This is a genomic window from Rhizobium aethiopicum, assembly GCF_900094625.1.
Lineage (GTDB): Bacteria > Pseudomonadota > Alphaproteobacteria > Rhizobiales > Rhizobiaceae > Rhizobium > Rhizobium aethiopicum.
Map to the genome: position 1 here is coordinate 1 of NZ_FMAJ01000005.1, position 55739 is coordinate 55739.

53 protein-coding genes, 1 pseudogene and 1 riboswitch are annotated in these 55739 nt (G+C 59.9%); of the genes and pseudogenes, 28 read left to right on the forward strand and 26 right to left on the reverse strand.

Annotated elements, in window-relative coordinates:
• Positions 1-393: 393 nt before the first annotated feature.
• From GA0061105_RS12115 to GA0061105_RS12125, 3 genes are read right to left on the reverse strand one after another with little or no spacing between them, the layout of a single operon-like run.
• Complete coding sequence (locus GA0061105_RS12115; protein WP_092750356.1) at positions 394-3657, reverse strand: error-prone DNA polymerase; 3264 nt, start codon at positions 3655-3657, stop codon at positions 394-396.
• Complete coding sequence (locus GA0061105_RS12120) at positions 3657-5171, reverse strand: Y-family DNA polymerase (RefSeq protein ID WP_208601641.1); 1515 nt, start codon at positions 5169-5171, stop codon at positions 3657-3659. Before GA0061105_RS12120 ends, GA0061105_RS12115 begins: the two co-directional genes overlap by 1 nt.
• Positions 5092-5853, reverse strand: coding sequence for an ImuA family protein (locus GA0061105_RS12125; RefSeq protein WP_092750357.1), 762 nt, complete (start codon positions 5851-5853; stop codon positions 5092-5094). Before GA0061105_RS12125 ends, GA0061105_RS12120 begins: the two co-directional genes overlap by 80 nt.
• Positions 5854-6290: 437 nt before the next feature.
• Between GA0061105_RS12125 and dinB the strand changes: the two genes are divergently transcribed.
• Positions 6291-7382 carry a DNA polymerase IV gene (gene dinB, locus GA0061105_RS12135; protein WP_092750358.1) on the forward strand — a complete coding sequence of 364 codons (1092 nt, stop codon included), beginning with the start codon at positions 6291-6293 and terminating at the stop codon, positions 7380-7382.
• Here dinB and GA0061105_RS12140 read toward each other — a convergent pair.
• Positions 7379-7876 carry an SOS response-associated peptidase family protein gene (locus GA0061105_RS12140; protein WP_208601648.1) on the reverse strand — a complete coding sequence of 166 codons (498 nt, stop codon included), beginning with the start codon at positions 7874-7876 and terminating at the stop codon, positions 7379-7381. The genes dinB and GA0061105_RS12140 overlap by 4 nt on opposite strands.
• Positions 7877-7931: 55 nt before the next feature.
• On the opposite strand from GA0061105_RS12140, the gene GA0061105_RS12145 reads away from it, so the two are divergent.
• The 3 genes and pseudogenes from GA0061105_RS12145 to GA0061105_RS12155 all read left to right on the forward strand — a co-directional run bounded on the left by GA0061105_RS12145 (position 7932) and on the right by GA0061105_RS12155 (position 10071).
• Entirely contained in the window at positions 7932-8519 is a 588-nt protein-coding gene (locus tag GA0061105_RS12145; RefSeq protein WP_092750866.1) for an SOS response-associated peptidase, read from the forward strand.
• A gap of 142 nt (positions 8520-8661) precedes the next feature.
• Positions 8662-8964, forward strand: coding sequence for a hypothetical protein (locus tag GA0061105_RS12150; protein ID WP_092750360.1), 303 nt, complete (start codon positions 8662-8664; stop codon positions 8962-8964).
• A 14-nt stretch (positions 8965-8978) separates the two neighbouring features.
• Positions 8979-10071 (forward strand): annotated as a pseudogene (locus GA0061105_RS12155) (sialidase family protein).
• Between the two features lie 179 nt (positions 10072-10250).
• Here GA0061105_RS12155 and GA0061105_RS32390 read toward each other — a convergent pair.
• The gene (locus GA0061105_RS32390) at positions 10251-10508 is read right to left on the reverse strand and encodes a DUF6894 family protein (RefSeq protein WP_141130200.1); all 258 of its coding nucleotides are present in this window, start codon (positions 10506-10508) and stop codon (positions 10251-10253) included.
• A gap of 274 nt (positions 10509-10782) precedes the next feature.
• Between GA0061105_RS32390 and GA0061105_RS12160 the strand changes: the two genes are divergently transcribed.
• On the forward strand, positions 10783-11568 hold the full coding sequence (locus tag GA0061105_RS12160) for a Crp/Fnr family transcriptional regulator (protein ID WP_092750868.1): 786 nt from the start codon (positions 10783-10785) through the stop codon (positions 11566-11568).
• On the opposite strand, the gene GA0061105_RS12165 is transcribed toward GA0061105_RS12160, so the two are convergent.
• From GA0061105_RS12165 to GA0061105_RS12175, 4 genes are all read right to left on the reverse strand, one after another.
• Complete coding sequence (locus GA0061105_RS12165) at positions 11552-11761, reverse strand: hypothetical protein (protein ID WP_064692952.1); 210 nt, start codon at positions 11759-11761, stop codon at positions 11552-11554. The two genes, GA0061105_RS12160 and GA0061105_RS12165, sit on opposite strands and share 17 nt — an antisense overlap.
• A 381-nt stretch (positions 11762-12142) precedes the next feature.
• Complete coding sequence (locus GA0061105_RS12170; RefSeq protein WP_092750361.1) at positions 12143-12724, reverse strand: hypothetical protein; 582 nt, start codon at positions 12722-12724, stop codon at positions 12143-12145.
• Positions 12725-12755: 31 nt separating this feature from the next.
• Complete coding sequence (locus GA0061105_RS32830; RefSeq protein WP_156668558.1) at positions 12756-12947, reverse strand: hypothetical protein; 192 nt, start codon at positions 12945-12947, stop codon at positions 12756-12758.
• 560 nt (positions 12948-13507) lie between these two features.
• Positions 13508-13939, reverse strand: a complete 432-nt coding sequence (locus tag GA0061105_RS12175; RefSeq protein WP_064692949.1) for a hypothetical protein — start codon at positions 13937-13939, stop codon at positions 13508-13510.
• 805 nt (positions 13940-14744) lie between these two features.
• Here GA0061105_RS12175 and GA0061105_RS12185 point away from each other — a divergent pair.
• The 8 genes from GA0061105_RS12185 (at position 14745) to GA0061105_RS12215 (ending at position 23534) form a co-directional block, all read left to right on the forward strand.
• On the forward strand, positions 14745-16646 hold the full coding sequence (locus GA0061105_RS12185) for a potassium transporter Kup (protein ID WP_092750870.1): 1902 nt from the start codon (positions 14745-14747) through the stop codon (positions 16644-16646).
• Between the two features lie 151 nt (positions 16647-16797).
• Positions 16798-16986 carry a hypothetical protein gene (locus GA0061105_RS33350; RefSeq protein ID WP_064692948.1) on the forward strand — a complete coding sequence of 63 codons (189 nt, stop codon included), beginning with the start codon at positions 16798-16800 and terminating at the stop codon, positions 16984-16986.
• 84 nt (positions 16987-17070) lie between these two features.
• Entirely contained in the window at positions 17071-18327 is a 1257-nt protein-coding gene (locus GA0061105_RS12190; RefSeq protein ID WP_064692947.1) for a glycosyltransferase, read from the forward strand.
• 190 nt (positions 18328-18517) lie between these two features.
• Positions 18518-19051, forward strand: coding sequence for a DUF2062 domain-containing protein (locus GA0061105_RS12195; RefSeq protein WP_092750362.1), 534 nt, complete (start codon positions 18518-18520; stop codon positions 19049-19051).
• A gap of 462 nt (positions 19052-19513) precedes the next feature.
• Entirely contained in the window at positions 19514-20794 is a 1281-nt protein-coding gene (locus GA0061105_RS12200) for an NRAMP family divalent metal transporter (RefSeq protein ID WP_092750363.1), read from the forward strand.
• 479 nt (positions 20795-21273) lie between these two features.
• Entirely contained in the window at positions 21274-22455 is a 1182-nt protein-coding gene (nhaA, locus tag GA0061105_RS12205) for a Na+/H+ antiporter NhaA (RefSeq protein ID WP_092750364.1), read from the forward strand.
• 210 nt (positions 22456-22665) lie between these two features.
• Positions 22666-22742: riboswitch (Fluoride riboswitch) on the forward strand.
• A gap of 73 nt (positions 22743-22815) precedes the next feature.
• Positions 22816-23094: a CrcB family protein gene (locus tag GA0061105_RS12210; RefSeq protein ID WP_064692944.1), complete on the forward strand. Its 279-nt coding sequence runs from the start codon at positions 22816-22818 to the stop codon at positions 23092-23094.
• A gap of 2 nt (positions 23095-23096) precedes the next feature.
• The gene (locus tag GA0061105_RS12215; RefSeq protein ID WP_064692943.1) at positions 23097-23534 is read left to right on the forward strand and encodes an EamA family transporter; all 438 of its coding nucleotides are present in this window, start codon (positions 23097-23099) and stop codon (positions 23532-23534) included.
• A 337-nt stretch (positions 23535-23871) separates the two neighbouring features.
• On the opposite strand, the gene GA0061105_RS12220 is transcribed toward GA0061105_RS12215, so the two are convergent.
• The gene (locus GA0061105_RS12220) at positions 23872-24390 is read right to left on the reverse strand and encodes a Spy/CpxP family protein refolding chaperone (RefSeq protein ID WP_092750365.1); all 519 of its coding nucleotides are present in this window, start codon (positions 24388-24390) and stop codon (positions 23872-23874) included.
• Positions 24391-24461: 71 nt separating this feature from the next.
• On the opposite strand from GA0061105_RS12220, the gene GA0061105_RS12225 reads away from it, so the two are divergent.
• Complete coding sequence (locus GA0061105_RS12225; protein WP_306371872.1) at positions 24462-25112, forward strand: Crp/Fnr family transcriptional regulator; 651 nt, start codon at positions 24462-24464, stop codon at positions 25110-25112.
• Positions 25113-25382: 270 nt separating this feature from the next.
• Here the strand turns inward: GA0061105_RS12225 and GA0061105_RS12230 are convergent, their stop codons facing one another.
• The 8 genes from GA0061105_RS12230 to GA0061105_RS12260 all read right to left on the reverse strand — a co-directional run bounded on the left by GA0061105_RS12230 (position 25383) and on the right by GA0061105_RS12260 (position 33048).
• Positions 25383-26324 carry a fructose bisphosphate aldolase gene (locus GA0061105_RS12230; protein WP_092750366.1) on the reverse strand — a complete coding sequence of 314 codons (942 nt, stop codon included), beginning with the start codon at positions 26322-26324 and terminating at the stop codon, positions 25383-25385.
• A gap of 145 nt (positions 26325-26469) precedes the next feature.
• A complete protein-coding gene (locus GA0061105_RS33755; protein ID WP_280949922.1) occupies positions 26470-26595 on the reverse strand; it encodes a hypothetical protein in 126 nt (41 codons plus the stop codon).
• Positions 26596-26605: 10 nt separating this feature from the next.
• Positions 26606-27061 (reverse strand): D-erythrulose-4-phosphate isomerase, encoded by a 456-nt coding sequence (gene derI, locus GA0061105_RS12235; protein ID WP_092750367.1) that lies wholly within the window; start codon positions 27059-27061, stop codon positions 26606-26608.
• A gap of 17 nt (positions 27062-27078) precedes the next feature.
• Positions 27079-27855: a triose-phosphate isomerase gene (locus GA0061105_RS12240; protein ID WP_092750368.1), complete on the reverse strand. Its 777-nt coding sequence runs from the start codon at positions 27853-27855 to the stop codon at positions 27079-27081.
• A 129-nt stretch (positions 27856-27984) separates the two neighbouring features.
• Entirely contained in the window at positions 27985-28920 is a 936-nt protein-coding gene (locus GA0061105_RS12245; RefSeq protein ID WP_092750369.1) for a sugar-binding transcriptional regulator, read from the reverse strand.
• Positions 28921-28987: 67 nt separating this feature from the next.
• Positions 28988-29920: a sugar phosphate isomerase/epimerase family protein gene (locus tag GA0061105_RS12250; protein ID WP_064693216.1), complete on the reverse strand. Its 933-nt coding sequence runs from the start codon at positions 29918-29920 to the stop codon at positions 28988-28990.
• A gap of 10 nt (positions 29921-29930) precedes the next feature.
• Positions 29931-31442: a glycerol-3-phosphate dehydrogenase gene (locus GA0061105_RS12255; protein ID WP_092750370.1), complete on the reverse strand. Its 1512-nt coding sequence runs from the start codon at positions 31440-31442 to the stop codon at positions 29931-29933.
• A 34-nt stretch (positions 31443-31476) separates the two neighbouring features.
• Positions 31477-33048 (reverse strand): FGGY-family carbohydrate kinase, encoded by a 1572-nt coding sequence (locus GA0061105_RS12260; protein ID WP_092750371.1) that lies wholly within the window; start codon positions 33046-33048, stop codon positions 31477-31479.
• A gap of 785 nt (positions 33049-33833) precedes the next feature.
• On the opposite strand from GA0061105_RS12260, the gene GA0061105_RS12265 reads away from it, so the two are divergent.
• From GA0061105_RS12265 to GA0061105_RS12295, 7 genes are all read left to right on the forward strand, one after another.
• Positions 33834-34490, forward strand: a complete 657-nt coding sequence (locus tag GA0061105_RS12265; protein WP_064692934.1) for a DUF2291 domain-containing protein — start codon at positions 33834-33836, stop codon at positions 34488-34490.
• Positions 34487-36031, forward strand: coding sequence for a sugar ABC transporter ATP-binding protein (locus tag GA0061105_RS12270; protein WP_092750372.1), 1545 nt, complete (start codon positions 34487-34489; stop codon positions 36029-36031). Before GA0061105_RS12265 ends, GA0061105_RS12270 begins: the two co-directional genes overlap by 4 nt.
• 23 nt (positions 36032-36054) lie before the next feature.
• Complete coding sequence (locus tag GA0061105_RS12275; RefSeq protein ID WP_064692932.1) at positions 36055-37107, forward strand: ABC transporter permease; 1053 nt, start codon at positions 36055-36057, stop codon at positions 37105-37107.
• Positions 37108-37212: 105 nt separating this feature from the next.
• Positions 37213-38160 (forward strand): D-ribose ABC transporter substrate-binding protein, encoded by a 948-nt coding sequence (locus GA0061105_RS12280; protein ID WP_064692931.1) that lies wholly within the window; start codon positions 37213-37215, stop codon positions 38158-38160.
• A 129-nt stretch (positions 38161-38289) separates the two neighbouring features.
• Positions 38290-39132 (forward strand): DeoR/GlpR family DNA-binding transcription regulator, encoded by an 843-nt coding sequence (locus GA0061105_RS12285; RefSeq protein WP_064692930.1) that lies wholly within the window; start codon positions 38290-38292, stop codon positions 39130-39132.
• 36 nt (positions 39133-39168) lie between these two features.
• Entirely contained in the window at positions 39169-40704 is a 1536-nt protein-coding gene (locus tag GA0061105_RS12290) for an FGGY-family carbohydrate kinase (RefSeq protein WP_092750373.1), read from the forward strand.
• Positions 40705-40716: 12 nt separating this feature from the next.
• On the forward strand, positions 40717-42441 hold the full coding sequence (locus tag GA0061105_RS12295; protein ID WP_092750374.1) for a glycerol-3-phosphate dehydrogenase/oxidase: 1725 nt from the start codon (positions 40717-40719) through the stop codon (positions 42439-42441).
• A gap of 458 nt (positions 42442-42899) precedes the next feature.
• Here the strand turns inward: GA0061105_RS12295 and GA0061105_RS12305 are convergent, their stop codons facing one another.
• Entirely contained in the window at positions 42900-44186 is a 1287-nt protein-coding gene (locus tag GA0061105_RS12305; RefSeq protein ID WP_092750375.1) for an epoxide hydrolase family protein, read from the reverse strand.
• A gap of 160 nt (positions 44187-44346) precedes the next feature.
• Between GA0061105_RS12305 and GA0061105_RS12310 the strand changes: the two genes are divergently transcribed.
• The 3 genes from GA0061105_RS12310 to GA0061105_RS12320 all read left to right on the forward strand — a co-directional run bounded on the left by GA0061105_RS12310 (position 44347) and on the right by GA0061105_RS12320 (position 46492).
• The gene (locus GA0061105_RS12310; protein ID WP_064692926.1) at positions 44347-45279 is read left to right on the forward strand and encodes a LysR family transcriptional regulator; all 933 of its coding nucleotides are present in this window, start codon (positions 44347-44349) and stop codon (positions 45277-45279) included.
• A 139-nt stretch (positions 45280-45418) separates the two neighbouring features.
• Positions 45419-46132 (forward strand): SDR family NAD(P)-dependent oxidoreductase, encoded by a 714-nt coding sequence (locus GA0061105_RS12315; RefSeq protein WP_064693215.1) that lies wholly within the window; start codon positions 45419-45421, stop codon positions 46130-46132.
• 117 nt (positions 46133-46249) lie between these two features.
• Entirely contained in the window at positions 46250-46492 is a 243-nt protein-coding gene (locus GA0061105_RS12320) for a tautomerase family protein (protein ID WP_064693214.1), read from the forward strand.
• A 5-nt stretch (positions 46493-46497) separates the two neighbouring features.
• Here GA0061105_RS12320 and GA0061105_RS12325 read toward each other — a convergent pair whose 3' ends face one another.
• Positions 46498-47166, reverse strand: a complete 669-nt coding sequence (locus GA0061105_RS12325; protein ID WP_064692925.1) for a VOC family protein — start codon at positions 47164-47166, stop codon at positions 46498-46500.
• Between the two features lie 330 nt (positions 47167-47496).
• Here GA0061105_RS12325 and GA0061105_RS12330 point away from each other — a divergent pair, with 330 nt between their 5' ends.
• The gene (locus GA0061105_RS12330; RefSeq protein ID WP_092750376.1) at positions 47497-48306 is read left to right on the forward strand and encodes an SDR family NAD(P)-dependent oxidoreductase; all 810 of its coding nucleotides are present in this window, start codon (positions 47497-47499) and stop codon (positions 48304-48306) included.
• 88 nt (positions 48307-48394) lie between these two features.
• Here GA0061105_RS12330 and GA0061105_RS12335 read toward each other — a convergent pair whose 3' ends face one another.
• From GA0061105_RS12335 to GA0061105_RS12355, 5 genes are all read right to left on the reverse strand, one after another.
• A complete protein-coding gene (locus GA0061105_RS12335; protein WP_092750377.1) occupies positions 48395-49030 on the reverse strand; it encodes a cysteine hydrolase family protein in 636 nt (211 codons plus the stop codon).
• Positions 49031-49047: 17 nt separating this feature from the next.
• Complete coding sequence (locus GA0061105_RS12340; RefSeq protein ID WP_092750378.1) at positions 49048-49599, reverse strand: hypothetical protein; 552 nt, start codon at positions 49597-49599, stop codon at positions 49048-49050.
• A gap of 97 nt (positions 49600-49696) precedes the next feature.
• Positions 49697-50686, reverse strand: coding sequence for an enoyl-CoA hydratase/isomerase family protein (locus tag GA0061105_RS12345; RefSeq protein WP_167358544.1), 990 nt, complete (start codon positions 50684-50686; stop codon positions 49697-49699).
• A 33-nt stretch (positions 50687-50719) separates the two neighbouring features.
• Positions 50720-51190: a RidA family protein gene (locus GA0061105_RS12350; RefSeq protein WP_092750379.1), complete on the reverse strand. Its 471-nt coding sequence runs from the start codon at positions 51188-51190 to the stop codon at positions 50720-50722.
• The gene (locus GA0061105_RS12355; protein ID WP_064692919.1) at positions 51184-51909 is read right to left on the reverse strand and encodes an SDR family NAD(P)-dependent oxidoreductase; all 726 of its coding nucleotides are present in this window, start codon (positions 51907-51909) and stop codon (positions 51184-51186) included. The genes GA0061105_RS12350 and GA0061105_RS12355 overlap by 7 nt, the downstream gene beginning before the upstream one ends.
• Before the next feature lie 283 nt (positions 51910-52192).
• On the opposite strand from GA0061105_RS12355, the gene GA0061105_RS12360 reads away from it, so the two are divergent.
• The 3 genes from GA0061105_RS12360 to GA0061105_RS12370 all read left to right on the forward strand — a co-directional run bounded on the left by GA0061105_RS12360 (position 52193) and on the right by GA0061105_RS12370 (position 54614).
• Positions 52193-53287 (forward strand): NAD(P)H-dependent flavin oxidoreductase, encoded by a 1095-nt coding sequence (locus GA0061105_RS12360; protein WP_092750874.1) that lies wholly within the window; start codon positions 52193-52195, stop codon positions 53285-53287.
• A gap of 165 nt (positions 53288-53452) precedes the next feature.
• Complete coding sequence (locus GA0061105_RS12365) at positions 53453-54154, forward strand: type 1 glutamine amidotransferase domain-containing protein (RefSeq protein WP_092750380.1); 702 nt, start codon at positions 53453-53455, stop codon at positions 54152-54154.
• On the forward strand, positions 54147-54614 hold the full coding sequence (locus GA0061105_RS12370; RefSeq protein ID WP_092750381.1) for a YybH family protein: 468 nt from the start codon (positions 54147-54149) through the stop codon (positions 54612-54614). The genes GA0061105_RS12365 and GA0061105_RS12370 overlap by 8 nt, the downstream gene beginning before the upstream one ends.
• A gap of 71 nt (positions 54615-54685) precedes the next feature.
• Here GA0061105_RS12370 and GA0061105_RS12375 read toward each other — a convergent pair whose 3' ends face one another.
• Positions 54686-55726, reverse strand: coding sequence for an alpha/beta fold hydrolase (locus tag GA0061105_RS12375; protein WP_092750382.1), 1041 nt, complete (start codon positions 55724-55726; stop codon positions 54686-54688).
• Between the last annotated feature and the right edge of the window lie 13 nt (positions 55727-55739).

Consider the following 55739-nt stretch of genomic DNA (forward strand, 5'->3'; position numbering starts at 1 on the left):
AGCTCCGGCGTCGTGATCGAAGGTGCAATAATGAAAACCGCCTGAAGCGGGAAGCGCCTGTGAAACGCAAATTCTAATCCTCAGGGTGTGATCAGCCCTGACGGATCCAGGTGAACGGACCGGGATTCCTTTTGGCTTCAACCGCCGATGTTGAGATTGGTCCCGTTCTCCTGAGCCCGCGCTCGCGAAAGCGGGAAATTGGTGCCTGCCGCCAAAGAGCGGCGACCGCATGTGAGGTTGTACAGGCTCGAGAAGCGGGCCGGTAATCGCAATGGGCCCAGACCGTGGATCCGCTCAAAAAGGAGCAATTTTTGATGCCACTCAGATGAACAATTGACAAAAGACCTGATGTGAAGGGAATTGAACTGCCGACCCAGTCGACCGCCTGCAAGACTACTGAAAATTTCGGCTCTTGATCTTCAGCGTATCGATATGGAGATCGGGCACGAACATGTCCCTCGCCCGAACGCCCGGCGGCACCTTTTCGCGTGAATCCGGGCTGCCCGGCGAACCATGAGCGAACTCGTCACCGCGACCGGTCGGCAAATGGAATGCTCGGTCGCGCTCGGCAAGCCCTGACAGATTGCTCGAAAGATCAAACAGCTGCTGGGCGACGAGGTGAACCACCTCGCCTTCGCGTTGGATCCTGCCGTTGATCGCCATCATGCTGGCGCCGAGCACCACTCGGCGTGATCGTTCGAACAGTTTTGGCCAGACGACGACATTGGCAATGCCGGTCTCGTCCTCGATGGTGATGAACATCACGCCCTTGGCCGATCCAGGCCGCTGGCGCACCAGCACCAGGCCAGCGGCCATCAGCCATTGCCCGTCACGCGCCGCCGTCGCCTCGGCACAGGTGACGATCCGGCGCCTGGCAAGGTCGGCCCGCAGGAATCGCAAAGGGTGTTCCCGGAGGGTCAGGCCGGTATGACTGTAATCCTCGATGACGTTGTGGCCATCGGTCATCTGCCGCAGTTCGACTTCCGGCTCCTGCTGCTCGGCGATTACCCGCGCCTCGCGCTCCGCCGCCGCCGTAAACAGCGGCAGCGGTTCGTCGCGTAGCGCCTTGATCGCCCAGAGCGCGTCGCGCCGCTCGAGGCGTAATGACGGCAGGAAAGCATCGGCTTCGGCAAGTTCGACGAGCGAGGCAGCGGGTACGGCCGAGCGCCGCCACATCTCGTCGACGGATGAGAAGGGCTCATCGGCGCGGGCGGCGACGATGCGCGCCGCGTCGGCGGTTGCCAAACCGCGCACCAGACGCATCCCAAGCCGGACTGCGTGGCGCTCTGTTCCTTTGATCGGCTCGAGCGTGCAATCCCAGCGTGATTTGTTGACGCAGACAGCACGGATCTCGACACCGTGCTTGCTCGCGTCGGCGACGATCTGGGCGGGGGCGTAAAAACCCATTGGCTGCGCGTTCAACAGCGCCGCGCAGAAGACATCCGGAAAATGGCATTTCACATAGTTGCTGGCGTAGGCGATCAGCGCGAAAGAGGCGGCATGGCTTTCGGGAAATCCATAAGAACCGAAGCCTTCGAGCTGCGAGAAGGTCTTATCGGCAAATTCCTTCGAGTATCCGTTTTTGATCATCCCGTTCACAAGCTTGTCCTGGAAGCGCGAAACCCCGCCGGTGAACTTGAAGGTCGCCATGGATTTTCGGAGCTGGTCGGCTTCGCCGCCGGTAAAGCCCGCACAGACCATCGCCACCTTCATCGCCGACTCCTGGAACAGCGGCACGCCGAGCGTCTTGTGGAGCACCGCTTCCAACTCAGGGGTCGGATATTCGACCTTCTCCTTGCCTTCGCGTCGCCGGAGATAGGGATGCACCATGTCCCCCTGGATTGGCCCGGGACGGACGATCGCCACCTGGATGACGAGATCGTAGAAGGTTCTGGGCTTCATGCGCGGCAGCATCGACATCTGTGCACGGGATTCGATCTGGAACGTGCCGAGCGTGTCGGCCTTTCGGATCATCGCATAGGTCGCCGGGTCCTCCTGCGGGATTGTCGCTAGACCGAGATCCTGATGTTTATGTTCGCGGATCAGCGAGAAGGCCTTGGCCATGCAGGTCAGCATGCCCAAGGCCAAGACATCGACTTTCATCATTTTGAGCGCTTCGACGTCGTCCTTGTCCCATTCGATTACCTGGCGGTCGACCATCGCCGCCGGTTCGATCGGCACGAGATGATCTAGCCTGTCGTGCGTCAGAACGAATCCGCCGGGATGCTGGCCGAGATGCCGTGGCGCCCCCATCAGTTGCTGCGAAAGCCGCAGCGTCAGAGCGAGACGTCTGTCGTCGGGATTGAGACCAAGGTCGCGCACTTGGCTCTCACCGACCGCTTCCGACCATGACCAGATGCCGGAGGAGAGCGCCTTGATCAGGTCCTCGGGCAGGCCAAGCGCCTTGCCGACATCGCGGATCGCGCCCTTGGCGCGATAACGGGTCACTGTCGAGCAGAGCGCCGCCTTGTCACGGCCGTAGGTCTTGTAGATCCATTGGATCACTTCCTCGCGCCGCTCGTGCTCGAAGTCGACATCGATGTCGGGCGGCTCGTCGCGCTCTTGACTGACGAAGCGTTCGAAGAGGAGATCATTGGTTTCGGGATCGATCGAGGTGATGCCAAGCACATAGCAGACGGCGGAATTGGCGGCCGAGCCCCTGCCCTGGCAGAGGATGCTCTGCGATCGGGCATAGCGGACGATCGAGAACACCGTCAAAAAATAGGGGGCGTATCTCATCGTCTCGATGAGCGCCAGTTCGTGGCGGATTGTCTTCTCGACATGTGCCGGTAGCCCCTCGGGATAGCGAGTCTTGACGCCCTGCCAGGTGTAGTGCTCGAGCGACTGCTGTGCGGTCATGCCCGGGATCAGCGCCTCCTCGGGATATTGATAGACGAGCTCCTCGAGTGAAAACCTGCAGGTCGCGACGATCTCCATCGTCCGCGCCAGCGATTCATGGTAGCGAGGGAAGAGACGCGCCATTTCTTCCGGCGGCTTGAGAAAACGGTCGGCATGCCGCTCGCGCTCGAAGCCGACATCGTCGATGGTGGTGCCGGTGCGAATGCAGGTGACGACATCCTGCAGCTGTCGTCGGCCGGGCTCATGAAATAGCACGTCATTAGTGACAACCGTCTTCACCCTATACTTTGCCGCCAGGTTCGAGAGCTGATGCAGCCGCAACTGATCGTTCGGGCGCCGGCGTAGGCAGAGGGAAACATAGGCACGGTCACCAAAGACTTCCGCCATCTTCCTGAGCTGCACGGCGCAGGGCTCGTCCGGCATGTCCGGCACGAGTACGCCGATCAGCCCCTCGGCATAGAGCGCTACATCGTCAAAATGCAGGATGCAGTTGGCTTTCCCGCCCCGGCCCTTGCCCAGCGTCAGCAACCGCGTCAGCCGCGAATAGGCAGCCCGGTCTGTGGGATAAACCAGGACCGACATGCCGTCGGCCAGATCGAGCCGACAGCCGACGACCAGCCGCAGCCCGGTGGCGCGCGAGGCTTCCAGCGCCCGAACGATACCTGCGAGGCTGTTGCGGTCGACAATGCCCAGCGCCTTGATGCCCATCAGTTTTGCGGTGGCAAACAATTCTTCCGCCGAGCTTGCGCCCCTCAAGAATGAGAAATGCGTGGTAACCTGCAGTTCGGCGTAGCGCATCAGGCAAACACTCCATGCAGGAACCATTTGCGCGATCCGGTCTCGGCATCGAGGCCATCGCCGGAGCGGAAAATCCAGAAACGCTCGCCGGCGTCATCCTCGACGACGAAGTAGTCGCGAACGGCGATCCATTCGGAGCTCCTTTGCCACCACTCACCGAAGATGCGCTCCGGGCCGTCGGCGCGCTTCACCCGGCGCCGCTTGCCGCGCCAGGTAAACGAGACCGGCGGATGGTCGGGTAGAAGCGCGATCACCTCGATTGCCTCCGGGAGCGCCAAAAGCCTGGATGGCCGCGGCCAATGCATCGGCCAGGTGGCGCCATCCTCGTCGGCCGTCGGCGCGATCCGCTGAACGCTGCGCTCCGGAACGTCACTTGCGACCGGCGCGACGCGGAAGATCCGCTGGCCGCCGCGATTACCAAGCACGTCGATCAGCGGCGTCACATCGGTCACCTGTTCTTCGATCAGTGACGAGGCCGACTGCACTTCGACAAGCGGCTCGGCAATGATCGCAGCCAGACTGAGCTTCTCGATACCAAAACCTGGCTCGATCTTCTCGATGCGATCACGGAAGAGTTTTGTCAGCCAGGCGATATCGCGGACCGGCTTGGCCGTGCCTGCCCGCAGCGACTGAAGGGTGTTGTCGACGCGGTGGACGATGAGGTCCGCGCGCCGCACGCCAAGTCCGCGCTTCTCGAGCTCCAGACAGAGCTGCCGCACCAGGCGGCCGACATATTTCTCGATCGTTTCGCGTGCGCCAATCGGTTCGGCAAAAGATTTTTGGACCTCGACCAGCTCTACCGTGCGGATCGGATCGATGGGCTCGGCGAGCCTTCCGAAGATCTGATCGAGACGCCGTCCGACCTCCGGCCCGAAGCGCAGGATCAGCGGCGGCCGCGGCGTGGCGGCGAGATCGCCGATGGTGGCAAAGCCGAGGGTGCGCAGGCTTCCGACGACCTCGACCGGCAGCCGCAGCGACGATAGCGGCAACCAGTTCACCGCCTTGGCGGTCTTACCTCGCGGGATGATGATCGTCTCTCGATCCTTGGATCGGGCGAGCGCATGCGCGGCACCCCACGTGTCGGCGATCGCCGCTCGCGCTGAGAGACCTCGGCCGCGCAGGCGATTGACGAGGCCCGACAGCATCAGCTCCTCGCCACCCTGCAGATGATCGGCGCCTTCGGTATCCATGACGATGCCATTAGGAGGATCCATGGCAACGATGGGCGAATAGTGCGACAAGGCCCAGAGCGTCAGCCGTTCGAGCGCCGCAAGGTCCGCCGCCGGGTCGGCGTCGATCATCGTCAGGCCCCGGACCAGCGCCTGCGCCTTGGCGGTCGGCATGCCGACACGAAGGCCAAGTTCGAGCGCTGCCCGATCCGCCGCCGCAACCCATCGCTTTGAACCGCTCCTGGCGATCACCACCATCGGCGCGTCAGGAGAGAGCGAAGGATCGGCTCGCCTGATCCGGTCGGTCGGCAGTGTCGGAAGAAAGACAGATACGACCCTGGCCATTACATGCTCCGATAATAAATTCTTCTCCCTCGCCTGCCCTGACCCGCATGAGCTCTGCCAGCCAGCGCGCCCGGCCGACACCCGGCACGGGAAGCGGCTCGGACGGCAGCACCGAGATCCGCCAGCGCGTTGCCGCGGCCGTCGGCATGCCGAAATCCGACGCTTCCGTCTGGCGGCGCCAGCGGCGGATGATCAGGCCCAAGGTTCCGGACTTCTCCGCCGCGAGCTGCAGCCGGCGCGACGCCGTCATCGGCAGGCGCACCATTTCGGCGACGACGGCGCCAAGCCCACCGTAACGCAATGCCTCCTCGAAGCTTGCGAGCACCGTCTCTTCCTTGTCGCACTCGACGAAGATGACGCGATCAGGGTGAAGCCCGACCTGGGCAAGTGCGGGAAAGAAGAGATCAAAGCGCGTCAGGCACCAGACGACCTTGCCGGTGGTGCGGGCCGCGATGCCGCCGATGAAGAGGGCCGCGGCCGCCCCGTCAATCGCACCGTTCCCACCGCCGGCGACTTCATGCAGCGCGCCATAGGCGAGGCCGCCTCCTGGCAGTTGCCTATCGATCGCATCGACCTCGAACGGCAGGACACTGCGGCGGCGTGAATCGGTCCCCTCCAAGCTCGCGATTTTCTCGCGCAGTTCGTCGAGAACGGCATTCGAAGTGGCGACGGCTGTAGTCATGATCTCCTTGCGACAACCCGTTTTCGACTTGAGAAGAGGCGATATGTTCTTTATTTGTTCTCAAAGTGAAAACGAGTCAATGCGCAGCTGGCGCGGGGAAGTTGAGCGAGAGTGCCCATCTAAAAAATCTGGCAACGGATTCAATCGGATGGGATGATGGAGATTTTTTGCATGGCGCGACCGGTGGCTGTGAACGATTTGAATCCGAGACTGAGGGATCGCCGTGAGCCGATCATCGACTTCGTCTGTCGGCCATGCGGTCGCCACTGCACGCTCGAGCGCTCGCTGCTGGTGAAGACATTTGGCGCCGGTGTAACCTTCGCTATACTTCGCCGTCGGATGGCCATGGGCTGCGAGCGCATGCAAGCGCCCGAGGGTGACAAATGCGGCGCGCACTTCCCATGTCTGAAAGATACGGTCCTGATGGAAGCTGGGCCATGATAAACGACGAAGGCAGCAAGCGGCCGCGCAAGATCGTTCACATAGACATGGATGCGTTTTATGCCTCCGTCGAGCAGCGCGATAATCCGAACTTGCGCGGCAAGCCGATCGCCGTCGGCGGATCGGCGGCGCGCGGCGTGGTGGCGGCGGCAAGCTATGAGGCTCGCAAATTCGGCGTCCATTCGGCGATGCCGTCGGTGACTGCCAAACGAAAATGTCCCGAGCTGATCTTCGTGCCGCCGCGCTTCGATGTCTACAAGGCAGTGTCGCAGCAGATCCGCGAGATTTTTGCCGAATACACGCCAATGATCGAGCCGCTGTCGCTCGACGAGGCCTATCTCGATGTCACTGAAAATCTGAAGGGTATGGAGATCGCCACCGAGATCGCGTCGGAGATCCGCGCCAGGATCAGGCAGGTCACCGGCCTCAACGCGTCGGCGGGAATCTCCTACAATAAGTTCCTGGCCAAGATGGCAAGCGACTTGAACAAACCAAACGGCCAGGCCGTGATCACGCCGAAGAATGGCCCGGCCTTTGTCGAGGCCCTCCCCGTCAAGAAGTTCCATGGTGTCGGCCCCGCGACGGCGGAGAAGATGCACCGGCTCGGAATCGAAATCGGCGCCGATCTCAAGCAGCAGACGATCGAGTTCCTGGTGGAGCACTTCGGGAAATCGGGACCATATTTTTATGGAATCGTCCGCGGCATCGACCAGCGCCAGGTCAAGCCCAACCGGGTCCGCAAATCCGTCGGCGCGGAAGACACCTTTTCGCAAGACCTCCATACCTATGAACCGGCCCGTGAATGGCTTCAGCCGCTGATCGAAAAAGTGTGGAGTTACTGCGAGGCCAATGGGATCGGAGCCAAGACGGTGACGCTGAAGGTTAAATATGGCGACTTCAATCAGATTACCCGCAGCAAGACGCTTCCCGCACCTCTGCCGGCGATCGCCGATCTCGAAGAGATCATCGGCTTCCTGCTTTTACCGATTTTTCCGCCGAGAAAAGGCATCCGCCTGCTCGGCGTCACCTTGTCCTCGCTGGAACGGCAGGCCAATGGAACCGAGCCACAGTTGAGGCTGGCGCTTTAGAGCGCCATCGCCCGCTGGGCGGGGGCGCCCGGGTGGCGCTTGATCCGGAACGTCCCCGCCGGCAGCGGACGGAGGATTTCCTCTTCGGGAACCAGTCCCTCGAGCCAGGCCATCCGTCGATCCCGTGTCAGCACCGCCATCTGCCGGGCGTGAAACGGCGCGATGTCGGCATTCGCCTCGATGGTCAGGATAGCGTAGACCTCCGGCCAATCGTCAGTCGCCGGCCGCCAGATCCCCGCGAAATAGAACCAGTCGCCCGTGGCGAGCGAAAAGCTGAAGCTCTTGTGGCGAAACTCTGAAGCCGGCACCAAACACCGATGGGTCGGGAACGTCCTTCCCTCCGACCTGACGACGCTGACGGGGCGCGGCCCGCCGTCGCGGGAGCGCAACCCCCATGGCAGCTCCACCATCTCCACATCGCCATCATGACGTCTTATGATGACGCGGCGCTCATCAAGCGGGGCGTCGGACTGGAAAACCTTCGCGCTCATGATGTTCAGAACATATCAGGAACACATTTTCGAAGCAACCAAACCGAAAGGGGGACGCATGTGCAATGATTATCGGCTGATGGTTGATGCTGCCTCCATCGCGAGGGATTTCGCCGATCTGAAAATCAAGATCCGCTTTGGCGAAGGCATACCGAACCTCGAACCGCGTGAGGACATCAAGATAACCGATCTCGGCCCGATCGTAAAAACGATCGACGGAGCCCGCGACGAGGCCGAGCTCGTGCAGCGGCGCTGGAGCTGGCCAGGGCCGAACAAGCGGCCGGTGTATAATTTCCGGTCGGAAGGCCGCGAGTTCACCTCCAATCGCTGCCTGATCATCGCCGACGGCTTTTACGAGTTCACCGATCCGAAGGACCCGAAAAAGAAAAAGAAGGACAAATGGCTGTTCACGAAGAAGGACGAGCCGATCTTCTGCATAGCCGGCATCTGGCGAGAGACGCCGGACGGCCAAGCCTTCACAATGCTGACAATGGATCCCGGGCCAGACATTGTGCCCTATCATGATCGGCAGATCGTCATCCTCGAGCGCGATGCCAGGGCTGACTGGCTCGATCCGACCGTTTCGGCAAAGTCGCTGATCAAGCCGCTGCCGGCAGGAGCCCTCGCGGTGGAGCAAGTCGGCTGAAAGGAGGCGACTGCTCGCATGAGGCCAACAAGTCTTTGAGATCGCACCCTTTGGCCTGAACGCTGTGCGCAGCGACGCCGCGCACTCACCATTAATGGAACCTCGTCAGATGCCCGATGTTTCCGAGGCAAGGAGATGAACCATGCATTTGGTACAGATGTTTATTCCAGCGGCGTCGCAAGCAGGTGTCAATGCCGAAGACCTCATTGCCACCGTCCAGCGCGAGATGACGGAGCGGTTCGGTGGCGCGACGGCCTATCTCAACTCGCCCGCAGAAGGACTTTGGTCGAACGGTGCGAGAGAGGAGGAGGATGAGGTTATTGTGATCGAAGTCATGGTGGACGATCTGGACCGGACGTGGTGGTACCAGTATCGACGTAAACTCGAACAACTGCTCAGGCAGAAAGAACTGCTTGTTCGGGCGCTTCCTGTCGAGACACTATGACAGCGGAAGCCCCGATGGATGTGCAATTCCGCCATATCGAAGTCTACCGCAAGCCCGGCGAGTTCGCGGGCTGGCCAGCGAACTTTGGGCTATGGTCTTGGGATGATGAAATGGTCGCCGTTTTCGCACGTGGCAAACTCGGACCGAAAGGGGAGATCCACGAACTGGACCATAATTACCCGTTCGTACCATGGCAGGCACGCAGCTTAGATGGCGGCCTTACCTGGACGAGCGAATCGTTCTCAGGCCATGTGCCGGGCGGGCTTTCGCTTTCGGCCGATGAACACCTGAGTTCCGATCTCAAGGTTCGCCCGCATCTGTCGATCGACAACGACCTATGTGGTCTGGATGATCCCATAGACTTTCACGACGCTGAGACGATCGTCATGTGCGCCAGAACCGATGTGCATGGCGATGCAATGAGCTGGTTCTATGTCAGCCGGGATCGTGCGCTGACGTGGCAGGGCCCATATCGTTTCACCGGTTTGGATCTTCCGATCTCAGCGCGCACCGATATTGTTGCCCTTGGCACGGACGATGCCCTCTTCCTGCTGAGTACCTCCAAACACGATGGAGCCGAAGGCAGGGTGTTCTGCAGCACGCACGGAGGATGGCGGGCGCACCTTCGTCATTCAAGGCTTTGTCGATGCCGCACCTGCCGGGTATTCGATCATGCCGGCATCTACGATGCTCTCGAGCGGGACCATCTTGACCCTGACGCGCTGCATGGGAACCGGCTGCGACAAAGGCTGGATAGAAGCCTTCGCTTCGACCGATCGCGGCAAGACTTGGACTTCGAAAGGCTCTGTCGTCGACACTGGCAGCAATGGCAATCCGCCGGGCCTCGTGTCGCACGCCGGGATGCTCGTCCTTGTCTATGGCTATCGTGATCCACCCTTCGGCATCAGGATGCGCGTCAGTACCGACGAGGGTAGAACATGGAGCGCCGAGACGATCATCCGGTGCGACGGCGGCACGGCTGATCTCGGCTACCCTCGTGTCGCGAAGACTGGCGAAGGCTCGATCCTGGCAGTCTACTACTTTAACGATGGTAACGGCGACGAGCGCTACATCGCCGCTTCCGTCATTACACTGACAAGAGACTGAAAAAGGAGTTTCTTGTGTTCGCTCACATCAGATTGGCGCAAACGATGTCGGACCGCGGTTTCCACGGTCAGGTCCTAGCCGCTTTAGGCATTCCCGGTACCTGCTCGTCACTCGAGCTGGCCACGTATGGCCGAGGGAGGGCCGATATCACTGGTTGAAGATCAACTGGTTACCGGGCGCTATTGATCTCGGTTTCGATGCGCGATCTGGGGTATCGCTGCTTCGATATGAACTTCGGCAGCCAGATGACCCTGGGTGTCGCGAATCTCGATTGCCTGCGGGAGCTCCGCCTGATTGGATAAGATGGCTCTGGCAACTAGTTCTCTGAGGGCTTCGCCAGCCTCTTTTCTTGCTGCGTCCAAGTCCGGGAATGTCTCACCATCTGGGTCGGGCACGACGTAGTCAGCGTGTTTGATGTGAAAATAATAGGTGGGCAACAGCCTGCACTCCCCAACTCCAGTGGTTCCCGCGTCTGGCAATCACCTGCACGTTGGCGACTGAGATGGAGGCTTCCAGGGCAGCTTTCACAGGTGACACTTTCCTGCAGCTTGTCGCCAAACCATATTCTCACGTGGAGGTTCCGCTGGAGTAGAACGCATTAGCAATTGGGATTAAAACAGTATCGATTGCCTCGCTCGTGCGTTTTAAGAGGGCGAACGGGTCTGAAGCGGCAAATGACGTATGCCAACGCAGACAGACGGAGGCGACGCTATGACAAACATTGCGCAAAAAGATACCAGGAATAAGTTGCTGCGGAGGCTTCCTGAGCAAGCATTTGACCATATCGCATCACACCTGAAGCCCGTTGATCTTCCGGTTCGCCGCTCGCTTGTTGAACCTAATCAACCCATTGACCACGTTCGTTTCATCGAGAGCGGCCTGGCTTCAATGGTGGCGGTGGCTTCAAACGGCATGGGCATCGAGATAGGTCAGCTTGGATACGAAGGGATGAGCGGATATCCGGTATTGCTCGGCGTCGATCGGACGCCAAACCCAACTTCCATGCAGGTTTCAGGAGGCGGCCTGGAACTGCCCACCAGCCGTTTCCTTTCGCTTTTGCGCGACGAGGCAGTTCGTCTGATCTTTCTCCGCTACGTTCACACGCAAGAGATGCAACTGGCTCATTCGGCCTTGGCGGCGGGTCGATACAACATGCACCAGCGCCTCGCGAGATGGCTGCTTATGTGCCATGACCGTCTTCTCGTGGACGATATGCCCCTTACTCACGAGTTTTTGGCGTTGATGCTTGGCGTCAGGCGGTCTGGTGTCACCGACCACCTGCATATCCTCGAGGGCATGCGCGCCATCAAGTCGACGCGAGGGAACGTCCAAATTTTGAACCGCCAGGTTCTCCTCGATGTTGCCGATGGTTGTTACGGCGCTCCGGAAGCCGAGTACGAACGGCTTCTTGGGTTTCAGTCGTCGGACGATCAAAGGCCGGCAAGACCAAAGGGGACGTGGAGTACGTGGTCCGGTTCTACTATCGAAAATCAATAAGCAGCCGCAACAAACTGTCCTCATCCTTCACGCCGTGCTGATAGGACTGAATAATACGAGAGGCGAGGTCCTGGCGCTCCGCGTCCGCGGTGATTTTCTTCACCAGTGCGACGTGATCGAACACCCTTTGGCAAAGGGCTACTTCATCATCATTCAGCGTGGTTTGGGTTTGGAATACCTGGGACAGGATCATAACGCCCTCACTCCCCTGCACGAAGGGTAGGGCGCTAGCGCGATGGTTCAACCTGGCAGGATCTCACGACTTAGTGTTCGGCCTGCATCGAGGCGTCGGGCCGCGCGGAGCGTCGCTTTGGGAGCAGACCGGAAACTTGCCTCCGCACGACCCAACTCTGGGGATGGGGTGGATCGCTAGGAGGAAGGCATCATGCGATCTGAAAGTACTGCTTCCTCCCGCGATCCAGTGAGCTAACTTGATTGTCCGTCTGCGGTTCCGGTACGATGCCGAACAAAAAAGCCCCGCAGGCGAGCGGAGATCAGTAGATGAGGTTGTTTTGTAGGCATTGCGCATTTAGGCGCTACACAGCTATTGCGGACGAAATTTCATTGGATGGCACTAAGTAGTACTTTTATGTCGTTCCAGCATCTTTAGAAGCTGCAGGTTCTCCAGGTGGAGTTGCTTAATCAGCATTGCCTTGAGGCGTCGGTTTTCCGCATCAAGTGCAGCCAACTCATCAACTGGTGCTTCGACGTAAGCGGCCGAAGATTTCTTGCCTCGCGCGTCGCTTACACCATCGACGCAATTTCCTGAGCGTCTTTCGTAAATGCGCGTCGCCGCTTTTCGGGCTGGCCTTTTGACCGAATGTTTTTTCGATTTCAGGACGGAGCCGACGTGAGCGTGATCGTTTCGCGATGGACCGATTTGCACCGGTTCGGTCAAAGCAGCGGCAGGCTGGTTTTGGTTGGCGCCACCGCTCGCGGCGAGCTGGTTTTCTGGCTTTTGGTCCTGCGCCACTTCGCCGGCTTGACGGGTGGCGTCTGGTGCCAGCTTTGTTTCGAACAGGTGCGGCGCTTCCGTCTCAGCCTGACGGACAATAGCCTTGAGATCGGTGTCTCCCCAGATCGAATCCGCCTGGATCGTCGATCGCCGGCGGCCTGACTTGAATTCGACGACGAACTTCCGCTGCGGTGTTTTCATATATATTAGACCTTTACATGCTGTGCCCAGCTCAAGAAACGTCGAAGCGTTTCAGCATCGTCTTGAGCTGGGCGTTCTGACGCTGGAGCTTGCGAGCAAGCTCACTTCTCAGCTTTTTGATGTCCTCATCAAGGCTTGCCACTTCATCGAAGAAGGCATTCGGAGAAGATGGGCGCTGCACGCCTTGACCTTCATGGGGAGCGACAGGGCTGCGCGCGACCACGGCTCCCCGGGTTCCCTGTGTCCGTCCCGGGCGGCCGGGGCGAGGCTTTCTCAGAGACTTAACAGTTATCTCGGCCGGCACACCCGCCCCGAGATCCGAATGACGAGATTCGCTTGGCTCGGCTTTCCCTGCCTCTTCGCCTCCGGCCGGCCGAGCCGACATCTGCGACGCTTCGAGACTGTCTTCGCTCTCATCCGATGCCGCTGTCACTCGATCGACTGGAACAGCCTGGTCATGATCTCCGGAGGTGGAGATTTCAGTTGAATGAGGTGCCGGCGTCTGCTCCGCCTCGTGAGCCTGAGCCGCGGGATCGGTGTCATGCCCGATCGAATTCTCCTGCCCCTTTGCGGATCGTCGCCGCGACGTCAATTCGACAAGGAATTTCCACGGTGTTTTCATGGGCGGTTCACCTCGATCAACCCGGGCTGCGATGCTGTCGCAGCTGTGCTATCCCCACTCACAGGTCGGCCGGGCACGACGACGCGCCGACGACATTTTTCCAGCTGAAGATCCGATGGCTGAGGCCGCTGTGGCGGCCGACTTACATGTCTGTGTGCTGATCAATCAAGCCCGAGCCGTTTGCGGAGGTCGGTATTTTCCTGGCGCAGCTTTTCCGCCAGCAATTTTCGCAACCGCTTGTTCTCTTCTTCAAGCTGAATCAGATCTTCCAGCTCATCGATTACGGGCGCGGGTACCTTTGCCGTTTGCTCGGCAGGCTTCCCGATTTTTCTCCTCCCGCTCCCCTTGATGGTGCTCTTGCGATCGGAGGCTTTCGCCTCGAGCGACTTAGGCTTTCTTCCCCTGCCCCGTCCAACAGCTTTTGTCGCACCTGCCGCCGGCGACGGTTCGGTCACCGCCTCCGTCGCGGCTGCAGCCGGCTCGGCGGCTTGCCTTGGACGACGCGGTGCACGCTGCTTCTTAACGTCTGTTTTTATCGGCGCATCCGTTTCCGCAACCCCGGCAACGTGGCCGGTATTGTTCTCTTCAGCCATCAGTCATCTCCCTTATAGCCAAGTCTCTTTTCGACTGACTGCAAGAGAGAGTCAACAAAAGGCGCAATGGCGATCCAGCCAAACGGTTGAATTCGATACCTCCTGGCTCGGCCGCGTACGCAACCTCATTCTTGCTAACTCTCGCGGATCATGCACGCATCCTACCATGTTGGCGGGAAATCCGGAGAGGGGCATGCACTATCGCGCCGAAGGTCGGCGCTGTTCGCAGCGCCTTGGCGGATCATCGGAGCTGCCGCAGTAGGCGTGTCAGGTGGTATAACTAATGCGGACTTTAGATAAGCCAGAGCTGCTGATTGCCTTCCTGTTCGTCGGCCCCATCATCGGCATGGCCGTTGAGCTAGGTACGACGCAGACACAGCATCGACAGGAGAAAAACAGATCACGCCGGGGAAGAAATTCGTGGCAATGAGCGCATCGTACTAGGCCCCCGGTGTCCAATGCCAGCTGCGGGCAATTGAAACCAGTCGGCGCCGCAGATCAACTGGGTGGCGGGATGCGCTGGCATTTCACCATTGAGAGATCCCCAGATCCCCAGACGACATGGGAACGCCGAAGCAGTGTGTAATTGCCGTAGGGTATGGCTACGACAGACTCGGATGAAAAGGGGTGGAACCGCGATTTCAGCATCGCGCCAGCGATAAACCGCGACAGTCATCGTGTCGCCCGGAAGAACATCGATACGTCAGCGGCAACGAAGGCGGCGTTCGCGTTCGTTTTCGAATTGCCATCGAGCTGGGCTAGTGGCAATTTTCCGCGGTCATCGCTCGCCAACTGGAAACGCCATTTGACCGACAACAAGCTGCGATCAGCGGATCCCGAACTGGAACACCAGACTGGGCAGGGACTGCCGTCTCTCGTCCTCGCCGCCCTGGGCGTCGTCTATGGTGACATCGGGACAAGCCCGCTCTACGCGTTCAGGGAAGCCCTCCATGCCACCGGCGGTTCGGAAGCGGATCGAGCCGACGTGCTTGGAATCCTGTCATTGATTGTATGGGCCCTCACTATTGTCGTCACGTTGAAATACGTGACGTTCGTGCTGAAGGCGGACAACCGGGGTGAAGGCGGCACCCTGTCTCTCATGACCCTCGCTCGCGAGGGTCTTGTCGGACGGCCCAAGTGGGTTCTCGTCCTCGGCGTGATCGGAGCCTCGCTTTTTCTCGGCGACGCAATCATCACGCCGGCGATCTCCGTTCTGTCTGCGGTTGAGGGTATCGAGGTGGTTGCACCGGCGTTGTCCAACTGGGTCGTGCCTATCACTCTTACGATTATTGCCGTTCTGTTTTTCGTCCAGCGGTTCGGCACGAGCGGGGTGGCGTCGGTATTCGGTCCCGTAACGGCTCTGTGGTTTGTTGTCCTTGGCGTCAGCGGTGCGATCCACATCTTTGACGACCCGTCGGTGTTGGGCGCAGTCAATCCGGTACACGCACTCCGATATATCGCAAACAACATCGGCTCGGCCATCGCGGTGCTCGGAGCCGTCTTCCTTGCCGTGACCGGCGCCGAGGCCCTCTATGTCGACCTTGGACATTTTGGACGCCGTCCGATTGTCACGGCGTGGTTTTCGCTCGTCTTCCCTAGCCTGCTCCTGAATTATTTCGGGCAGGGCGCGTTCGTGCTCGCGCACCCGCACATGGCTGAGCATCCCTTTTTCAGCATGCACCCGGAATGGGCGAGAATTCCGATGGTCTGCCTCGCGACCGCGGCAACGGTGATCGCCAGCCAGGCAGTGATCTCCGGCGCTTATTCCCTCGTCCGTCAGGCGATGCACCTTAACCTGCTTCCGCGCCTGCGCATCCTCCACACCTCCGAGACGCAATCCGGGCAGATCTTCATGCCGCAGGTAAACAACCTGCTATTCATGTTCGTGGCTGCACTCGTGCTCTTCTTCCAGAATTCAAGCGCCCTATCCGCCGCCTACGGTATCGCCGTGACAGGCGAAATGTTGATCACTTCGATCCTACTGTTTGTGGTGATGCGCCGTATCTGGAGCTGGAAGCTGGCGACGGCTCTTGCCGTCATGGTGCCGATTTCACTGATCGACGCCGGATTTCTAGCCGCCAACGTTGCCAAGTTCGCAGAGGGCGGGTGGGTTCCTGTTGCGGTGGCGTCGACGATGGCGCTCGTCATGCAGACATGGACAGCGGGGCGTCGGCTGCTTGCTGCCCGCACCAAGGCCGACGAAATCCCACTCGCGGCGATCATCGATAACCTGGCCCGGAAGAAGCCGCTCACGGTGCCTGGGACTGCGATGTTCCTGACAAGCGACATCGAAGGCGCGCCAACCGCACTGCTCCACAGCCTAAAGCACTACAAGGTTCTCCATGAGCAGAACGTCATTCTCAGCGTTGTCACCTCGACGACGCCGTTCGTTCCGGACGATGAGAAAATCTTCCTTGAGAGCTTCAATCCCCACTTCAGCCGGCTGGTGATCACGTTCGGCTACATGGAGACGCCCAACATCCCTCGTGCGCTCGTCCTCGCCCGCAAGCTTGGCCTGAAGTTCGATATCATGTCGACCTCGTTCTTCCTCTCCCGCCGAACTATCCTCCCGTCGAGGAAAGGTGGCCTGCCGTTCTGGCAGGACCGGCTGTTTATCTCGCTCGCACAGAATGCCAGCAATGCCACAGACTATTTCGGGCTGCCGTCGGGGCGAGTGGTCGAACTCGGGCTGCAGACAACCATTTAGCGGCGCCGGTGCGCGCTGGTCTTCTGCCACATTGCGAGGAACCCGATTTGTCCGTCTTCGATCTCGTCTCGCTGCTCCTGGTTCTGACAGCCGGGTTCGCCTGGATCAACCATCGTTATTTCAGGCTTCCCTCTCAATCGGAATCCTCGTCATGGGACTTGCAGCGTCAGCTTTGCTGGTCGGGCCGTTGACTGTAGAGTACAGCAGCACCTTTGGTGACTCCTCGATGAGTATCAGCAAGAAGTGGCTTCTCTTCGTAATTGCGGTCCTGCCCCTCATCGCAGCGGCCATGATCGTTAAGCGCGGGGCGATTGGTGGTTCAGTTCATAATGAAAAATAGCTATTCAGAACGACCGCTACCGAGCCGTGGAGTGACATTGGCAGCACCGGCCACGAAGGTTCAGACGGACGCGGGTGAAGGCAGATGAGGGTATCCATCCATACTCTCGGCACGCGCGGAGATGTTCAGCCTTATATCGCTCTGGCATTGGGATTGATCGAGCGCGGACATCGAGTACAGCTCGCTGCCCCGGTTCAGTTCGAGAGCATGGTGCAAGATCATGGCATCGGATTCGCCCCCCTGCCCGGAGAGTTTCTCGCTCTTCTCGACACACCGGAAGGAAAGGCAGCGATCGCCGGCAGCAAAGGCTTCGGTTCCGGTATCAAGCTGCTCAAGTACGTCCGTCCGATGATGCGAACCTTGCTCGATGCGGAATGGAAAGCCGCCCAGGCATTCACACCGGATATCTTCGTGCATCATCCGAAGGCAATGGCGGTGCCACATATGGCAGAGGCGCTCCATCGCCCATTTATTTTGGCCTCGCCCCTGCCCGGCTTTACGCCAACCTCTGCTTTTCCCAGCCCGATGTTGCCTTTCAAAGATCTGGGCTGGTTCAATCGCATCAGCCACCTCGCGGCCATCAGGGGTGCCGATCTTCTGTTCGGGAAATTGCTCTCGAACTGGAGGGCTGAACAACTTGGTCTACCGCGGCGCAGGATGCCAGCAATCGCTTCGGATGGCACGCTCTACGCTTACAGCCGACATGTCGTGCCGGTCCCTCCTGACTGGGGCAGTGACGTGCTGGTGAGTGGCTACTGGTTTCTCGACAGCAAAAACTGGCGGCCTTCCGACGAACTGGCAGCATTTCTCACGGAAGGAGAGCCGCCGGTCTACGTCGGCTTCGGAAGCATGCCCGGCGTCGATCCGGTACGAATGACAGCCATTATTGTCGAAGCGCTAGCAAGGCGGGGCAAGCGGAGTATCTTGGCTCTTGGAGGCGGTGCTCTGTCCGCAGAAGATAGATCCGGGCACGTTCATGTCGTCCGCGACGCCCCTCACGACAGGGTGTTTCACGAGGTGAGTGCGGTCATCCACCACGGCGGCGCCGGAACGACCGCGGCCGCTCTTCGGGCTGGCAAGCCCATGATCATTTGCCCATTTTTTGGCGATCAACCGTTCTGGGGAAGGCGGATAACGGACCTCGGCGTAGGACTGTCACTCGAGCGCCGAGCATTGACCGTCGAGAGCCTGACAGCAGCACTGGCAGCCATGGACGATACACTTATGCGACGTCGGGCAGAAGCGGTTGGCGCACGGATACGGTCTGAGGATGGGGTTGCGACCGCAGTTGGCTTCATTGAGGCTGCTGCGAACAAACGTCAGGCGCATCCTTCGAAATGATGAGCGGCGCCCGCCCAAGTTCCTGCCCAATCGAGAGGCATCAGGAGAATGAGATTAACTCCGGCGATGCCAATGGGCGGGCGCGAAAATTCGTCGCCTGCAAAGGTCGACGAATTGCATTCCAGGCGCGGGTCTCTCGATATAATATCGATTGTTAATCCAAAACGCTCGCACGGCGGAAGGTCAAGGCATGCTGTTTAGGAGACGGAAGCCGCTCTCATTGGCTCAGCGGATCCGTGCCGTCTTTTGGCCATCTAAGGGGTTATTGCGGTCCATCCGGTACATTGCCATTCGAGTACTTCGATTGAAGGCTACTCCTCATGCCGTTGCGGCTGGGGTTGCAGCAGGAGTGGCCGTGTCCTGTACGCCCTTCCTGGGCTTTCACTTCCTGATGGCTTTTTGTTTAGCCTTCATCCTGAGAGGCAACATGATTGCAGCTGCGCTCGGGACGGCGTTTGGAAACCCACTTACCTTTCCGGTAATCTTTGCTGCTGCCTATCGGATTGGCATCTTTGTTTTAGGCCGCGCGCCCGAGAAGATCGGTGAAGCCGATCTGTTCACCCTGCTCCGGCATCTCGATTTTGCACCACTTTGGCATCCGATCCTGAAACCGGTGCTTGTCGGCGGCCTTCCGCTCGGCGCTTTTTGCGGTGCGGTTTTCTATCTATTGACGTGGCAAGGTGTTCGCTTATTTCAGCAGCGAAGAACGCGGCAGGGTGTATAAGATCGTGAGGTCCACGAGCGACGCCCGCCGACGCTTCCGCTGTTCCGGCGGCGACTGCACGGGCGAGTTCTCGGTGATGGCGGGTACGGTGTTCCACTCACGAAAGCTGCCGTTCGGAAGCTGATCATGGCGATTTACAGGACGCCATCAGTACTGCGCAAACCCTGATAAAAGGAAACGAGAAACAATCGGGCCTTTGTGCAGGTCACGCTCCACGTTCGCAGAATAACGACCTTTTGGCGGTCTTCGCTACCGTGCCAGCAGCGGGGTGTTGCGACGGGGGTTCTGCGAACCGCGTTCTACCTCATTGCCGACGACGAGTTCCATCTCGGCGTCGTGCCGTTCTCGTTGTGGTGGTCGAACCGCCTGTTCGCGATTGTCAATTGCCCTAAAGTGACAGGTCGCTCGGAACTCGGGGCCCTCTCACGCATTCTTGTCTCAGTCGAAACAGTGCGTACGGCAATGGATGCTTCCTCACCTCGTCTCCGGTCTTCGCAACAATCTAACCCCAGCGTTCTAAAGGCTCTCGGTCCCGGCCTGGTAACAGGTGCGGCGGACGACGATCCGAGTGGCATCGCCACCTACAGCCAAGTGGGTGCCCAGTTCGGGTATACGCTCGGTTGGACCATGCTCTTCAGCTACCCGCTCATGGCTGCGGTCCAGGGATTGAGCGCAGGGATCGGAGCGGTGTCAGGCAAAGGCCTCGCCAAGAACTTGAAGCTCCACTACCATCGGCACTTCGCATACACCGCGATGATCTTGCTGTTTATTGCGAACTTCATCAACATCGGTGCCGATCTCGCCGCGATGGGAGCCGCGCTGAGATTGCTCGTCGGCGGGCCGGAGGTCGTCTACGCCCTTATGTTCGGCATTCTTTGTGCGACCGCTCAGGTTTTCGTCCCATATCCCGCCTATGTCTCTGTCCTGAAGTGGCTGACATTGTCGCTCTTCGCTTATGTCGCTGTCGTTCTGGTGGTGGGCGTGCCATGGGGCCAGGCGCTGAGTGGTCTCGTCATGCCTACATTCGAGTTGACCGGAGAACACTTCACCGCCTTCGTGGCAATCCTTGGCACCACGATCAGTCCCTATCTGTTCTTCTGGCAGGCCGGGGAAGAAGTCGAAGAACTGAGACGCCGCAAGCTCGCACGCCTGCGGCGGATTCCGGAGATGGCGGAACCCGAACTCGGCCGCATCCGTCTCGACACGCTTGTCGGCATGGGTTTCTCCAATCTTGTGGCAATTTGCATCATCGTTGCAGCCGCGGCGACGTTGCACGTCAACGGCATCGACAAGATTGAGACCTCAGCCCAAGCGGCGGAAGCCCTCAAGCCGGTCGCGGGTGACTTCGCCTTCGCCGTCTTCGCGGTGGGAATCATTGGCACCGGGCTCCTTGCGGTTCCGGTACTTGCGGGTTCTGCAGCCTATGCTGTTGCCGAGAGTTTTGGCTGGTCGGAAGGTCTCGACAAGAAGCCCAAAGAGGCAAAGGCCTTCTATGCCACAATCGTCATCGCCACGCTCGGAAGCGTTGCGGTCACGATGTTGGGTCTCGATCCCGTCAGGGCTTTGTTTTGGAGCGCGGTCGTCAATGGCGTTCTCGCGACCCCAATCATCGTCATGATGGTCATGATGGCGAGGAACGCGGCCATCATGGGAGAACTTAAAGCCCCGCGTTGGATGGTCTATATCAGCGCCTTCACGGCACTCGTCATGGGCCTGAGCACAGTCGGCATGCTTCTCTTTTGAGTAGGGCTCAGGCTCTGTTACGTCTCTTGAAGTAGATGAGCGGCAGCACCGCCGACAGTCATATGAAATGGCTGCGATGGCTCTGTCGCAGCGGGCCATTTGTCACTCAATAATTTTAGACGGTGGCGCTATAGTAGTTGTGCTGCGCATCATACCGACGTCACGGTGCAAGACGATGGGCGGTCGGGACGGCAGTATAGAGCTTTCCCATGAAAAATTCATGACGGCCGCTTTCCACCATCGTCGTCCAGGGTCTTAGCCTCAGCAGCGTGACCTGAAGGGCACTGCAGAGGAAGCAGTCTAACCTCACAGGCAGAGAAGGCGCTTTGCACGGGCTCATTTAAAGCCCGATTTCGCTGGAAATGGGGACGTCACGCTTCTATCATCCAGTGAACGGCGTGTGCTGCGTGCGCCGCGGGCTTTCCCGAGATCGACGGAGACTGAAGATCAACCTTCCAAAACACAGGGAGTGCTGACCGGTGTCGTCGCCTATCTCTCCAGGTCTCATCCGATCCACCCTCTGCCAGTTCCTCGGCAGCGAAGCTTCAGGCGGCCTCGTCCTGATGGCAGTCGCCATCGCTGCAATCGTGACGGCGAACTCACCGCTTGCAGAGGGTTACTTCCACGCCCTTCACGTCTATCTGGGGCCGCTCAGCCTGCTGCACTGGATCAATGACGCGCTGATGGCGCTGTTCTTTCTCCTCGTCGGGCTCGAGATCAAGCGCGAAATGCTGGACGGCCAGCTCTCCAGCTGGAGCCGCCGTATTCTTCCGGGCGCGGCGGCACTGGGAGGCATGGTCTTCCCTGCTCTCTTCTACATCTTGTTCAACTGGGAAAACCCGGCCGCGCTGCGTGGCTGGGCGATTCCGACCGCGACGGACATCGCGTTCGCCCTGGGCGTCATCTCGCTGTTCGGTCCGCGCGTGCCTGCGTCGTTGAAGATCTTCCTGGCGGCACTGGCGATCATCGATGACCTCGGGGCCGTCGTGATCATCGCGCTGTTCTACACGAGTGATCTCAACCTCCTGGCGCTTGCAGGGGCCGCGGCGGTGCTGGCGGCGCTCTATGGTATGAATCGCAATAAGATTTTGAAGCTCTGGCCGTATCTGCTGCTCGGCGCCGCGCTCTGGGTGCTCGTCTTCGCATCCGGAATCCACGCGACGCTGGCCGGCGTTCTTCTCGCTCTTACTATTCCACTGAAGGTGACGCCGGGAACGCCCGAGGCGAGCCACGAGCAGTCGCCGTTGCACCATCTCGAGCACATCCTGTACAAGCCCGTCACGTTCGTCGTCGTTCCGATCTTCGGCTTCGCCAATGCCGGGGTCTCCTTCTCCGGCGTCTCGACAGCGACGCTGACGGAGCCATTCACACTCGGCGTGGCGGCAGGCCTTCTGCTCGGAAAATTGGTTGGCATTCTCGGTATCGTCTTCATCCTCGTCAAACTCGGCCTCGCCGACCTACCCGCCAAGGCGAGTTGGGGGCAGATGACCGGTGTGGCCGCCCTCTGCGGCATAGGCTTCACCATGAGCCTTTTCATAGGGTTGCTTGCATTCGATGATCCAAACGTTCAGGATTATGTGAAGATGGGCATCCTGCTGGGGTCTCTGCTGTCCGGTCTGGTCGGCGCGGCAATGCTCGCCACATTCAAGCGGCGACTGTGACCCTGTTGGCTGAAAGCCTTCCAACTGGCATCTCCTCGGGGTCGCTGACTCGATGCGGAATGGGCGGGCGGCCGCACCTATTCGCCGTTCTTTCGCCGGATAGGCTAAATAGTAAGTGAGGTTACGATCCCACCTAGGGCTCGTCGTTCCTGGTCTAACTGAGTTCACCGTCGCACCGGAAGTTGACACTGGCCTTGGACATGCCATATCGATTCCAACGGTAATGGATTCTGCCGGGCATCACGCCGAACCGCTTCCCTGATGAAGCTGATGACTCCTACTCAACGCGAGCCACGCGAAGGAGTAGAGTCGTGCCTAGAATCCAAAGTCCGTTTCTTTTTCCCTTAATCGCGGGATTGCATGGAGCGTCGTTCGCATGACGCCCGCATCGGTTTTTCGGTCTTCGTTTTCAAGACGGAGTTCTTCTTGGTGCGCTCCGGTCTGCCGCAGGAGCTTCGCCGGTTCCTGACGACCGGGCTTCTCGGGGCATTCACGACGTTCTCGCTCGACAGGGTCAGCCTCTGGGAGCGCGGACAATGGGTCGTGGCAGCGGGCTACGCAGGGCTTTCGCTGGCCGCATCGATAACAGGTCTGTTCAACGGATTGTTGATGATCCGCTTTGCTGCACAAGGAAGTTGATAATGAAGAACCTCCTTACGAGCTGGCCCCTCTGGGCTCTTTTGTCAGCGGGGTTTGCTGCCCTCACGGCGATCTTCGCCAAGGTCGGTGTGGAGAACGTCAATTCCGACTTTGCCACCTTTTTTCGAACTATCGTTATCCTGATGGCTGCGGGCCTGATGCTCTATATCACCGGCAACTGGCAGGAGCCGTCCTCGGTCTCACCGAGAAGCTGGCTTTTTCTCGTCCTGTCCGGATTGGCCACCGGCGCATCATGGATTTGCTACTTCCGTGCTTTGAAGCTGGGTGACGCCGCCCGCGTTGCGCCCATCGACAAGCTCTCCGTGGTTTTCGTCTCGGTCTTTGCCGTGTTGTTCCTCGGTGAGCGCCTGTCGCTGCCGAACTGGCTGGGCGTCATCATGATCGCGGGAGGGGCCGTGCTCGTGGCATACCGGGTTTGAAGTAAGCGTCAAAAGGGAGGGAGCCAGGAAAGTCTTCCGCTGAAAACCTCAAGGTACTTTAGGCAGGAAGGGGGACGTCGGTGGCATGACGTCTTCCGCGGGGGCAGCCACGTCCGGGAAGAGAAGCGCGCCCCGCTCCAACATCGCTCTTGTTCGAGGGGATTGACTTCGGCCGAAAACGAAGCGCGCACCCTTGTCCTGGAAAGGGCAAATCGCCAGATCCCAACCATCGTTCTTCACACGCCCTTCCACGGCTAAGCGACGTCGAGGTCACAGGTTCCACCACTCCAAAGTCGCCGTCGTTGAACGCGACACGGCTCACCGGGATTTCCACAGCCTATTTCGAATATCCGCGATGCCTGCCGTAGGCCGCGATTTGCTCGGCGCTGAGTATCTGTGTCACCTCAAGGTGCGCTGCGAGGTGAATGAACCTCAGCCGCGATCGGCTCGTCTCGGCTTTGGCAACCAGGTCTTGAAGCGTGGATTCCGTGATTGTCCGGCTTTTGAATGCGGCATCGAGCGCCCGCTCGGTTTCGACGAATGCCATCCCCTCCCTCGACGCACGCGCCTGCATGACGTCGAAGATCACCCGTACCCGTTGGAGCTGATCGTCTGTCAATTCGAGCTGGTCTTTCATCAGCAGCACATGCGATGGCCCCGGATAGCGGTTGAGTTCGGCCGGCTTCGCAAAACCCCACCCGCCCCCTCTCATCAATTCGTCGACGTCCGTTTCCGACAACGACTTGATATCCCTTCCCGCCTCCTGAGCGTATGGCGACGTGGCGTGGTGCGGCCCTTCGGCCAACGCCTGCGTGGAGAGAATAGCGAAACTAAAGGTGACAAGCAGGGACTTCATCGGTTGCGCTCCAATTGCGGATGGGGCCACCACTATTGCTTGCCGCCCGTATGTGCGACATGATCGAAATCATGTCGCACATCCTCATGGATCAAGTCCGCAGCCTCTCGAGTGGAAGAAGAACATTTGACGCTGGCCGGCACCTCTTCAACCAGGGCGACGAGGTGGAAAGCCTGTATCTCGTGGAGTCCGGCGTCGTTCATCTCGTTCGACATCAGGTCGACGGCAACGTTGCGGTGCTGCAGCGGGCGTCAGCGGGGCTGGTCCTTGCGGAAGCTTCCGTCTTCTCCAGCGTCTACCATTGTGACGCCGTCGCCATCACCGACGCGGACGCAACATCGGTTCCGATCCATTCGATCAGACGCGCCCTGCGCAGCGATCCGGAATTCGCCGAAGGCTGGGCGTCCTATCTTTCCTACCAGCTACAGCAGACGAGGAAGCGCGCGGAGATCGCCAGCCTGAAGACAGTGGCCGCTCGTCTTGAATCCTGGCTGGCATGGAACGACGGCGAGCTGCCGTTGAAGGGAGAATGGAAGGCGCTGGCCTACGATATCGGCGTATCGCCGGAAGCGCTCTATCGAGAGCTGTCGAAGCGGCGCGGCTCTTTTGTGCAAGATCGCACTCTTGCGGCCAGGATTGCGAAGGTTGAGACCAAGGATCCAGTCGCGATCAATACGGCCATTGAGAAAGCGGGTTATCCATCCAGCTTCAGACAGATTTGATTTCGCAGCGGCCCCTCGGATTGACCAGGTTTTCCGCGCCGAAGCCCCAAACGGTCACCGGGGCGACGCATAGGTCTGCGGCGACCGTCGATATGCTTCCTCACAGCGCGGCCAACAAAACCACGGCCCCTGTGGGGCGGCCCGTCTATAGGATGAATACGGTGCATGCATCTTGCACACCGGCGATCCAGGCCCGGTCAGCCGACGGAGCAAGCTCGATCTCGTGGGCGCGCACGAAATTCCGCCTGCTTTGCTCTGGAGAGTTCTACCTCAGTTGTCTGTCGCTTCCAACTTCTGTCCCGAGGCAGTTGCAGCTATCTTGAACACACTGGCATTATAGATCTGCTCTACCGCTCTTGAGAGGCACGCATCAAATTCCCCATCGCTCATGGTTGCCCGAAGATCCTCTGCCAGCGCGCGGGAGAAGCTCGCGATCATGCCGTCGTTGTGACTGAGCTTCTCGCAAGCATCTGCGCAGCTATAGCCGCCCGACAGAGCCACAACGCGGGCGACCGATTTGTGGTCGATCAACGGTTTGTAGAAATTAGCCACAGTCGGAAGGGAAAGCTTGATCATGACTTTCTCGCCCGAGGTATATCTGTCGAGCTCGTCGGCGATTTCATCGCGCAAGATCGTCTCAGCCTCCTCCTTCGTGGCGCTCTTGATGAGAACCTCCGGCTCGACAATTGGCACGAGACCGTAGTCGAGGATCCGCCGCGCGATCTCAAACTGCTGCTTGACGACAGCAGCGATGCCAGAACTATCTGCATGCGCGATCACCGACCGCATCTTGGTCCCGAAAATCCCCTTCTTCACTGCGCGTGTCAGGAGGCTGTCGAGGTCCGGCATGGGCTTCATCACTTGGACGCCATTTTCCTCGGCCGCCAGACCCTTGTCGATTTTCAGGAAAGGCACGACACTGCGTTCTTCCCAAAGAAAGTCAGGGACCGGTCTCCCGGCGACATCGCCATCCATGGTCTTTTCAAAGAGGATTGCGCCGATCACCTTGCTTCCAGAAAAAGAGGATGCAGTCATGATACGCACGCGCATCTTGTGCATCAGGCGGAACATGTCGTCTTCGCCGCTATAGTCGGAATCGGAGATGCCGTAGAGACGCAACGCAGCCGGAGTAGAGCCTCCGCTCTGATCGAGCGCGGCGATGAACCCGTCCTTGTCGATCATCTGTGACATCATTTTCTGATTGGGTGCCATTTTCTTCCCCTCATATGCCGCCGCATCTGCGACTTGCTTGACCAGATTTAAAGCAGAATGACGTAATTATAGCTCGGTGCAAGAGGCTCAAGAGCTGACCGGCCTGCGCGCGGTATTGATTTTGCGCAGCAGGATTGAATCTGGATCATCCCGGCAGGACGCCTCGACCGCCATTCTTGTATTGCATCAATCCGTGCTTCTCGGCCGTCCGCTCCATGGTGGCGGCAAGCCGAGGCCGCAGGATCGAGCTTATTCCAGCAACGTGCAGCAAGGACTTTTCCTCAGCGCACATTGTACTTTGCGTCTAGTTCGTTGATCGCCTTCACATTGCCGGCGGAGCGGCTGTTCTCGTCGAAAGTCTGGGCGAGAAAGGCATCGGCAATAGACTTGGCAAGCTCAGGCCCGATCACGCGCGCGCCCATCGTGATGATTTGGGCATTGTTGGAAAGCGCTGCCCGTTCGGCAGAATAGGTGTCGTGCGTCAAGGCCGCCCGGATGCCGGGGACCTTGTTGGCCGAGATACAGACGCCGATGCCGGTGCCGCAGACCAGAATTGCCTTGTCATACGTACCATCGATCACTCCCGATGCGACACGCTCCGAGAGATTCGCGTAGAAGGGATCGAGGCCGTCATTGATGCGGGACACTTCTTCGACGTCGAAACGATCCTTGAGGTGATCGGCCAAGACCTTGGCGAGGCCTTCGCCGGCGCTGTCTCCAGCAATTGCAAGCTTCATTGTCTTTCTCCTTGGGATTAGGCGGGAAGTTTGGCGGCGCATTTCGCAAGGATATCGAGGTAGCCCTCGACGTTCCATGCAGAACGGCCGATGAAGAGCCCGTCGACATGTGGGCACGAAATCAGTTCCTCGCAATTTTGCGGATTGACCGACCCGCCATAGAGGCAAGGAATTTTGCGCCCTAATATCGCTTCAGCGACCGCAATGATCTCAGCCTGGCGTGCGTCGGCATAGTCCGCAGTCGCAGGTATTCCCTTTTCGCCGATTGCCCAAACGGGCTCGTAGGCGAGAAGGATGTCGGCCGTTTTCTGCTCATCGGCAAGCTTTGCAAACGCCCCGCGAACCTGGGTTGCGAGGACCTCCGCCGCCCTGCCGCTCTCACGATCGGCAAGTGTCTCGCCGATGCAGATGAGCGGGATCAGCCCATGGCGGACGGCAGCTTCCGTCTTCAGCCCGACTGCCTCGTTAGACTCATTGAAGAACTCACGCCGCTCCGAGTGGCCGAGTTCGACCATATCGAGACTGCAATCCTTCAGCATTAGGGGCGAAACCTCGCCGGTCCATGCGCCGTGATCGGCCCAGTGCATATTCTGCGCGCCTACCTTGACGGAGGTTTCCGCCAGCAGGCGCTTGACCTCACGTACAGCCGTGAAAGGTGGAATGATGAAGCGCTGGATGCGAGAATCGCGCCCTTCATCAGCAACCGCAAGGGCCTTGGCGAATTGCTCGGCTTCTGCGAGCGTCTTGTTCATCTTCCAGCTTGTGCCGATCCAGAATTGCCGTGTCTTGGTCATGCCTGTTCCTGTGCCGGAGCGATGGTGAGCTTGATGCCCGACTGCTCGAATTCGTTGATGACAGCTGCCTCAGGCGCGCTGTCGGTGATAATGGCGTCGTGTTGCGAAGGCGAAAGCGATCCCGCAGGTTCAACTCAGTAGCGCTTGCGCAGTTCGTTCGTCGGTAATCAACCCATGCAACCTTCTGCTTCGCAGGATCGCCCTGATCGCCGGCACCTTGCCCAGCCCGCCAGCAAGGGCCACGAGGCGCTCTTTCGCGGTTTGGGGGAAGGATGCTGAAAGCGTGCGGGCCGTGAGCGCCGTATCGAGGACCTGACCGTTAGCGTCGAAGAAATGCCCCAGGATCTCGCCCACGCCGCCGGCCGATGCGATATCCTCGATTTCCGCCGGCTCGACCATGCCGGAAAGCACAAGCTGCGCCTCCGCGTCCACTGTTCCCAAGCCGACAAGCTTCAGGTCGGCGGCATCGGCGAGGTCGAAAACCTCCTTCACACCGCGCTGAGCTCGAAGCACCTGCAGATCGTCGGCCGTGTTGGCAAAGAAGGGAACGGGCATTACATAGGCCTGCGTGCCCGTCTTTTCGGCGATGCGGTGCATAACGTCATAGGGATTGGCGCCGTAGTTCCGCGTGAGACCACCGAGCAGGGAAACGAATTTAGTCTGCTTGGCGCTGATGCGCGGCATATATTGAACGGCAGCCGAAAGCGTCCTGCCATGGCCCAGCCCGATGACCGCGTGGTCGCCGTACTCGATTTCCCGCTTCAGATAGCCCGCACCAGCATGACCCAGCGCGCGAAGCGGCAGACCCTCTTCGCCAAGATCTGGAGCCACTTCGCAATATTGCAACCCGAACCGCTCGGCGAGCCGTGTCTCGAGTTCGACGCATTCGACGATATCGCCGTCGATCGTCACCTTCACCACGCCGTCGGCGACGGCGCGCGCTATCAGCCTGTGGGCCTTGACCGATGGTATGCCGAGACGACGGGCAACGTCCGACTGGGTGAGCCCGCCGGCATAGTGGAGCCAGGCGGCCCGCACGGCAAGCGTTTCATCGGCATCCGTCATCGCCGCTCCCTCCGTTTGTTATCTGGTAATTCCACTGGATTTCAGCTGGCCTTTGTAGATCGTCCCGTCACATCTTCAAGTCCGCCGCCCCCGTGTCGATATGCGGCGCCCAGAAGGCGACGCTTTCGGCGATCTGCGCGATCACCTCGCGATCGTTCGGTTCGCGCTCCTTGAAAGAGAGTTCGAGGCAGATCTCGTTGTCGTCGGCACCGCCTGCCGCAAAGGCCTCGAGAAGCGGCGCGGGCTGGATCCTGCCTTTGGCGTTGAAGGCAGCTGTGAACGGCCGATGGCCGCCCTTGTCCATCAAGCTCTGCTTGATGTGGATGATCGGCGACAGCTTCGGCACGGCCCGCGCCCAGGCATAGGGATCATAGTCGCAGGGATTGGTGGAGGTGACATCCCCATGGTCAATATCGGCCATCATCCACATCGGCACGGCCATGTCGGCCGCCGACAGACGTGTCTGCAACGCGATGCAGGCCTCGATCGTCTCACCGAATTCGCGGCCGATGCTCATCGGTTCCCAGAAGATGAAAGACAGTCCGGCAGCCTTCGCGTGCTCGGCGACCTCACACCAGCAATCAATGGCGATTTTGATCAGTTCCTCGCGGCGAGCCGTGTCATCGAAATCCTTATAGGTGAAGATCGCAAACTGAGTGCCGACGGAACGTCCGCCGAGGTCGGCTGTAATGTCGGCAAAAGTCTTGAACCAGTCGATATAGTACCGGCGCACGTCACGGTCCGGATGACCGAAATGATTGAGGCGGCCATAGGGGCCTGTCATGCCTGAGGTGACCCGCACGCCGGTGCGCTGAAGCGCCGCCTCCATCTGCCGGGTCAGGCGGCGGATCACCGGTGCTGGCCAGCTCGGATTGACGAATTCATGCGTTAATTGCAGATCGCGGATGCGCAGCTTCCTTGCGACCGTCTCGATCAGGTCGTCGGGCTCGGCAAAGCGGTTCACCAGGGGATTGGTGTTGAGCGAGAGCGTCAGCGGCATCGGCAGATCCTCAGGCAGCGGCAAGGCGGGATGAGGCAAACCATTCGGCAAAGGCCGCCTGTTCCGACTCGCTCAGGTGCAGGTAGTGCTTGGTCCGGCGATAGAGGATGTCATCGGCGGTTTCGGCCCATTCAGCGGCAGCGAGGTACCGCGCCTCAGCCTCATAGAGCTGCCCGCCGAAATGGCGGCCAAGCTCCTGCAGATCTGACGCGCCCGCCACCACCTGCCTGGTGCGCGTACCGTAGAGACGGCCATAGTGATGAACGAGCTTGCGCGGCATCCACGGGTAGCTCTCCCTCAGACTGTTGGCGAAGGTTTCGTAATCGGCATTGGGCATGTCACCGCCCGGAAGCGGCGCCTTTTGGGTCCAGTCGCCGCCCATTTCCGGAAAGATATGCCGAAGGCGCTGCAGGCCGCGCTCGGCAAGTTCGCGGAAGGTGGTGATCTTTCCGCCGAAAACATTGAGGAGCGGAGCTCCACCCGTCTCGTCCAGGTCGAACACATAGTCTCGAGTGACGGCCGACGGATTGCCCTTACCGTCGTCGAAGAGCGGGCGAACACCGGAAAAACTGTGCAGCACGTCGGAGCGGCGAAGCTTCTCCTTGAAGTAGCGGTTGACCGCCTTCAGGAGATAGCCGATCTCCGACTCATCGGCCGCGGCGTCCTCGGCCCGGCCTTCATAGGCGATATCCGTCGTACCGATCAACGCCTTGTCGCCCTCGTAGGGATTGATGAAGATCACGCGCTTGTCGTGGTTTTGAACCAGATAGGCGTTGGCACCCGACCAGAATTTCGGGACGATGATGTGGCTGCCCTTGACGAGCCGGACATTGCGGCTGGAATTGGAGCCGGCAACACGGTTGATGATGTCGGTAACCCAAGGGCCAGCGCAATTGACGAGACATTTGGCGCGGAAGGTCCGCACCTCGCCGCTCCTGGTACTCTTCGTTGTGATCGTCCAGTGACCATTTTCGCGGCGCGCCGAGACCGCCGGCGAGCGGGTAAGCACCAGCGCTCCCTGCTCGGCGGCGCCGACCGCGTTCAACGTGACGAGACGGGCATCGTCCACCCAGCAATCGGAATACTCGAATCCACGGGTGAACTGATCGAGGATTGGCGTTCCCTCGGGATCACGCAATAGATTGAGCGTGCGCGTGCCGGGCAGCTTCTTACGACCGCCAAGATGGTCATAGAGGAAGAGACCAAGCCTGACGAGCCAGGCTGGGCGATCTTCGGGACTGTGCGGCAGGACGAAGCGCATCGGCCAGATGATGTGCGGGGCGGCATTTAGCAGCACCTCGCGTTCGATTAGCGCCTCGCGCACGAGACGAAACTCGTAATATTCCAGATAGCGAAGTCCGCCATGGACGAGTTTGCCCGAGCGCGATGACGTGCCCTGCGCCAAGTCGTCCTTCTCGCAGAGCGCGACCTTCAGGCCCCGGCCAGCCGCGTCACGGGCGATTCCAGCACCGTTGATGCCGCCGCCGATGACGAAAAGGTCGAGGATTTCGGGTTGGGTCATGTCATCCTCCCTCGGATGCTGCTGCATCGACGATCTAAGCGACTGGCTGCATTGCCGCGGCTCTGGCCAATGTTTGCCAGGCGGCGGGCATTGCCTTTCGGATATCGGCATAGGCGGAAAACAGGAGATCGAAGCGCGCCGCCTCGGCCGCGACCGGCTGCTCGGCTTCACCGAGAAGTGGCGTCACCCATTCGGCGATGCAGTCGTCCATGGTCGGGTAGGCGCCGATCGCAACGGCTGCCATCATGGCGGCACCGGCCGCTCCCGTCTCTTCGCGGCGAGACAGACGAATCGGCGCGTTGATGGAGGCACTGAGCGAGCGGCGCAGCGCACCGGAGCGAACGGCGCCGCCGGTGATGCGCAATTCTTGCGGCACGTCGCCCATTGCGGCGTAGCAGTCACGTGTGGCAAGCGCCAGGCCTTCGACGACAGCACGGACCAGATCGGGAAATCCGTGACGCACCGACAGACCGGAGAATCCGGCACGCGCCTGCGCGTTGACGAAGGGGCCGCGCTCTCCGGCCTCCGAAATATAGGGATGGTAGAGCACGGCGCCGGGTTGGCTTTCGAAGAACCAGCGATCGATCCTCCCCACAAGATCGGCATGGTTGGCAGGCTTTCCGGCCTCGGCCATCAGATAGCCAGCCATATCCAGCAGCCAGTCGATATTGATCGTCGAGCCCATATTGGTTTGCACCTGCGTCACGGTGCCGGGAATCGGCAGGGCGATGACATAGCCGGTGCCCTCGCGGTTGAGATGAACATCGGCGACAGGTTTGGCGCGCAGATGCACGCCGGTCGAGCCGATCGTCGAGCAGGCTGCATTGCGACCGCCGCTTCGCACACCCGCGCCGAGCGCCGTCATCACCATGTCCACATAACCGAGGCTGACGGGCGTGCCGGCGCGAAGCCCGCATGCATTTGCCGCCTCTGAGCTCAGCGGATGGGTGGTCTCAGATCCGTCGAGGATGTCGGGAAGCAGTGCGCGGCGATGCGTCAGGCCAAGCGCATCGATGGCAACAGGCGAATAGCGGCGCGTGCGGAAATTGCCGAATGTGAAGCTTGCCTCCGACGGGTCGGTTGCCCTTACACCAGTGAAGTTGAGATAGAGCCAATCCTTGCAGTGCAACGCCGCCTCCGCCAGGTCGAGAAGCTCTGGCATCACACGGTCCATGTGGGCGAGTTGGGCGCCCTGCTGGCAGGTATTGAGGCCGGTGCCGGTCGCTTCGAAACGCGCCCGGTTTGCCTGTCCGGCGGCAAGTGAAACGACCGTCGGGGCAGCGCGCGCATCGAGCCACAGCCAGGCGTCGGCGACCGGCCGGTCGCTGGAACCGACGAGCCAGGTACCGTCCCCCTGCCCCGTCACGGAAATGGCGACGGTGCGTCCTGCAAGATCCTCGACTTTTTCTCCGAGGCCGTGAAGGGCCGCGATGCAATCTTTCCAGGTCTGGTCAGGCGATTGCGTGGCCGAGCCATCAGCGCCGCTCACATATTTGTTGCGAACGGAGGCGGCCGCAATCTGATGACCGGTCAGATCGAAGGCGACCGCCTTGATGACCGATGTGCCGGCATCTATGCCGATGATGAGCTTTTGACCGGATTGCATCTCAGACTACCAACCGTCCTGTTCGAGCGTCACGAGGGGCGAGGCGGCCGCACGTCGATGTCATGTTCCTATCCTCCAGCTCGCCACGGGCAACAACGGGCGCATGTGATCAACCCTAAAGCGGCAAGGAAGCCATACTCCAGCCTGGCGATGTGCCGACCGGCTCCTCTTTGAAAACCATCCCGTTGACAGATAACACAAAGATATCATTTCGCCAGTAAGATTTTTCTTATGTTGAATTTTTTTTCATGTAAAATGATTGTGGTGGTTAGGCTGCGTAACGCCAGTCCCTTACCCGCATCGATGAACGGCACAACCTGCGTCGACCAGCAGGCGTTACCGAATTTTGCTTTAATTCCAATAGGTTTGACGACGCTTCAGTGGATAGTTCGCAGGCTATGTGACGCTCTCCGCTGTGATTGATACTTCCTTGAATCTCCTGTGTCGAGACCTGCCACGTGACGCATGAACCGCCAGAAGTGCGAAATCCCAGTTGACAGATACTGAAATTGATAACATGATTTTTGGCGTAAATACCATTTAGCTAACGCAGCTGGTCGTTCTGGCTGCAATCACGGTCCGGCGATTGGAGGAGACTGACGCCGCTCCGGTAGGAGGAGGTTTGGATGTGCTTGTTTGTCGTCGACGCGCTTCGATGCCCGGCCGCGTTCGGCATTCCCATGCGGGGCTCGAGACAACGGGTCGTCTTCGATGCCGCCACCGGAGCGTCTTCCGCAGCTTTTCCTCCTTCGAGATAAACCGATGAGCCGCAGAGGTCGTCAGTCATGAGTGCACAAACCGCCCCAACAGTATCGGCGTCCGGGAAAGGTAGCCTGAAGATTATTCTCGGTGCCGCTGCGGCACTGGCCGTCGTCGGCGGAATCGCCCTCGACACCAAAGTCGTCAGGATCGGCTCGGAAAGCGATGTCAGGCAGCAGGCCTTCTCGCCGGAGACCTTCGGCGCCGAGCAGTTTCCGAAGATCAAGGCGGATATCGAAAAACGCGCTACTGCCGCAAACGATCTGGCAGCAGCGATCGCGGCCGACAAGAAGGCGGCCGGAGAGAAGTACGGCGTCGCGACAAGCACCGGCCCGGTCATGGCGGTCACTCTGACCGGCACGTTTGGCGCGCGCAAATCCAATACCAGCGAAATGAAGATCGACGGCATGCCTCCCGAGACGGTGGTCCGTGTCCAGACCGGTCCTGCGGTCAACGGCACGGACCTCCGCGATGCTACAGGTACGATCGAATTCGGTCAGTTCACCAATCAGATCCAGTATCAGGATGCCGGCTCGGCTATCAATAACGAGATGAAGAAAGCCGTGTTCGCGGGGCTTGATCCGGACCAGCTTGAAGGCAAGACGGCAACTGTTGTCGGCGTCTTCAAACTCATCAACCCGAAAAACTGGCTCGTAACGCCAGTCAAGGTCGACGTCAAATGAGCGAGCCGAGCTCCACATTCGAGGTCCCAGGCGAGGTCGTGCTGGCCGCCCGCAATGTCGCCAAATCCTATGGCAGCGTGCATGCCCTCAAGGGCGTGAATTTTGATATTCATCGCGGCCAGATTACCACTTTGTTCGGCGAGAATGGCGCGGGCAAATCGACGCTGATGAAGATCCTTTCGGGGGTCGTTCAGCCGACGTCGGGCGAGATCATTCTCGACGGCAACCCAATAAGCTTCAACTCTTCGACCCATGCCCGCGAATGCGGCATCTCGATCATTCACCAGGAACTCAGTCTCGCTCCCAATCTCAGCGTGCGCGACAACATCTTCATGGGCCGCGAGATCATCAAGGGCGGTGTGGTCGATTTCGCGGAAGAAGAGCGCCAGACGCGCGTTTTGATGGAAGAACTCGAAGAGGAGATCGATCCCCTGACGAAGGTGGAGGACCTGCGCCTCGGCCAGCAGCAGATTGTCGAAATCGCAAGAGCGCTTTCCGTCAATTCGCGGATCCTGATCATGGATGAGCCGACCTCGGCGCTCAGCGCCGCAGAAGTCGAGGTGCTTTTCAAAGTCATCCAAGATCTGACTGATCGTGGCGTATCGATCGTCTACATCTCACATCACCTTGAGGAAGCGCTGCAGATCACTGACCATGCCGTCGTCTTGCGCGATGGCATCATGACGGCCTACGCACAACGCAGGGACATCGACCTCGAATGGATTGTCCGCAATATGGTGGGCGACAACTTCGACCTCGGCAGTCCGCCCGAAGGTTACGAAATCGGCAAGCCCGTGCTGTCGATCGACCACCTGACTGTTCCTGGCCCCTCCGGGTCGGCCTTCAATTCGGTCGACCGTCTGTCGCTCGAGGTGCGCGCAGGTGAGGTCGTCTGCATTTACGGCCTGATGGGGGCCGGACGCACCGAACTCCTGGAATGCGCGGCCGGACGATTGCGCCCAAGCAGCGGCACGATCCGGCTTGAGAGCCAGAATATCGGACATTTGAGCATCGCCGGACGCATTGCAGGCGGCCTCGTGCTGGTGCCCGAGGATCGCCAACGCGACGGACTCGTGCAGACAATGACGGTCGGCTCCAACCTGTCACTCGCCAGCATCGGCGCCTTTACAAAGGGGCTGTTCACATCCGGCCGTCGCGAACGCGAGCTTGTCGATGCCTCCATTCGCAAAGTCCGCGTCAAGACCGATGGAGGAGAGGCTGCCATTGGCTCGCTGTCCGGCGGCAATCAGCAGAAGGTGGTCATCGGCAAGATGCTGGCGACTAACCCGAAAGTCATTCTTCTCGACGAGCCGAGCCGCGGCATCGACGTCGGCGCCAAGGCGGAAGTCTTCAAGCTGCTGGCCGAACGCGCCCGGCAGGGCCTCGCAGTCGTCTATTCGACTTCAGAGGTGAACGAATGCCTGAGCATAGCGCATCGCATCATCGTCATGCATCGCGGCCGGATCTCGGCTGAATTCGGCGCTGACGTCACCAAGGAAAAGATCATGGCCGCCTCAGGCGAAGCCGTGGTCGCGCACTAGCCAGGACATATGGAGCACTGATCATGTCAGTCACGAACATCACCGAAAAGAAGTCAGTGTCGCATGGGCAGAAGCGCAACACCAACCTCGTGCGGCTGATCCTGGAGGGCCGCGCCTTCTTCGCGCTGATCGTCATCATCGCAGTCTTCTCGTTCCTGTCTCCCTATTACTTCAGCCTGAGCAACTTCCTGACCATGGCTTCGCATGTTGCCATCTTCGGCATCCTGGCGATCGGGATGTTGTTGGTGATCCTGAACGGCGGCATCGATCTTTCGGTGGGCTCGACGCTCGGGCTTGCAGGATGCATTGCCGGCTTCCTCATGCAAGGCGTGACGCTCAGTTCGTTCGGCGTCATCCTCTATCCGCCTGTCTGGGCCGTGGTGGTCATTACCTGCTTTCTCGGCGCTGTCGTGGGCGCGGTTAATGGCGTGCTAGTCGCCTATTTGAAGGTCCCAGCCTTCGTCGCGTCGCTTGGTGTGCTCTATGTCGCCCGCGGTATCGCGCTCCTGATGACCAACGGCCTGACCTATAACAATCTTGGTGGCCGTCCCGAACTTGGCAATACCGGCTTCGACTGGCTTGGCTTTAACCGTCTCGCCGGCATTCCGATCGGCGTCATCGTGCTTGCGGTGCTTGCGATCATCTGCGGCATCGTTCTCAGCCGCACCGCGTTTGGTCGCTGGCTCTATGCGTCCGGCGGCAATGAACGGGCGGCCGATCTTTCCGGCGTGCCGGTCAAGCGAGTGAAGATCATCGTCTACGTGCTCTCGGGCGTATGCGCTGCAATTGCCGGCCTGGTCCTATCGTCGCAGCTGACCTCGGCCGGCCCGACAGCAGGCACGACCTACGAACTGACTGCGATCGCAGCCGTCGTCATCGGGGGCGCCGCCTTGACCGGCGGGCGCGGAACTGTGCGCGGTACGATGCTTGGCGCCTTCGTGATTGGCTTCCTCTCTGATGGTCTCGTCATCATCGGTGTGTCGGCTTATTGGCAGACCGTCTTTACAGGCGCCGTCATCGTTCTCGCAGTCCTAATGAACAGCATCCAATACGGGCGTCGGACGAAATCGTCCTGATGCCGCAGCAGCACTTCTCCGCGATGGCAATGGAAGATCCCGATGCAATCGTGGAAAGCACCGCCGGCTTCCGGCAGTACCTGAACTCACAATGGGAGAGAGACTATGTTTAAAAAAGGCATGCGCATCCTTCTGGCGGCCGCCGCTGTCGCGCCGATTCTCGTAACCTCAGCCTGGGCAGCGGGGCAGATGACGATCATCGTCAACGACCCGTCCAACCCCTACTGGCTGACCGAAGGCAATGTTGCAAAGGCAACCGCCGAAAAGCTCGGCTACACCGCTTCGGTCAGCGCGCACAAGGGCGACACCAATACCGAAAGCAATCTGATCGACACCGCCATCACCAACAAGTCGGTGGCCATCATTCTCGATCCGGCCAACGCTGACGGTTCCATCGGCGCGGTCAAGAAGGCCGTTGCCGCCGGTATCCCGGTCATTCTCGTCAATGCCGAGATCAACCAGGAAGGCTTTGCCAAGGCCCAGCTCGTCTCGAACAACGCGCAGGGTGCCGCAATCGGCGCCCAACAGTGGGTTGAAGCGGTCGGCGACAAGGGCAAGTATGCCGAACTCTTCGGCGCACCCTCGGACAATAATGCCGCCACGCGCTCCAATGGCTATGAGACAGTTTTGACCCAGTATCCCGATCTCCAGAAGGTCGCAAAGGAAGTCGCCAACTGGGACCGCACCCAGGGTCACAACAAGATGCAGTCCATGCTCCAGGCCAATCCCGACATTACCGGAGTGATCTCCGGCAATGACGAAATGGCGCTCGGCGCGATCGCGGCACTCAAGGAAGCTGGCAAGCTTGCCAACGTCAAGGTCGGTGGCTTCGACGGCTCTCCAGATGCGGTTGCCGCAATCAAGGCGGGCGAACTGCAATATACCGTCCTGCAACCTGTTGCAGTCTTCTCGGCGGAAGCCGTCAAGCAGGCCGACAGCGTCATCAAGACCGGCAGCACGGGTGCCAAAAGTGAGAAACAGCTCTTCGATTGCTTGCTGATCACCAAGGACAATGTAGACAAGTACACCGGCCCCTTCGTGCTGGAACAGTAATTGATAACGGAGGGCGCCCGCAGGACGCCCTCCCGCACTTCCGACGGACAAAATCGCTTTCGCCTTCTTTGCCTTGGCATGGCAATCACTATACGAAGCTGGGGCAGAATTCAGCGACAAGGGTGACCCGTGACACAGAAGATTAATCAGGGCGATGAACTGTTGGATCAGCTGACCAGCGACAGCCGCCAGACGCGCCAGGTTGCGCGGCGGCGGATGATTGCCGAGGCCGTCATGAGCGAAGGCTCGATGCGCATAGAAGATCTGACTGACCGCTTTGGCATCAGCCTGATGACGGCCCATCGCGACGTGGATGAACTCGTCAGCCGCGGGCTCTTCAGGAAGACACGCGGCATTGTCACGGCGGCAGCCACAAATCTGATCGAGTCCAGTGACGTCTATCGCTCCAGCCGGCAATCGGCAGAGAAGAAGGCGATCGCCGAGGCTGCTATGCAATTCGTTGAACCGGGACAGGCAATCTTCTTCGACGATTCCACGACCGTCCTGCAGATGGCCCCGCATCTCTCGTCGAAAGTGCCGATCACCGCCATTACCAATTCGCTGACGCTGATGAATGCATTGACCGGCATGCACGATGTCACGCTGCTTGCGCTCGGTGGGCAATATTACAACTGGTGCAACGCCTTCATGGGCCGCATGACGATCAATGAGATCAGGGCGTTGAGGGCTGATGTTTTCTTCATTTCGATGTCCGCGATCAATGAAGGGATCGTGCTTCATCAGTCGCCCGAGACCGTCGACACCAAGCGCGCCATGTTCGACTGCTCCGTCAAGCGGATCCTGCTTGCCGATCATACGAAATTCGACCGACGCGCACTCCACAGCTTCGCTGCACTCGATGAATTCGACGTCGTCATCGTCGATGACAGGACGCCTGCCGTCCAAATCGACCGAATGCGGTCAAAAGATATCAACGTCGTCGTTGCCAGGGCCGGCAGCGGACGCGTGTAACCGGATCGTCCGGTGGCGATAGAAAGGTGAATATGCATGCCGAGCCTTCTCGGGATCGATAGCGGCCTGACTGTCACGAAGGCCGTCGTCTTCGATATTGACGGTACGGTCATCTCCGTAGCAAGGCGGCGCGTGAGTCAGCGCATCCCGAAGCCCCATTTCGTGGAACGGGACATGGACGGGTTGTGGAGCGCAACGGCCGAAGCGATCCGGGAAGCGCTTGCTCTCAGCGGCAGGCCGGCAAGCGATATTCTGGCCGTGGCGGCAACAGCCCATGGCGACGGGATCTACCTGGTTGACGAAGGCTTGCGGCCGCTCGGCCACGGTATCGTATCGCTCGACAGCCGCGCTGGCGATATCGTTGACCTGTGGACGACAAACGGGGTTGCAGAGAAGGCAATGACGCTTACCGGCCAAGCTCCGCATGTCTCCGCGCCCTCGGCGCTGCTCGCCTTTATACGTGACCATGAGCCAGAACGCTTTTCGCATATCGGCCACATCATGAGTTGCAAGGATTGGCTGCGTTTTTGCCTTACCGGCTCTGCCGGTACGGACCGCACCGAAGCCAGTACGTCCTTTGTCGATGTCGAGACGCAAGGTTACAGCGAGGAAGCTCTCCATCTCTTCGGCCTGGAGGCCTTGTCCGACGCGCTGCTGCCAGCTGCGCGCTCCGACGAGATCGTCGGGCGAGTGACGAGCGAGGCGGCGCGTCTGACCGGACTCGTCGAGGGTACGCCCGTGGCTGCCGGGCTTCACGATGTCGTAGCCTCTGCTCTTGGTGCGGGTGGTTATGCCGAGGGAGTGGTTGCGATTGTCGCCGGAACCTATTCGATCAATGAGACACTGATATCAAAGGCACGCGTCGACCGGCGCTGGTTCTGCCGCAACGCGATCGCGCCGGGTATCTGGAACGCAATGTCAATTTCACCGGCTTCCAGCGCCAATTATGAATGGTTCATCGAAAAGCTCTGTGCCGCCGATTGGGCTCGCTGCGAGGTCGAGGGCATATCGATTCACGCACTTCTGGCTTCGGAGATCGACGCAGCATTGACACGGCCCTCGCCCCTCCTCTTCCATCCCTATCTCTACGGCTCACCCTACGGCGCATCGGCAAGCGGAAGCTTCTTCGGGCTCGGCGGCTGGCATGATCGCGGCGACATGCTGCGCGCGGTGCTCGAGGGCATCGCCTTCAATCACCGCATTCATGTCGATGCCTTGCGCGAAGGCTTCGCCTTCACGGAGGCAAGGCTTTCAGGAGGCATCTCGCGCAACCCTGCTGTGGTACAGATGTTTGCCGACGTACTTGCCATGCCGGTGACCGTGACCGGCACCGACGAGGCGGCCGCCTGGGGTGCCGCGCTTTGCGCGGGCGTCGGCGCGGGTATTTATCACGACCTCCAGAGCACATCGAATAGGCGGGAGCCCGGTATCACCTGCCGGCCGGATCCGGGTCGCAGCAGCGATTATGAAAAACGCTACCGGCTGTTCATCGAGATTGCCGAAACAATGAAGCCACTCTGGCCGAAGATCGCCGGCCTTGCGGACGAAAGCGCGGTCCATCCCGCACAGTAGGACGACAGCATCATGAACACCCCGCTCCAAGGCAGTCCAACGACCGGCGCGACAAACATCGACGTTCTCATTCTGGGCGCAGGCATTAATGGGGCCGGCTTGTTCCGCGAGCTTGCGCTGCAAGGCGTCGGCTGCATGATCATCGACAAAGCGGATTTCGGATCGGGAACCAGTGCCGCACCGTCGCGCCTCATCCATGGCGGATTGAAATATCTTGAAACGGGCGAATTCGGACTCGTCGCCCAATCAACTCTTGAGCGCAACCTGCTTTTGAAAAATGCGCCGCATTGCGTCGAGGCGTTGCCCACATTCATTCCGATCTTTTCCTGGACGCGTGGCATCTGGGCGGCATTGAGGACGCTCGCAGGTTCCAAGACAGCACCGCGCAGCCGTGGCGCCCTGCTCATCAAGATCGGCCTTTCGCTCTATGATTACTTCGGCTCGCGCAACCGTGTCATGCCGCACCACCGGTTCCTCCTGAAAAGCAAGGCGCGGCAGGAAATCCGCCATATCACGCCGGCAATTGTTGCAGGCGGCATCTATTATGATGCCAAGATCAGCCGGCCCGAACGCCTCGTCTATGAGCTTGTCAGGGATGGCCTGGACGCAAATCCTCTCTGTGTGGCGGAAAATTACGCGAAAATGACGAGCGCCCGTGACGGGTGCCTGCGTTTTCGTAAGCACGATGGAGTAGAATTTGCGGTTCGACCGAGGCTCGTGGTCAATGCCGCCGGCCCGTGGATCGATCATGTCAACGAACGCCTCGGCGCGCCCTCGCGTCTGATCGGTGGCACAAAGGGCTCCCATATTCTCATCGATCATCCGGAACTGGTGCGCAGCCTCAACGGCCATATGATCTATTTCGAAGCCGACGACGGCCGCATCTGCCTGGTTTACGGCTATCTGGGACTGGCACTGGTCGGCTCAACGGATATCCCGAGCACCGATCCCGAAAATGTGCGTTGTGAGGAGCCGGAAATAGACTATTTCCTGCAGAGTCTGCGTTCGATACTTCCGGCATTGCGCTTCGATCGCGACCAGATCGTCTATACCTATAGCGGCATTCGCCCGCTTCCCGCATCTGACGGGACTGCACCCGGCCTGATCAGCCGCGATCATTCCGCACCGGTGATCGAGCCAGACGAATCGCGGCCATTTGCCATCATGTCGCTCGTTGGCGGCAAGTGGACGACATTCCGCGGCTTTGCTGAGGAGGCTGCGGACGTGGTGCTCTCACGGCTGCAGCACACACGCAAACAGTCGACCCGCTATCTTCCGATCGGCGGCGGAAAAGCCTATCCGGTTGACGCGAACGCGAAACGCGTCCTCATCGACCGGATCGCAAAGTTCGGCGGCATCACCAACGCGCGGGCGCAGGAACTGGTCGATCGCTACGGGACAACGGCCGAGGCGGTGGCGACATTCCGATCGGACTACTCGGATGAACGCAGGATCTCAGGATCGCAGACCTATAGTTTCCGCGAATTTGAATGGATCGCCCGCAAGGAGCTGGTGGTTCACCTCGCAGATATCGTCCTGAGGCGCTCGACGATTGCGATCGAGGGACGGCTGATTGAGGAGGGCCTCAAAGAGATTGCCGAAGTTGCCGCGAAGCCCCTCGGATGGGAGGGCCCGCGTATTAACCGGGAGATCGACGAGGTTATTTCCCTTCTCGCTACCTTTCACCATCAGACAATCAAAGCCGGGACGGTGGAGATCGAGTGTCATGAAAGATAATTCGCTCACCTTCTGATCGCTATCTTGCAGGAGATCAGGCTTCTCAAGGAAAACGGTCTGGTCAACTGCTCATTTTCAAGAAATTGGCGGCGAGGGCCAGCCCTATTCGACGGCGCTGCGGATTGTGCGGGAATTCGCCAAGGTCGGCTGGTCGCTCAGGCATCTTTACGGCTATCATTTCAGTCCGCTGCAGAATGCGCTGGTGGCAGGCGCGGGTCCGCGCTCGCGGCATATCCTGCGGCGCTCGGCCGCCGGGCGCTGGTTCTGGGGCAATACCACGAGCAGCTTCCCCAAGAGCCCGTTCGGGAAACGAGATGCGGGGGCGTCGTCCTCACGCCTTTCCGATGAGCCTTGAATCAAGCGCCAATACGGGGAACTCTGCATGCAGGTGCTCTGTAGAGATAAGCCGAACTCAAGCTTCCATTGAGTCCGGCTTTGATTAGAGTAATTGTCGAAGGTTAGGTGCGAACGGTGCGGAAAGCGGCCCGCAGCTCCTCGCAGAACACTTCGGTCTGCTCCCAGGCGGCGAAGTGGCCGCCCTTGGCCAGCTTGTTGAAGTGGATCAGGTTCGGATAAGCCTTTTCGGTCCAGCTTCGAGGCGCCGCATAAATCTCGTCGGGAAAGACGCTGACCGCCACCGGTATCTTGACGTTCTTCGGTTGAAAGAACGCAAGCTTGTTCTCCCAGTACAGCCGCGCCGAGGAAACCGCGGTGTTCGTCAGCCAGTAGAGGGTCACGTTGTCGAGGATATCATCACGACTGAGGCCCTCCGTCTTTCCGTCGAAAATCCGCGCGATGAGCTCGTAGCTGCGGATATCATGGTCGATCATCCAGGCGGCGAGCCCGACCGGAGAGTCCGCGATGGCGATCAGCGTCTGGGGCCGGTTTGCCATCTCGATCGCATATCCGAGACCATGGGTGTAGAAGTCGTCGAGCTGATCGTAGGCATGCGACTCGTCCGGCGACAATCCCTCCGGTTTCTTGCCGCCGGGCTGCAGAGCCGCGGCAATGTCATCCGGTACGGTTGCCGGCATGTTGACATGGATGCCGAGAAGTTCGGGCGGGGCGATCAGTGCCATCTGCTCGGTCACGGCATCGCCCCAGTCGCCGCCCTGCGCCACGTATCTGGTGTAGCCGAGACGTTTCATCAGCTCTATCCATGCATGCGCAATGCGGATCGGGTCCCAGCCCTTTTCGGTCGGCTTGCCCGAGAATCCGTAACCTGGAATCGACGGGATGACGACGTCGAAAGCATCGGATACCGTGCCGCCATGTGCTGTCGGATCCGTCAGAGGTTCGATGATCTTGATCTGCTCGATGATCGAGCCCGGCCATCCGTGCGTTACGATGATCGGCAGAGCGCCGGCGTGCTTCGACTTGACGTGGATGAAATGGATATCGACGCCGTCGATCTTCGTGATGAACTGGGGCAACCCGTTGAGCCTGGCTTCGATTTTTCGCCAGTCGTGGTTCTCCACCCAGTATTCCGCCAGCTTCTCGATGGTTGCGGATTGAACGCCCTGCGAACTGTCATCGACGATTTCTCGTTCAGGAAAGCGCGTTGCCGCAATCCGGCGGCGGAGATCTGCAAGCTGCTCTTCGCTTGCCTTGAATTTGAAGGGGCGGATTTCTTCGCTGCCGCTATCGGCGAATGCTATCGAGTGCGGCAAGACGCTGAGTGCGCCGGCGACAGCGGCGCCGGCCAGAAGGTTTCTGCGGGTAACGAGATTTTCGGTAGACGACATGGCGATCTCCTGTGACGATGTGGCACTTCGGAGAGCTTTCCACTTGCTGCGGCCTCAATCTATTGCACCAAGGTGTCGGCGATACCTTTGGCTGGGTCTCTTTACCTGAACGGAAAATCCTAGGATGACTGCGCAGGCATGGAGTCTGCGGAGTTGAGGAATGGATCGCATCGACGCAATGAAGGTCTTCGTCACGGCCGTGGAAGAAGGAAGCCTGGCGGGCGCGGCGCGCAAGCTCAAGCGTTCGCCAACCGCAATCAGCCGCGCGCTTGGCTTGCTTGAACAGCATGTCGGCGTCGAGTTGCTGCACCGCACGACCAGAAGCCTGAGGCTCAGCGAAGCGGGGCAGCGATATGTCGAGGCATGCCGCCGGGTCCTCATCGACCTAGAGGAGGCAGATATCATCGCCGGCGCCGAACGCTCGTCTCCCCGCGGCGTCCTGACGATCTCGGCCCCGCCAATCCTTGGGGAGGAAGTTCTTCGGCCGGTCCTCGACAGCTTCTTAAAGAGACATCCGACTGTCTCGGTCCGGCTTCTGATGCTCGACAGATTCGTCAATCTGATCGACGAGGGTGTCGACATCGCGCTGAGGATCGGAAACCTCACGGACTCCACGCATATTTCTACGCGCGTCGGCGGCGATGTCAGGCGGGTGGTCGTGGCTTCGGGTGAGTACCTGGCGGATAATCCCGCGATAGCGGAGCCTTCAGACCTTTCAGGCCACCACATCATCGCATTCTCGAATTTCGGTCTTGAATCCTGGAGCTTTAGCCCGGCCGCTGGGGGAACCATCCCAAGGACAGTGCATTTCACGCCGCGCTACGTCGTCAACAGCGTCCGCGCCGCAGCTGCTTCCGCCGCGGCGGGAATAGGGGTCACAAGGCTCTACTCCTATCACGTAGCGGAATACGTCCGGGATGGCCGCCTGCAGATCGTGCTTGAGGATTACGAACCCCCGGCCCTGCCGGTGCATCTTCTCTCGCCGCAAGGCCGAACAGCTGTTCCAAAGGTGCGCGCCTTCATGGATTTCGCCGTCCCTAAACTGAGGCTGGATTTAGGACGTATCGCATCCGAGGCTGGCTCTACAAATTGATTATGCCGAAAATCGGTTGAGTGTCAGCCTATCGTCGGCAATTCTCCCGGTGAATGATTGCTTCTAAATAAGTCCTACCGACGCCAGAGGGCGTGGGCGCGGCCTGACAGATGGCCGAGCACTTGAAAGGATGCAAATCATGAGCAGTCAACAGAAGGTCGCCATCATCACCGGTGCCTCACAAGGCATCGGAGAGGCTCTGGTCAAGGCTTACCGGGATCGCGGCTACAACGTCGTCGCCACGTCGCGGTCGATCGAGCAAAATTCGGACACCGGGGTGCACGCCGTTGCTGGCGACATCGCGAAAGCGGAAACGGCCGAGCGCGTGGTGCGGGAAGCCATTGATCGCTTCGGCCGAATTGACGCACTCGTCAACAATGCCGGCGTATTCGTTGCCAAGCCCTTTGTCGACTTCACGCAGGAAGATTTCGATTTGAACTTCGGCGTCAATATTTCGGGCTTCTTCCATATCACCCAGCGGGCTGCAAAAGTGATGCTGCAACAGGGCTCAGGGCACATCGTCAATATCACGACCAGCCTCGTGAACCAGCCGATAGCAGGAGTGCCCGCGGCACTTGCATCGCTGACGAAGGGCGGCTTGAACTCGGTGACGCAGGAACTGGCGATCGAGTTTGCCAAGACGGGCGTTCGGGTGAACGCTGTATCGCCTGGCATCATCAAGACGCCGATGCACGCGCCGGAAACCCATGAGGCAATGTCTGCCCTTCATCCGGTCGGCCGGATGGGCGAGATCGGCGATATCGTCGACGCTGTGATCTACCTCGAAGGCGCACAGTTCGTCACGGGCGAAATCCTTCACGTCGACGGCGGGCAGAACGCGGGCCGCTGGTAAGCGTTGCGACGCCAGCCCGAGGAGGTGACGCTCCTATCCACCTCTTCCGGGGGGCCTGCAAGCAAGCAGGCCCCCTTCGCCGAATGAACGGAATTACAGAAGTCGAAAGGAATGATCATGCCAATCGTCACAGTACAGGTAACTCGGGAGGGAACCACGCCTGATCGGTCGTCGGTGACAGCCGAGGAGAAGGCGCGCATCATTGCGGGCGTCAGTCAGGTGATGCTCGACGTGCTGAACAAACCGCTGGAGTCGACTTATGTCGTGATCGAGGAAATCGATCTCGACAACTGGGGCTGGGGTGGCCTACCGACCGCAGATTACCGCAGGATCCTTGCGGATAAACCTCCGGCCGGCTGAACCCGTCAGGTCGGAAGCGCAGCGCCGGATTGCTCTGCGGCCATGTATTGCGCATACCAATCCGGCCAATTCTCGTCGTGCTTGCCTCCGGTACGCGTCTCATGGTCGCCATGGGCCGCAGCGGCACGACGAAGGGCGCCGGCGAGATCATTGACAGAGGCGAATGCCGCACCGTTTCCATCAATCCGGCCAGGCAGTCGCGTCGTGACTTCCTGAAAGACCCAGCCGTTTCCATCCGGATCGCTGAACGAGGCAAAAGAACCATAGCTGGCACGTGTGGGATGGGGACCGGCCCGTCTTTCTTCGCTGCCACGGTGGTGAAAGACGCCGCCGGCGTCATGGAACACACCGCTCATTTCGGCGCCTCGAGAGGCCAATGCGGCATGAGCCATTTCGATGTCGGATACGATGAGATGAAGCCCCTGCGCTGACCCCGGCAGGGCCGAGGTGATCTTCGATCCGAAGATCACCGAGCATGGAGATCCAGGCGGCGTCACCTGTACGACGCGGAACCCGTCCGAGCCGGGAACATCCGCATCGAGCCGCCAGCCAAGCCCGGTATAAAATGCCTTGGCACGGTCGACGTCTGAGACGGGAATGACAACGACTTCGAGCTTCATGTCGATGTCGCTCAAGGCGGCAGCTCTTGGATTCATTGCGTCATCAATGGTCATTTCGATCTCCTGTTGTGAATTTGCATGCGGTCCTTGCCGCCATGTCGGAGACGATGCGCTTGCGTGGGGGCAACTGTCCATTGTGCCAAGGTGTCGGTCGCCCAAGGGTCAGACGACCATCCAAAGGTAGCGCCGATACCATCGTGCAATAGCGCTCGCCAATGCCATGATCCCAACTAGGGGACCAGCTCCGGTCACGGCAGAGCCCATTGCCTCGCCTGCGACATCCGGTGCTGAAACACGCCATCCCGCTCCAGGGCAGACCCAGCCGGCATGCCGGCTCCGTTCGGGAGGCAACCGTTTTTCGGAAAGCAAAGAAGGAGAAAGTTCATGGCAATTTCAGACAAAGGCACGGCGCTGATCACGGGTGGCTCTTCGGGGTTGGGTGCTATCTATGCCGACAGGCTGGCCCGCCGCGGTTACGACCTCATCCTTGTGGCTCGCAGCGAGGATGCGCTGGCCAAGGTGGCAAAGAGCGTGTCGGCGTCCACAGGACGGAAAGTTTCGGCCGTGCGCGCAGACCTTGGCCGGAGGGATGACCTCTTACGGGTGGAAGAGACACTTCGGACCGACCCGTCGATCACAATGCTCGTGAACAATGCGGGTGTCGGAGCCGTCGAGCCGCTTCTCATGTCGGACGTGGAGGCGATGGAGCAAATGATAAATCTGAACGTCACGGCGCTCACCCGCTTGGTTTACGCAGTCGCACCCGCATTCGTCGCACGCGGCGGCGGGACGATCGTCAACATGGCTTCCGCTCTGGGCATCGCTCCTGAAATCCTAAATGGCGTCTATGGCGCGACGAAAGCGTTCGTGATCGGATTGACGTTCTCGCTGCAGAAGGAGCTTGCCGACAAGAATATCCGAATTCAGGCGGTTCTTCCGGGGGCGGTGGAGACGCCGTTCTGGGATGCGTCCGGCGGTTCATTGGACCGGCTGCCCGACGACATCGTGATGAAGGCGGAGGACGCGGTCGATGCCGCACTTGCCGGACTGGACATCGGCGAGTTGATCACTCTTCCGTCCGTTCCGGACGCCGAAGACTGGAACGCCTATGAAGCGGCGAGGCAGAGACTGATCCCAAATCTGTCCAGGAGCATCCCGGCAGCGCGTTACAAAGTGCCGGCGATGGCTTCGTAGCGACGGCACCGGGCGCTGGGCCATTCATCAAAAAACATCCGGCGAGCGGTGGAAACGCTCGCCGGATGGTTTCTGACATTCGGTTTGGTTACGCTTCCTCGGTCAACGAGAGAGCAGCGACGACTTCCTTCGTCTCGACGATTGCGCTCGCGTAGTTCGGCAGGTTGACCTCGAGCGCGGCATGCATCATCTCCTGAGAGTAGTCTGCAACGGCGTCCTTCACCACCGTCACGTCGTAGCCCAGCTCTGCGGCATAGCGCACAGTCGCCTCGATGCAGGTGTGGGCGACGAGGCCGATCACGATGATCCTCTGGACCCCATGCCGCTTCAATTCGAGATCGAGGTCGGTATTTGCGAAACCACTTGAGCACCAGTGCTCCGAGGCCACGACTTCGCCGGCCTGCGGCACGAATTCTGCGCGAAACTCGCCACCCCAGGTACCGAATTCGAAACTCCTGCGATGCCACGCCGCGCGCTGGATCGGAGCCACGTATTTCCAGTTCTCGTAGTCGCCGGGCCGGTAGCGGTGGTGCATGGCGTAGAAGACGCGCAGCCTCGCTTGCCGCGCGGCGTTGAGCACTTCGAGCATGTGCGGAACGCAGCCGTTCGCCTCGGCCACCTCTTTGATCCGAGGCCAGATCTTTCCCCCTTCCGAGATAAAGTCGTTATAGGGATCGACAACGAGCAATCCGGTATTGTTCCGGTTGAACGATAGTTGTGTCATCGCAATTCTCCTAGAGGTCAGGCCGCTTTTGTCGATGGACCATTGCGCAAGGCGGCCCGTTCGACGCTTGCCGCAAAAAGCGGTGTTTCACCCTGGTTGTGCGCGATGGACATGGGCTGCCGTTGGGCCCGGAAGACCTCGAAAGGAATGCCCTGCCGATCCAGGAAAGCCATCATTTCGTCGGTCGCGTAGGACCTGACGCGATTAGTGAACTCGCATCGTTGCGCGTCGATTTTCTTCACGCTCAGTTCCCAGGTGACGTGAATGGTAAGCCGGCCGTTCGGCGTGAATACATCCGAATCAGAGTCGAGGATAAGATGGTCCTTTTCGCCGAGGGTCTCGGTGTAGTGCTGCACCATCAGGCTCCCGCCGATCGTTTCGACATTGATCGACATCCGTGTGCCGTCCGGGGCCGTCGTAAAACCTGCGGCGATGTGCGCAGGCGAGCAGAGCTGATACTCCTTCTCCGGCAAAGTGAAGCACCATGTCGGAATGTCTACCTGCTCGATCGGCGCGTTGACAATCGCAGAGAAACTTGAATCGACAATCTGATTTTCGATGCTGTGCATGTGATCTCTCCATAGCTGTTAGTGATGCTGTGCAGGGCAATCGAACCGGCTCGGTATCGCTGTCCGCGGCCGTAGCGCTGCGGGGCAGCGGTTCGGCCTAGTCGTTGCCTAAAGTCTGGGTGTAGTGCCCAAGCCGCGCTTCGATATCGGGGTTGGTCTGCAAACCCATCTCCATCAGGCGGCCGATGTTCTTCTGCGCAACGGGGCGCTGCACCGACGAGATAAAGGCATCCCAGCCGGCCCCGATCTCCGGATCCGACGGCAGGCTGGCGAAATCCACCAGGCGTTTGGTGTCTGCGATTGCCTGGCGATCGAAACCGGAAATCCTTGCGGCAAGAGCGTCGACGAAGGGATCGAGCTTGTCGTCGTCAAAGGAGCGGTTGACGTAGCCGTATTTCTCCGCCAGATCACCGTTGATATCGTCGGAGCCGAGCAAAACTTCCAGCGCTCTGCCGCGCCCCATAAGCCGTGGGAGGCGAGCCATCGGTCCGCCGCCCGGCACGAAACCGGCCCCGACTTCCCACTGCGACAGGATCGCTTTCTCCCGGCTGGCGAAACGCATATCGCTCGCAAGGGCGAGTTCGCTTCCCACTCCCGTCGCCCGGCCGCGGATCAGCGCAATGGAAACGACAGGCGCCTTGCTGATGCGCACCAGCATATCGGGAAGAGGATGGAGACCCGTCCGCCCCGAGGGGAGGCTGGTCGATTCTGCAAGCGGCGGGGTGAAGTTGTAGTGGGTGAGAAAAAAGCCCGGCACGGCGCTGTCGAAGACGACGATCTTCAGCTTCGGATCGGTCTCGATCTCCGCCACGACTTTTTCCATCTGCGGAATGGTTTCAGGACCGAAGATGTTGAAGGGAGGATTGTCGAAAGTGACGCGCCAATAGGCGGGCGACCGCTTGTCGATCCTGATCTGCGGCCGCTCTTTGGCCGACTGAGCTGTGACCTCAGACGCGCGGTCGGATTTCTCCGCGACGAGCGTTTGCCCGGCAAGTGCGGGCGCCGGCAGCATCAGCAGCGCCGCAGCGGCGAGAAACTGCGATGACAGGGTCGCGAATGTGGTCGATTTCTGCATTTTTACGTTCATGACTGGCTCCATGGAAATTGAGCGAAGTGTTCGCTAGGTTTCGATCTCGAGGACGAGTTCGACCTCTATCGGCATTCCAAGCGGCAGGCTTGAAACGCCGAGTACGATGCGAGGTGGAACCCGTGTTTCCCCGAAGATCCGGGAAAGCAGCTCGGAAGCGCCATCGGCGACCTTAGGGTGCTCGCGGAAATCACTGGTGGTTGCGATGTAGACGCCGAGCTTGGCGATCGTCCTGATCCTGTCGAGAGATCCAAGATGCGCTCTGGCGGCCGACAATCCGCTGAGGCACGCCGTTCTCGCGGCGTCGTAACCCTCTTCGACAGAGAGATCTTCACCAAGCCGCCCCAGATATTTCGGCACGTGCCCGACGACGGGGAGCATGCCGCTCAGGAACAGCAGGGGGCCGGCTTGAACCGTCTCGACGTAAGCGCCGAAGGGCGTCGGCGGAGGAGGCAGCACGAGCGCGAGTTCCCGCAGCCGCGCTTCTGCGCTCGGCGTCACCATTTACCGAGATGTGCGCCGTTGTCGACGTGCAGCACCTCCCCGGTGATGTTGGACGATTCCGCGAGATAGACGACACCGTCGACGATTTCCTGGACCGCGGTGATCGTGCCCATGGGCGAGAGAGATTTCAGGAAGTCTTTCGAATCCGTCGCGTGCATCGGCGTGTCGACAATGCCCGGAGAAACGGCATTCACACGAATATTGTCGCCGGCAAATTCGAGCGCCAGGCTTTTGGTGATCGCGTTGAGGCCACCCTTGGTGATCATCGCCAGCGATGCATTCACGCCGGCAATCGGGTGATCGGTCAGGGACGAGGTGATGGTGATGATGCTGCCGCCGGCCTTCTGGCGGAGCATCTGCCGTACGGCCTGTTTGGTGAAATGGAGGAAGCCCTCGACGTTGGTCGCCGACAGACGCCGAAGATCCTCGATGGTGTAGTCGAGAAACGGCTTGGTCAGAAAGATGCCCGCATTGTTGACCAGCACGTCGATTGAGCCGAACTGTTCGAGTGCCGTCAGGGCCACACGCTCTGCCGTCTCAGGGTCGCTGACGTCCCCGTCGATCAGCTCAAGTCGCCCGGCCCGATCGAAGAGGGTCGTTTGGCTGATGCGCCTTGATGTCGCGACGACGTTCCAGCCCTTGTCGAGAAACGTTTTCACGAGGCCCGCACCGATCCCCTGCGAAGCGCCTGTGATGACGACTGTCTTGTGTATACTCATTCCCGTGGCTCCGTTCTGTTTGCGTGCGAGATCCCGTCACCAGGGGATGAACCGGGGCGTCTCATTGGTAGGAAATCCGTTTGAGCGGGCTTGGCCGAAGGGCAGGAATTGATTGTCATGCCGCTCGGTGCAGACTTTCGCGCCAAAGGCACTGGGGAGCTATTGCACCAAGGTGTCGCCGATACCTTTGGATCGGTCGGCGCCGGGAATACCAAGGTGCGATGGACCGGTGATGCGGAGAAGGATATCACCCGCGAGCGTAATGCTTCGAATGGAGTCCGATATGACAGCCTGGCACGACCGTCGAATTCTCGATCTTTTCGGAATTGAACTTCCCATCATTCAGGCACCCATGGCCGGTTCGACCACGGTCGACATGGTGATCGCGACCTGCAGGGCTGGTGGTCTCGGCTCGCTGCCGAGCGCGCAATATTCCGTCGAGCAGCTGCGGGAGGCGCTTCGGCGCATCAATGAAGAGACGGCTGCTCCCATCAACGTGAACTTCTTCAGCCATACGACGCCGGCGGACGATCCGGCTGCGCAGATGAAATGGCGTTCGGCGCTCGCGCCTTATTACCGGGAGCTCGGGCTTGATCCCGCCGTTCCCGTCTCCGGTTCGGGCCGGGCGCCCTTCGACGATGCGTTCTGCGATGTCGTCGAAGAGTTTCGTCCAGCCGTCGTCAGTTTCCATTTCGGCCTTCCGGGGCCGCGGCTGGTCGAGCGCGTGAGGGCCACCGGCGCCAAGATCATATCCTCGGCAACCATTGTGGAGGAGGCGGTCTGGCTGGAAGACAATGGCGTCGACGCGGTGATTGCCATGGGCCTCGAGGCCGGCGGCCATCGCGGCAATTTTCTTACGAACGACATGTCCACGCAGGTCGGGACGATGGCTCTCGTCCCGCAGGTCGTCGATGCGGTGCGAGTTCCCGTCATCGCCGCCGGCGGTATCGCCGACGGTCGGGGTGTGGCGGCAGCATTGATGCTCGGCGCGTCGGCAGTCCAGATCGGCACGGCCTATCTCTTCAGCCCCGAGGCAAAGATACCGGCCGTGCACGCGGCAGCGCTCGGCCACGCAGGCGATGCCAGCACGGCGATCACCAACCTCTTCACCGGGCGGCCGGCACGCGGGGTCGTCAACCGGATCATGCGCGAACTCGGGCCGATTTCCGATATCGCGCCGCCGTTTCCGACGGCAGGGGCGGCCCTTGCGGCCATCCGGGCGACGGCGGAGGGCAAGGGGAGCGACGACTTCACCAACCTGTGGGCGGGACAGTCGGCGAGGCTCGCGAAACACCTGCCGGCCGGCGAACTCACGAGATCGCTCTATGACGACGCCATCGCAGTCCTCGATGCGCATTCTAGAGCCCGCAAAGACTGAGCAGCAGTTCGATTTTCCTGCCGCCGGCGACACCATAGTGCAATGGAACCCATCGTCACTCATGCGCAAGGTAAGTACGTCGACGGCATACAGACTACGGCTGATAGCTTCGCCAGCGACCGGAAAGGCGCCGCACGCCTTCACAACGTCTCAATGGAGAGAACGATGAGCAAGATCCTGATGGTTCTGACTTCGCATGATCGTCTTGGCGACACCGGACGCAAGACGGGGTTTTGGCTGGAAGAGTTCGCCGCGCCCTATTACGTCTTCAAGGATGCCGGCGCGCAGATAGTCGTCGCTTCGCCCAAAGGCGGGCAGCCTCCGATTGATCCGAAGAGCGACGAACCTGGCAATCAGACGCCTGCCATGGCGCGCTTCAAAGAGGACAGGGACGCTCAATCGGTCCTTGCCGCCACCGTGCGGCTCGACGCCGTCGATGCCAAGGATTTCGACACGGTCTTCTATTCCGGCGGGCACGGCCCGATGTGGGATCTCGTCGAGGATCGCAAATCCATTTCGCTGATCGAGGATTTCTATAATGCTGGCAAACCTGTGGCTGCTGTCTGCCACGCTCCGGCCGTCTTCCATCACGTCACCCATAACGGCCAACCCATCGTCAAGGGAAAGCGCGTGACTGGCTTCGCCAACAGCGAGGAGGAGGCCGTTCAGCTGACGAAGGTCGTGCCCTTCCTGGTCGAGGATGATCTGAAGGCGCTCGGCGGCAGGTACGAGAAGGCCGAAGACTGGGCAAGTTTTTCGATCGTCGACGGCCTCCTGATCACTGGGCAGAACCCGGCATCGTCCACGGCCGCGGCGCACTCGCTCCTGCACCTTCTCGAAAACGAATACGTGCCTTCCAATGCTTGAGCATCCGCCCGAAATCTCAGGCAACGAAAGGAGGGTCGGCGACGGCGGTCCTCTCGACGTCCTCATCGATTTTTACCATGCGTTCAATTCCGGTGACATGAAAGGGCTTGAGGCTGTCTGGTTCGACGGCGAGGCGCCCAGCATGGATAATCCGATCGGCGGGATAAGGCGCGGCTGGGCGTCGATCGCCGAGGGATACGCCAAGCTCTTCGGCGGCGCAGCCAGGGTCAATGTGACTTTCCATGACTTCACCAGTCAGGGAGGAGAAGACTGGCATCTCTTCGTCGGCCGCGAGCGCGGCGTCTGCTGGACGCCGGAAACACGCTTGGACCTTGCTTTTCGCACAACGCGCTGGTTCGTCCGGATTGATAGCCGGTGGCGTCAGCTCCATCATCATGGATCGGTCGAGGATCCGACAATGCTGGCTGCTTATCAGCGGCTGATCTTTGCCGCCAATTGATTGCAAGTTCCAATCGAATGTTCCACGCGCGAATATGCGCGTGGAACAGTTGCGTCGGCTCTTGCTCGCGACTAAGCCCAGGAATCGGCGTCGATGACAGCCTTGGCAAAGGCTTCAGGGGCTTCCTGCGGGAGGTTGTGTCCAATGCCGCCGCCGATGTCGCGATGCTCGTACCTTGCTTTGAATTTCGCCGCATAGGCCTTAGGGTCCGGATGCGGCGCGCCATTGGCATCTCCTTCCAGCGTGATGGTCGGCACGGTAATCTCGGGGCCGGTGGCGAGCTTCTGCTCGTATTTGTCGAACCGCTTTTCTCCCTCGGCTAGGCCCAGCCGCCAGCGATAGTTATGGACGACGATGGCGACGTGATCGGGATTGGAAAAGGCGGCCGCGCTCCGCTCGAACGTGGCATCATCGAAATTCCAACGCGGCGAAGCCAGTCTCCAGATGAGCTTCGCGAAATCGTTGGTATATTTCTCGTATCCCTCACGCCCGCGCTCCGTGGCAAAGTAATATTGGTACCACCACTGCAGCTCCGCGGATGGGGGCAGCGGCTGTTTTCCGGCGCTCTGGCTTCCCACGAGATAGCCGCTGACCGAGACGAGGCCCCTGCACCGCTCCGGCCAGAGTGCGGCGACAATATCCGCCGTGCGAGCTCCCCAGTCGAAGCCGGCAACCGTCGCCCTGTCGATCTTCAGGGCGTCCATGAGCTTGATTGCGTCCAGGGCGAGCGCCGACTGCTGGCCGTTGCGTTTCGTTTTTGCCGACAGGAACGACGTGCCGCCATAGCCGCGGAGGAAGGGAACGATGACCCGGTGCCCGCGGTCGGCCAGTATCGGAGCCACTTTCGCGAAGCTGTTGATATCGTAGGGCCAGCCATGCAGGAGCAGAACCGGCGAGCCATCGGCAGGGCCGAGCGCCGCATAGGCGATGTTGAGGTCTCCGGCATCAATCCGTTCGCCAGCGTTCAGCGCCCACTCGGCGGTCGGGGCAGAGGCCGGTTGCTCCGCATGCGCCGCGCCAGCCATCTCTCCAAGAATTCCTGCCGCCGTCAGCCCGAGAGCGACACTGCCGAATGTCCGGCGTGTCAGGTTCGCGATTTCGATGTTCCGCATTGTTCCGTCTCCA

Excerpts from the sequence above, each read along its gene's own strand:
- GA0061105_RS12115 (WP_092750356.1), bottom strand. The coding sequence starts at position 3,657 with ATGCGCTACGCCGAACTGCAGGTTACCACGCATTTCTCATTCTTGAGG.
- GA0061105_RS12120 (WP_208601641.1), bottom strand. The coding sequence starts at position 5,171 with ATGGCCAGGGTCGTATCTGTCTTTCTTCCGACACTGCCGACCGACCGG.
- GA0061105_RS12125 (WP_092750357.1), bottom strand. The coding sequence starts at position 5,853 with ATGACTACAGCCGTCGCCACTTCGAATGCCGTTCTCGACGAACTGCGC.
- dinB (WP_092750358.1), top strand. The coding sequence starts at position 6,291 with ATGATAAACGACGAAGGCAGCAAGCGGCCGCGCAAGATCGTTCACATA.
- GA0061105_RS12145 (WP_092750866.1), top strand. The coding sequence starts at position 7,932 with ATGTGCAATGATTATCGGCTGATGGTTGATGCTGCCTCCATCGCGAGG.
- GA0061105_RS12150 (WP_092750360.1), top strand. The coding sequence starts at position 8,662 with ATGCATTTGGTACAGATGTTTATTCCAGCGGCGTCGCAAGCAGGTGTC.
- GA0061105_RS12160 (WP_092750868.1), top strand. The coding sequence starts at position 10,783 with ATGACAAACATTGCGCAAAAAGATACCAGGAATAAGTTGCTGCGGAGG.
- GA0061105_RS12165 (WP_064692952.1), bottom strand. The coding sequence starts at position 11,761 with ATGATCCTGTCCCAGGTATTCCAAACCCAAACCACGCTGAATGATGAT.
- GA0061105_RS12170 (WP_092750361.1), bottom strand. The coding sequence starts at position 12,724 with ATGAAAACACCGCAGCGGAAGTTCGTCGTCGAATTCAAGTCAGGCCGC.
- GA0061105_RS12175 (WP_064692949.1), bottom strand. The coding sequence starts at position 13,939 with ATGGCTGAAGAGAACAATACCGGCCACGTTGCCGGGGTTGCGGAAACG.
- GA0061105_RS33350 (WP_064692948.1), top strand. The coding sequence starts at position 16,798 with ATGGGACTTGCAGCGTCAGCTTTGCTGGTCGGGCCGTTGACTGTAGAG.
- GA0061105_RS12190 (WP_064692947.1), top strand. The coding sequence starts at position 17,071 with ATGAGGGTATCCATCCATACTCTCGGCACGCGCGGAGATGTTCAGCCT.
- GA0061105_RS12195 (WP_092750362.1), top strand. The coding sequence starts at position 18,518 with ATGCTGTTTAGGAGACGGAAGCCGCTCTCATTGGCTCAGCGGATCCGT.
- GA0061105_RS12200 (WP_092750363.1), top strand. The coding sequence starts at position 19,514 with ATGGATGCTTCCTCACCTCGTCTCCGGTCTTCGCAACAATCTAACCCC.
- GA0061105_RS12210 (WP_064692944.1), top strand. The coding sequence starts at position 22,816 with ATGGAGCGTCGTTCGCATGACGCCCGCATCGGTTTTTCGGTCTTCGTT.
- GA0061105_RS12215 (WP_064692943.1), top strand. The coding sequence starts at position 23,097 with ATGAAGAACCTCCTTACGAGCTGGCCCCTCTGGGCTCTTTTGTCAGCG.
- GA0061105_RS12220 (WP_092750365.1), bottom strand. The coding sequence starts at position 24,390 with ATGAAGTCCCTGCTTGTCACCTTTAGTTTCGCTATTCTCTCCACGCAG.
- GA0061105_RS12225 (WP_306371872.1), top strand. The coding sequence starts at position 24,462 with ATGTCGCACATCCTCATGGATCAAGTCCGCAGCCTCTCGAGTGGAAGA.
- GA0061105_RS12230 (WP_092750366.1), bottom strand. The coding sequence starts at position 26,324 with ATGGCACCCAATCAGAAAATGATGTCACAGATGATCGACAAGGACGGG.
- derI (WP_092750367.1), bottom strand. The coding sequence starts at position 27,061 with ATGAAGCTTGCAATTGCTGGAGACAGCGCCGGCGAAGGCCTCGCCAAG.
- GA0061105_RS12240 (WP_092750368.1), bottom strand. The coding sequence starts at position 27,855 with ATGACCAAGACACGGCAATTCTGGATCGGCACAAGCTGGAAGATGAAC.
- GA0061105_RS12245 (WP_092750369.1), bottom strand. The coding sequence starts at position 28,920 with ATGACGGATGCCGATGAAACGCTTGCCGTGCGGGCCGCCTGGCTCCAC.
- GA0061105_RS12250 (WP_064693216.1), bottom strand. The coding sequence starts at position 29,920 with ATGCCGCTGACGCTCTCGCTCAACACCAATCCCCTGGTGAACCGCTTT.
- GA0061105_RS12255 (WP_092750370.1), bottom strand. The coding sequence starts at position 31,442 with ATGACCCAACCCGAAATCCTCGACCTTTTCGTCATCGGCGGCGGCATC.
- GA0061105_RS12260 (WP_092750371.1), bottom strand. The coding sequence starts at position 33,048 with ATGCAATCCGGTCAAAAGCTCATCATCGGCATAGATGCCGGCACATCG.
- GA0061105_RS12265 (WP_064692934.1), top strand. The coding sequence starts at position 33,834 with ATGAGTGCACAAACCGCCCCAACAGTATCGGCGTCCGGGAAAGGTAGC.
- GA0061105_RS12270 (WP_092750372.1), top strand. The coding sequence starts at position 34,487 with ATGAGCGAGCCGAGCTCCACATTCGAGGTCCCAGGCGAGGTCGTGCTG.
- GA0061105_RS12275 (WP_064692932.1), top strand. The coding sequence starts at position 36,055 with ATGTCAGTCACGAACATCACCGAAAAGAAGTCAGTGTCGCATGGGCAG.
- GA0061105_RS12280 (WP_064692931.1), top strand. The coding sequence starts at position 37,213 with ATGTTTAAAAAAGGCATGCGCATCCTTCTGGCGGCCGCCGCTGTCGCG.
- GA0061105_RS12290 (WP_092750373.1), top strand. The coding sequence starts at position 39,169 with ATGCCGAGCCTTCTCGGGATCGATAGCGGCCTGACTGTCACGAAGGCC.
- GA0061105_RS12295 (WP_092750374.1), top strand. The coding sequence starts at position 40,717 with ATGAACACCCCGCTCCAAGGCAGTCCAACGACCGGCGCGACAAACATC.
- GA0061105_RS12305 (WP_092750375.1), bottom strand. The coding sequence starts at position 44,186 with ATGTCGTCTACCGAAAATCTCGTTACCCGCAGAAACCTTCTGGCCGGC.
- GA0061105_RS12310 (WP_064692926.1), top strand. The coding sequence starts at position 44,347 with ATGGATCGCATCGACGCAATGAAGGTCTTCGTCACGGCCGTGGAAGAA.
- GA0061105_RS12315 (WP_064693215.1), top strand. The coding sequence starts at position 45,419 with ATGAGCAGTCAACAGAAGGTCGCCATCATCACCGGTGCCTCACAAGGC.
- GA0061105_RS12320 (WP_064693214.1), top strand. The coding sequence starts at position 46,250 with ATGCCAATCGTCACAGTACAGGTAACTCGGGAGGGAACCACGCCTGAT.
- GA0061105_RS12325 (WP_064692925.1), bottom strand. The coding sequence starts at position 47,166 with ATGACCATTGATGACGCAATGAATCCAAGAGCTGCCGCCTTGAGCGAC.
- GA0061105_RS12330 (WP_092750376.1), top strand. The coding sequence starts at position 47,497 with ATGGCAATTTCAGACAAAGGCACGGCGCTGATCACGGGTGGCTCTTCG.
- GA0061105_RS12335 (WP_092750377.1), bottom strand. The coding sequence starts at position 49,030 with ATGACACAACTATCGTTCAACCGGAACAATACCGGATTGCTCGTTGTC.
- GA0061105_RS12340 (WP_092750378.1), bottom strand. The coding sequence starts at position 49,599 with ATGCACAGCATCGAAAATCAGATTGTCGATTCAAGTTTCTCTGCGATT.
- GA0061105_RS12345 (WP_167358544.1), bottom strand. The coding sequence starts at position 50,686 with ATGAACGTAAAAATGCAGAAATCGACCACATTCGCGACCCTGTCATCG.
- GA0061105_RS12350 (WP_092750379.1), bottom strand. The coding sequence starts at position 51,190 with ATGGTGACGCCGAGCGCAGAAGCGCGGCTGCGGGAACTCGCGCTCGTG.
- GA0061105_RS12355 (WP_064692919.1), bottom strand. The coding sequence starts at position 51,909 with ATGAGTATACACAAGACAGTCGTCATCACAGGCGCTTCGCAGGGGATC.
- GA0061105_RS12360 (WP_092750874.1), top strand. The coding sequence starts at position 52,193 with ATGACAGCCTGGCACGACCGTCGAATTCTCGATCTTTTCGGAATTGAA.
- GA0061105_RS12365 (WP_092750380.1), top strand. The coding sequence starts at position 53,453 with ATGAGCAAGATCCTGATGGTTCTGACTTCGCATGATCGTCTTGGCGAC.
- GA0061105_RS12370 (WP_092750381.1), top strand. The coding sequence starts at position 54,147 with ATGCTTGAGCATCCGCCCGAAATCTCAGGCAACGAAAGGAGGGTCGGC.
- GA0061105_RS12375 (WP_092750382.1), bottom strand. The coding sequence starts at position 55,726 with ATGCGGAACATCGAAATCGCGAACCTGACACGCCGGACATTCGGCAGT.